We start from the raw sequence: 57671 nt of genomic DNA, 5'->3' as shown, positions 1-57671 counted from the left end.
TGGATAGGGTCTACCGCTTTCTCGATGAGAACTCGGCCTCCGCCGTTGTGGATGCGAAAACCGGAAAGGTAGTGACGGACTCTGGCGCAATGAGAGGGAGTCTGTCTTTCGACGATACCTCTTTTCACATTACCGGCTATGAGTGGGGTGTCACCTATGCGGGCATGTTGTTGGCGTCCGAAGCAACGGGTGAACCCTACTATGCGGACTATACCAATAGCCGTTTAACGCTTATCGCGAACATTGCCGAAAATCACAGCACTGAAGGCCTCAGAGGCTCACCGATTCGAAGTGTTCTGGAGCCCGACTCGCTCGATGATTCCGGCTCCCTGGCTGCCGCCATGATCAAGGCGAAAATGAACGGGTTGGACGCACCGGTAGAACCGTTAATAGAAAACTTTCTCGAGTACATCAGCGAAGAGCAGTTTCGTCTTGAGGATGGTACCTTGGCCCGCAACCGACCTCATGACAACACCCTTTGGCTGGATGACCTGTTTATGAGCGTTCCGGCGCTGGCTCAAATGGGGCATTATTCCGGAGAAGGGAAATATTTTGACGATGCCGTCAAACAGATCCATCAGTTTTCGGAACGGATGTTCAACAAAGACAAAGGCCTCTATATGCACGGGTGGGTGCAGGGTATGGAGGACCACCCCGAGTTCCACTGGGGACGGGCAAACGGTTGGGCGGTGATGGCCATGGTCGAGTTGCTGGAGGTGCTACCCAAAGACCACCCCGGTTACACCGGGGTCCTGGATCAATTGAAAGCGCACATCAAGGGGCTTGTTGCCTACCAGGACGGTACCGGCCTATGGCACCAGTTGCTCGACCGAAATGACACCTACCTGGAAACGTCGGCCACGGCGATATTCGCCTACTCGATGGCAAGGGCCATCAACCGAGGCTATATCGACAAAAAGGCCTACGCTCCCGCCGTACTTTTGGCGTGGAATGCCGTTGCAACACAGGTCAATGATGCCGGCCAGATCGAGGGAACCTGTGTGGGCACCGGCATGGGTTTTGATCCCGCCTTTTACTATTACCGACCCGTGAACGTATACGCCGCACACGGTTACGGCCCCGTCATGCTGGCCGGTGCCGAAGTCATCCTGATGCTCGAGAATAATGAATTCGAGATAAATGACAGTTCGTTGCAGCTCGTGGAATAGCCTTACATCGAATGTAAGGCTCAATTTCCTTCGGGTTTCTCCAACTCAAACACCGGGCTTGCCGGGACGAACACGGCATCCGGGGCGTCCGGTTCGGCGGGATCAAACGGAGGCACATTCTCGCGCAGATGCGTCGCCAGCCCGGGCACCTTTTCCCGGATACCCTTAACCACGGCACGAGCCAACTCGTAGGCCCCGTAGGGACTGTGGTGAGTATTGTCTTTCAGTGCCTGATCCTGACCGGGAAAGGTGTTCGCCGGATAGTGCACAAACGCTTTTCTGGAACCTGACTCTCCCAACGCCGCGTAGAGCTCCAGGCTCATGCCGTGGAGATCAATGACCGGCACGCCCTGCTCCTCTCCCACTTGGTGCATCGCCACGGCAAAATCCGTCAGGGTTTCTCCGGGCTTTCCTTCACTCCAACGGCGACGCTCCATGGGCGTGATCAGCACGGGGATGCCGCCTTTATTGCGCACCGCCGCAATGTACTCGCGCAAATTTTCCTGGTAGGTGGTGAAGGGCCCGGCACCGTCACTCTTGTCTTTCTGGTCGTTGTGGCCGAACTGAATAAACAGGTAATCTCCGCGCTTCATGGTGTCGAGAATTTTCTCCAGCCGATGTTCTGATTCAAAACTGTAAAGGGCGCGGCCCGATTCGGCGTGATTGGCGATGGCCACGCCCGGCTTGAAAAAGGAAGGCAACATCTGCCCCCAACCGGCCCAGGGCTCATTACGCTGATCCGTTACGGTCGAATCCCCCGCAATGAATACGGTAGTCGCTGCCGGCGCCGGCTCGATATGCAGTGCAGCCACGGCGGCGGGATTGCCTAGGAACTCAATGGTCAGGTGCTTATCCCAGTGCGCGATCATCGGCGGGCCCTGCTCACGGGCGTTCAGGGAAACCCTTGCCGACCCTTCAAGCTGCGGGCTTCGCCGGTTCACGGTGAAGGTCGCGCTCCTTCGCTTCCCCGCCTCTGTCGAAACCGAATGAAGCATCAACCGGCGCGCCTCCACCTTCACCGTGTTCTCCGACGCGGATTCCGATGCGCCGAAGATAACCGACACATTGTAATTCCCTTCGGGAACATCGACCGCAAGAGTGAAAGGCTCGTTAGCGACGCAGACATCGCCTCGCAGCGCATCCACCTCATTCTTACTGCACTCAGGCGTATTGGTACCCACCCAGCCATATCCCCGTTCAGCGGAGTACCGCGTTTCCGATCCAACCCCTGTGTAGCCATCCGCCACGGCGCCGGAACCGAAATCCAAGCGATAGGAAACCGCTTCGGTTTCCCCGGCGCTCATGTGCTCGACCCGAGTTTCCGTCGGACCGTCATAGGAGGGCTGAAGCCCCCCGAAATCGATCACGATTTTATCCACGACAACACCGGGGTCCACCGCCACCAGATGCAGCGTATGCCAGCCCGGTTCAAGTTTTTCATTCAGCTCCAGGGTGGTTTCAGTGGCATTGGCCAACACCCGATTTTTCCATTCATCGCTATAGGTATCAAAGCCCTCGGTCACGGTCACCGGCAACGCGTCGCCATCATCCAATGCGAGCGCCAGGCGCAAACTGTTGCCGGGCACAATCGGGTGGGTCGGCAAGAGCCGAAGATGAACCCGGGCCCTCCCTCCAGTGGCCACATGAAAGCGATAGCTGAGTCGCGGAGCGGAGTCGGGATCAATGTTCAGAGTGGAGGGGAGTACCGTCACCGCCGAACCAGTGCGGCCCAGTCCTTCAACCGAGCGCCAGCCGCCCTCACCATGATCCTTTCGGCCGGTGAAGTGTCCGGCGTTGATGGAGACCACACCCTCGGATTCGTAGAAATCCCCCGCTCGCGCGTCGGGGGGCGCCTTCTGAACCTGAAAAGGCTGGTCGCTCGATTCCGACACCAAAGCGTCCCTGATCACGTCCGTCTGTGAGCCCAGCGGGGGAATGGGGTCGGGTTGAAAGCGTGGCCAATCGTCAGGGGAAACGCCACCGGCGGTCAGAATATGCTGCCACTTGCCGCCGGCGAGCTCCTGGTTGTATCGCCGAGTCAGCGATTCGATTCGGTGCGCGGCGTCTTCGGCTCTGACAACGGTCGTTTGCGCAACCTCGGCACCACGGGCATTCTGCCGACGGGCCAGTTCCATCAGAAAATAGCGCTCATTGGCCGCGGCCGCCGCCCGAACCGGATATTCCACCAGTTGAAAGAAGGCATCCTGTGCCGCTTCCGGTAACGCTTTGGAGGCCTGCGCCGTATCCGCCACCAGGGCTCGATAGGCTTCCAGACGGCGATGTATCTCCGTATCGGTCAGCTCGGTCGGTTCATAGGGTTCCAGCGAGAGATGCCACTGCAGGTGTTCCGGCTTGCGCGCGAAGGCCAGGTGCTGATGGCGCCGCCAGATGGCGGCAATGGCATCGGCATGCTCGGGCCCAAAATCCCGGGCCGCCATATCGTGCAGAAATTGCATCGGCGCGTCCGGGCTGGTCCGATCCGCGTTCCAGGCGAGATCGAGAAAAAACTCGGTGCTCAGCTCGTGGGCTTTTAGGTCGCCGACATTGCCCACCCAGAATGAGCGTGCCCCCTGCTCGTAGGTGCGGGTCATTTCCGACCAGACGAGGGAAACCGACTGGGAGTCGAACCAGAGCCAGGAAAGCGGCGAGCCCAGGTAGGACAGATGGTAATAAACACCCAGACCACCGGGCCGCTCCCGTTCCTCAGGGGTGGCATAACGACGCACGTAACCGAAGTTGTCGTCGGGCCAGACGATCATCACATCCTCTGGCACCTTCAGGCCCGCGTTGTAATCCTTGAGGACTTCTTTGTAGGGCACGAAGATCTGCGCCGCTTCGGTGGGGTCACCGTCACCGAGATGTTCGGCCAGAAGGTGACGCTGGGCTTTAAAAATATCTTCCAGAACCCCGATGCGTTCTTCCTGCGAGTCCGGACCAACAATGCCGCTGTCGTGAATGCCGCGCATGCCCAACGTCCAGAGGCTTTCGCCCGAACGGCGCTCCTTCACTCTTTCTTCCCAGTAGTTGAGAACTTTGTCGCGGTGTGACAGGAAGTTAAAATGGTCTTTGGGCTCGTCCCACTCCCCCACATTATTGCGCAACATGGGCTCGGCATGGCTGGAGCCGACCACGATGGCGTAATCGTCGGCCAGGTCGCTATTACCTTCTACCTGATGAAACGGTGTGGTGCAGGGGTGCATGCCGGGCCAGATGGCGTTGGCGCGCAAGCGCAACAAAAGTTCGAAAATCCGTTCATAGGTTTTCGGCCCGAGCGTGCCCACCGCCGGTTCAAACGTTTTCGCGGCCCAGGCACCCAACCCCCAACACTCATCGTTGATGAAGATGCCGCGGTATTGCACGGCGGGCGCATCGACCGGTTCACGGCCAGCGCTCAGATACAGCTGGTCCCGCCGTTCCACGGGCACATCGGCCCACCAATACCAGGGCGAGACACCAATACGACGCGAGAGCTCGTAGAGGCCGTACGCGACACCGCGAGGGTCAGCGCCCTCGACCGCCAGCACCCGCGAGTCCGCGGAAAGCCGAAATGCTTCCCAACGATCTTCCAGCGCCGGAGCGATTCCCACGTGAACATAAGGCGCGCTGTCTGGCGGACGGTGGCGAATAGCCGGGCGTACTCCGGTCACGCGCTCTACATCGTCAGCGAGATCGTGCACGGCAATTTTGATCACGCTGGCGGCATCATTGGCCACTACCAGAGGGGCGGCACGACCATCAGCCACCAGCGGAAACGCGGTTGATGGCACATTTTCAGGGGCCACCTCCGCAGGAAACGGTCGAATCTCTTCTGCCTGCGCAACCATTGGGAAAAGGAGGCACAATAGCAACAATCCCCGCATGATTTCGCCACTCCGTTTCAACCCTACAGCGGTCAGTCGACAAACCATATCAATCGCGCTCCGGAATTTCTTCCGGCGCCTCCTCGCCAATCAGTGCCATGATCTGAATCGCCGTCAGACCGAATTGCGACACGGCATTGGTGGATACCCCACGAGCTTCGGTCACCGGGGCCAGCACCTCGGGGGGGCTGACCGTTCTGGTCGGATAGGGTGTACCAAAGATCCTGATGCCGGCTCTACCACTGAAAAATTCGTTCCAGGCCCGTTCTGCCAGAGCCTCATCGTCCAACTTCCAGGCGGAGTAGGCCGTCATGCGCGAATGCGCCTGCCCCAGATTCAGGTTTCGGTTATAGGGTTGGCCAATGATCTCGGCCTTCTCCTCAGAAGAGGCATTGAAAAAGCGACCATACTGGATGAACGCGGCTTCGTACTCGGGCACGTCCAGCAGTTGAATCAGCTCGGCATTGATCTCCACGCCCCCGAACACCATGGCCAGATGTGAACCGGAGACACCCTCCCCCACGTGGTAGAAGCGACCGGTGTCTGGATCGTAAGCGGTGCCCGACGAAAGCAGACCGTGTTCGAATTCACCGATACTGCGCATCGCGCGCAAGAGCTTGTCCCGATATTCCGGCTCTCCCGTGCGCTCCCATTCGGTCAGCCAGGCGGCGGCCACGGAGTTCCAGTCCGTTCCCAACCCCATCATCAAGGAATACGGCTTACCGGTGAAATCTGGCTGGGGGCGATCGAGTTTGCGCAGCGGTGGCACGTCCAATAAGCGGCGTTCGGCTCCCAGGGTCGCGCGCATCAAGTCCCCGACCCGCTCGTCCGCTGTCAGGAAATAATAGAAGCGACGGTTGGCGGGCGTACTGATACGCAACTGTTTCGCGCTGTCGCCCCAGTGCCTGACATTGTGACGGGAACCGAGACCTTCGAAACGCCCGAGGTGGTACACGTCCACCTCGCCGGTGTGGCGGGTCATCGCCTCGGCCATCTGGAAGACGTCCGCCCGGCCGGTACGCAGGAAGGAATACCAGAGCCAGATGTCGGGTGAAAGCTCGGAGTTGGCCCAGGCGAAACCACCGACGTCATAACGCCAGGTGTGGCGATCGTGGTCGTAAGTGTGCATCACATCGCCGTAATCCCAGAAACCGTACCAGTTGTGCTCCTCCACCTGAGTCAGGTAGTGATCCAGATAAAAGTCGACCTGATTTTCAATCGCGGTTTTGGCGGGGGTGGAACGATCCGGCAGGTCCCAGATGGCGGCCCCGAAAACACCGGCCGCTTCGTAGTCTTTGGGACGGGCGACCATTTGTGGTGGCTGGGCCAGGGTTCGAGCCATCTGGACCGTGGTTTCACGGTCCGGTGTGGCCGGCAACGCCCATAGGCGCAGCTCGCTGGTGCGGGCTACGCCCGTGGCGCTCGCAAACCCGGGTTCGTAATCCTCATAGGTTACCCCCATGGCATCGAGCTGCTTTTCGTGGGTATCCAGCCCCATACCGTCGTGATAAAAACGCATATCCATGGGCCGGGCTTGCGGCGACCAGAGCCACATGGTCACTTCGGCGTTATCGGTTCTGGCGTTTCGAATATCCAGTTGCGAGGGATGGCTTTGCCAGAAATCACGGATGCCAAAGGCCACTCCACCCTCGGGGCTGCCAATGTAACCCAGCCCGCTCGAACGCCCGCCCTCGGCGGAGTCGAGCCAGGCCAATCCGGGCTGGGTGCGTTTGCGAATTTCAAAAGCGTCGGCGGTCAGTTGTGAGAGGGTGTAATCCCCGAAAGCCGGAATCACGTCTATGCGCTCGGAAACGCTTCTGGCCCACTCGTCCAGGGGCGGCGTGGCCCGACCAGCGGTTTGTGCGTCGCGTACCGCCTCACCGGGGTCTCGCCGCAAACCGGTGATCCCGCGCACGGCTTCCGCAAAGAGTCCACCGTCCTCCCCGGAAAAGCGCACATGCCGGTCGTGCAGTGGGCCCTCCATGGGCACATCGAAACGAACGCCCACCCCTCGAATGAAGTCCCGCTTCTGGTCACCGTCATAGATCATGGTATGGACCATACGCACCGAATCATCTCCGGCGTAAAAGTATAGGCGCACCACGAAAGGAATCCAGGCTCGTCCATTTTCGCCGACGTGCTTGCCCTCGAGCTTGACCACGGCGCGCACCGGCCCGGCCTGCTCGAGTGTCACCTTATCGAGGCGACCGGTGAAAGCGTTCACCGTCAGCGGCTCCCCCACTTCGGCTTCGGCTTGCCCTTGGGACAGGATGACGAGACGCCCGTTGTGCAAGGTGTCCCGACCTTCACGGGTAATTGAATGAATTAACCGGTTGCCGGATTTTGGGAGGACCGCCTGAATGGAGCCGGTGTTCACGCGAATGCTCTCTTCGTTTTCACTCACGGTCAGCGCCTGCGCTGGTTGCGTGGCGTCGCCGGGGCGAAGCGTCAGCGCGATAGAGTCCACCTCAAGAGGGGCGATCGCATGCCCGCTCCACTTCAGCGAGCCATCGGGCCAGTAGGCCAGCGGCCAGCTCTGCACAGGCAGGGGTTGGCCGGATTCCGGGCTCAGGGTAAATTCACTTTCCGGCTCGACCGCCCCCTGGGGCCAAGGCGTTCCCCATGTGGTACCCACCGCGTCCCGGGCCGTATCGTGCTTCAGCCAATGCAGCTGTGCCTCGGGCTTTTCCTCTGCCTGAGCACCAGTGACCCAGGTCCAGGGAAGCAACGCGAGCGTTAACAAAGCGAAAGTTCTGGGAAATCTCATGGTCATGACCATCCTACATTCGTGGTTTTTATGTTCTTCGGGTCTCTCAATTTTTATGGCTTGGCGACACAGCGTCTAACTGTGCGCCCAACCAGTCCCTTCAGTAAGGAAAACGAGGCCTACCGGGTAATTGCAACGGTAATCGCCTCTTTACTGGTTCCCGCCAGGTTCACATGGAGCTCACCAGCGTTTTGGTCAAAATACCAACCCGCTTTGGGTCCATGCGTTTCATACGCGGACGCCGTAGGCAAAGAGGGGAGCGGCTTCCCGCCCTCATAAACAGCCTGGGGAGCGGAGCCACCATGAACTCTCAGCGCGTAGCGGCGCTCCGGCACTTCATACTTGCCCCGAGGCGCTGCCACTTTGATAAGGGTTCTATCGTCGGCTTCTTTAACGGTAACGTCGGTAATGGCGTACTCGCCGGACTCATAGTCCTGGCTCTTGCCATCATCATCGTAGATGTCGTAGGAAGACTCACCCTCCGGAAAGATCTCAAGCGTGATGCGATCGGCGGTTTCCTGCCCGAGGTTCAACACTTTTTGTTGAGGCAGAATGCCGCCGGCCTTGACGAAGATCGGCAGTTTTTCCAATGGCGTAACGATATTGTGGTAACGCTTCCCTTCGTAAGCTTGACCATTCCAGTAGTCATACCAGGTGCCTTCCGGCAAATAGACCACACGGGTTTTCGCCCCTTTTGTGGTCACCGGAGCGATCAGCAGGTTGCTCCCCAATAAGTATTGGTCATCAATATCGTGAGTGTTTTCGTCATCCTGATATTCCAGCACCAGGGCCCGCATCATGGGCATCCCGGTGCGGTGCATCTGATACGCCTCGCTGTAGAGGTAGGGAATAAACCGGTAGCGCATGCGATCGTACTGCTTGAAGATCCGCTCAGCTTCTTCCCCATAACTCCAGGGCTCTTTGTAACCGGGGTGATCCATACCAAACAGGTGCGCCATGGGACTGAAGAGTCCAAACTGCGTCCACCGGATATACAGCTCCGGATCCGGCTTGTGCTCGAAGCCTCCCATATTGTGAGACCAATAACCGACGCCCGAGAGCCCCATGTTGAGTCCCGCGCGAATCACCGGTTTGAAATACTGCCACTCGCTGGGCCAATCACCGGCCCAAATATAGGGATACCGCTGAATGCCAGCATAGCCTTCGCGGGTCAGATTCAAACCGCGCATGGCATTGTGCTCACTGAACTTTTCAAACGGCGCTTTGGCGTAGGCCAGGGGGAAGAGGTTGTGCAGGCGCTCCGCCTCCGTCCCGGTCGGCCCCGTCTTGTTGCTTTCGTTTGCCTTTCTCCCGAAGGCGCTGCCTTCGTCGGTTTTGAAGAACATGGCTCCCTGGGAAACCACTTTCATGGCGCCATTCTCCCACCACCAGTCCACCGCCTCGGGATCAAAGAAATTGACAAACTCGCCCGAGTCATGGGGCTCGGGATAGACCATGCCGGCTTCCCGTGCCTGATCCAACAGCTTGTATTTTTCGCCATTGTCGTAACGCGGACGAACGTGGACGCCCACCATGCTGTAGCCCATATCATATAGCTGATCGAACATGGCTTCCGGTTCGTCAAAAGTGTTGCGCCATTCAAAAGTGGTGGCCCCACTGCCGCCGTGTTCACCAAACAGTCGCCAGGTGGAGTCCAGATGAATCAGGTCCACGGGGATGCCCTTTTCCCGGAACTTTCTGCCCAGCTCGACCACGTAATCCGTGGAAGTATGCTCCTCATACCCCCAGGTGCCGCCGCTATAGGTTCCCACATGCAGGCCGTGCGCAAATTTCGGCAAGAGCGGTGACTTGCCGGTCACCGAGGTATACAGATCCAGAATGGCGGGAAAGCCGGGGCCGGCCATAAAGTAATAATCCAGCTCGCCCCCCTTGGCCTTAAAGGAATATGAGTCGGGGTTGGAGCGCCCCATATCCCAGTGGGACGTGTAAGGGGTATGGAGGAAGATGCCGTACCCCCGCGTGCTCATAAAAAACGGCACCGGGCTATAGTTGGCTTCAAGAATATTGTAAGCCCCGACGATATGGGGGCGGCCAATGCCGCGCCCAACGGTCAGCTCCAGTCTTTTCCCCCGTTGATTGACAAAGTCCATGCGCTGACCAAACCCGAAGACCTGCTCGCCCGCATGGAGCTTTTTATGGACGGCAATTCCCTGCTCTTCCCGAACCATTCCTGCAGCTTGCGTGTTGAGTTTCTCCGTGGATAACAAGGTGCCATCGGAGGTATAAAACTCAAGCCGCAGGGGCGATTTATAGACACGGATGGTCAGGGCGTCTGTTTCAAGCTTATAGAAGTCGTCCATCTCCGTGGAACGCACCGACACCGAAGGCCACTCATTGGTCGGAACCATCAGCCCGAGCGCTGAATTTTCATCGAACTCCCGATCCCAGCTACTGCGTACGCGCACCATGGAGGGTGTGCAGAACTCAAGCTGCACATCCGCATTGTCGGCCGAGAAGCGGACCCTGTTCCCGTCTTTTTCAACGACGGCTTGAATATCGCCGGGCCCCGAGGCCACCAACGCGTTACTCACCAGAAGCAGGCCGAACAATAGGTGCCGGAGCCCCTCAGCCAATTTTCCTGAAGACCGGCCTTGGTGAGGCGCTGTGCAGGTTATACGCATACTATTGCTTCTCTGGGTCGGATTTCGTCTTATACCAGTCGTGCATCACATACCAGGCTTTCTTCCTGATGCCGTTCTCGGACAACAAGCCTTTTCGGTTCCAATAGTCCTGAATGTGAGCCAGGGGTCGACGAGGAGAGAGAAAGTCTTTGAGAATCCAGGGAGAGACGCCCCGTAGGTGTTCCATGTTATCCAGCATCTCAAGGTTGTAACGGTAGACCTTGGCCTGGTTTTCCTCGGTGAACACTTGATCGGCGTTGCCGTGGTGCCCCTGAAGGGCGCCGGCACCGAACTCGCTGACAATGATGGGCTTTTCGTAATCGGATACCCAACGGTAGTCCGCACACTCTTCGGGTGTGTCCTGATACCAGCCGCAATAGGAATTGATACCGATAACGTCCACCTTTTCCGCGAATGGGTCGTCAATACGGTGGCCGTACTCGGTGGTGCTCTGGGTATTGATGGCGGCGGTCACCAGGCGAGTCGGGTCGAGCTGATGGACTTTATCCACCAACGCGCTCAAAAACTCCGTACGGGTTTCGTTCTTGGGGGTCTCGTTGGCCACGGACCACAGGATGACAGAGGCACGGTTTTTATCGCGCTCCAGCATTTCCGTGAACTGCTGTTCGGCCTTTTTGTAGACCTCCTCATTATCAAACTGAATATCCCAGTACACGGGAATTTCAGCCCAGACCAGCAGGCCCATTTCATCCGCCATACGCAACATGGCTTCATTGTGGGGGTAGTGAGCCAGGCGAACATAGTTGCTTCCCAGCTCCTTGGCCCAGGTCAGCAGTGTTCTCGCGTGATCCTCGCTCCAGGCTCGTCCGGCGCCATAGGGCACCTCCTCGTGAAGCGATATACCCCGGAGAAAAACCGGTTCACCGTTCAACAGAATTTCTGTGCCCGCAATATCAATATCGCGAAAACCGACTTTATCGGTAATCAGACTTCCCTCAAACGCGAGCCTGATCTCATACAGTTTGGGGGACTCCGGGGACCACAGCCGGGGTTCGACGGAAACCCGGACCTGGCCAACCCCTTGCTCGTTCAGCATGATGGACTCGCTCACGCCCAGCTCCGGTATGGCAAACTGGACCTGCCCGCCCTTCTTTATAGCGCCCGCGGTTTCAACGCGGAGATTGATCGCGGGTTGCTCACCGGATACATATTCGAAGGCGTAATCGGACACGTAACGCTCTTCGAGCTCGATCAGCTTAACCGGGCGGGTGATCCCTCCATAGTTCCACCAATCGGTACTCATGGTGGGAATGTAGTCGGGCTCTCTGCGGTTATTGACCTTCACGACAACGGTGTTGTGTCCGTCAGTCAACTGTTTCGTCACATCAAACTGAAACGGCGTGAAGCCACCTTCATGCTGACCAAGCAACTCGCCATTCAGGTAGACCTGGGCCAGGTAGTTGACGGCCCCGAAATGCAGGAGGTATTTCGTCCCGGCCTGTTTATCGATATTTACGTCCCGTTGATACCAGACGGTGCCCTCATAACGAAATAAGGTGTCATCCTGGGTATTCCAGTCGCCCGGCACGTTGAGCTTTTGGGCGTTGTCAAAATTGTACTCAAGAAGGTCTGACGGAGATTGTGGGGAAGCGTCACGGTAGAACTGCCTTTTGTCCCCGACATCGAAAGCATCGACGATGACGTTCCACTGACCATTCAGGCTGTGATAGGTCCGGGCCTCGGTATTCTGGAGCAACTCAACGGCGTTCGCGCAGGGCAGCCAGAGGAAAAACACAACAAGCCAATATTTCATACCGCTTTCCTCGTCATTCTTACTATTACTATTGACGTTTATCGGCGCCTTGGGGAGCTCTCACAGGCTTCCCTCCCCAGCGGGACCTACAAAAAAAGCGGGCATTGCTGCCCGCTAAGGATACTCGTAAGAGATCATCCAGGGACGGTGCGTCATACGACATTCAAAGCCAATGGCGCAACCGGGGGTCAGTATGCCTCAGCCGGGGAAAACCGGCAAAGCTGTATTACCAATTTTAAAAGATTATTCTAGCTCAATTTTGCTTGGAAAGAAGCCTATTCACCAAAATAACGGTCATTATTGGTTACATCTAATCATAATAACTTATTTATAAGCAATTTTGTTTAATTTTTCAGCACCAATCCCCGCCCAAAACCCGCTTGTCGAGCGCGGGCCAAGGCCTTTGGCTCAAGTTGGCATCCCCCCATGGCCATAGTAAACTTGCGCCCTGACCCGACCTGGAGCCGAGAACGCCGCCCATCGCGCACTCCGCCCGCTCCCCCTAAAGGATGACGCCATGCAGTTTGAAGCCGTCAAGCCAGACCGCTTGTACATCAAGGTAGCCAACCAGTTATCCCGCTTTATTAGCGAGGGCAAGATCAAGCCCGGCCAGAAGTTTCCGGCGGAGCGGGACCTTGCCGAACGCCTGGGCGTGAGCCGCCCCACCGTGCGGGAGGCGATGATCGCGCTGGAGCTGCAGGGGGTGATTGAGATCCGCACCGGTTCGGGTATTTATGTGACCAAGAAAAGGCCAAAGCTGGAAGTCAAAGATAAGGGTATCGGCCCTTTCGAAATCCTGGAAACACGGATGCTGTTGGAACCCGAGGCCTGTGCTTTGGCGGCTACCCGTATCACTGATGAGCAACTGCAACAGCTGCGCCAGACGTACCGGGAAATGGAAGAAGAGGAAAAACAGGAGGATGCATCGGAACAGGCGGACTGGAAATTTCACAACATTATTGCCAACGCCAGTCAGAATAGCGCGTTTTTTGCGGTCGTGGACTGGCTGTGGGAGCTACGCAACCAGTCCGAGCTGCATACTGCCTTCTCCGAACGCATAAGGCGCGAGGGTATCCACCCGATACTGGAAGACCACCAGGCGATTATCGATGCGCTGGCCGCGCGGGATCCTGATGCGGCCCGCAACGCCATGCGCCGGCACCTGGAAAATGCCTCCGAGGCCGCTGCCACGCACTTCAACAACCCGCTCTGACAGGTGGGCACTCAGCCCGTGGCTTGTGAACGCACGGCCTGTAACGCGTGAATTATGCCCCTGAGTTCCGCCAAGCCTTTCATTCGACCCCCGTAGGAATAACCCGGATTGACCCCCGGCTTGCCGATTTCATCCGCCATCAGGTGCCCGTGGTCGGGGCGCATGGGAATCTCCCACTGGGGGCTTTGGTCGGCCCGTCGACGCGCCTCCTCGCTCAGCAAACGGTCAATCAGCCCTACCATGTTGACATCGCCGCCCAGATGATCCGCTTCGTAAAAAGAGCCGTCCGCTTCCCGCGTCACATTTCGCAGGTGGGCGAAATAGATTCGCGGGCCGAACTCCTCGGCCATTTTCAGCAGATCATTATCACTGCGGGCGCCGTAAGACCCGGCGCACAGCGTCAGGCCATTGGCCTCGCTGGGCACCGCCTCAAGCAGTGCGCGTACATCACTTGCGGTGGACACGACACGGGGCAGACCGAAAAGCGAGAACGGGGGGTCATCGGGATGAATACACAGGCGCACCCCCGCCTCTTCAGCCACAGGCACTACCTCACGCAAGAAGGAAAACAGGTTGGCTCGCATGCCCTCATTGCCCAGGGCAATGAACCGCTCGATGGCGCTCTTGATACCGGGCCGGTCATAAGAGCCTTCCCCCCCGGGCAGGCCGGCGATGATGTTTTTCTCCAGCAATTGTTTTTCCTCGTCGCTCATTGAGCCGAAGCGCGCTTGCGCGCGGGCGAGCACCTCTGGAGTGTAATCGGCGGCGGCGTTGGCTCGCTGGAGTATGTGGACGTCGTAGGCGGCGAAATCACTCATCTCAAACCGCAGGGCCTGGCTCCGGTTGGGCAACACATAGCTCAAGTTCGTTCGAGTCCAGTCCACCACCGGCATAAAGTTGTAGCACAGAGTGGTGACTCCCGCTTTTCCCAGGTTCCGGATGCTGGTCTTGTAGTTTTCAATGTAGGCCTGATGATTTCCAGAGCGGGTTTTGATGTCGTTGTGCAAAGGCACACTTTCCACCACGGCCCAGTTCATTCCCTGCGCCTCGATCATGGCCTTGCGCTCCAGGATGTCCTCAAGAGACCAGGCGTCCCCCGTGGGCACCTGGTGTAGGGCGGTGACCACACCGGTGGCCCCGGCCTGTAGAATATGCTCCAGAGTCACCGGATCGTCCAGCCCAAACCACCGCCATGTTTCTTGCATGCTCGCCTCGCGTACTGTCACTGATTTTCAATGCTGCCGTGCCCACTTGGAGCGAGGGCCGGAACCATCGGCCTCGATATCCCCAAAATTGGACAACCTGTCTTACCAATATAACGGATGCACACCAGCACTTCAAGCGGAAGGGATTGGGGGAAAAGGGGTTTCGAGGAACAGGGGTTTTGAGAGAGATGCGTTACGTGGTGCAAACCGGTTGGCAGGGCCGTGACGATAGGGAGGACGGTGCGCCTCCCTATCTGCCCTAGCGCGCGGGAAGCGCGTAGACGCGGAAGTTTTTATAGCGGAAGTGAGTCCATTTCATTTGCCGAAAGCCGATCTTGCCACCTCCCAGCGCGAGCCCGGTGTCGACATCGTTCACCACCGGGGTGTCGTCGGTGTAGTCAATCACCTTTCGATCGTCCACATAGAGGCGAATCCGCGCCCCTTCTTTGACAAGCGTCAGCTCGTGCTCGCGCGTGGAATCCGTCGGTATTCCTACCTCTCCCTTCTGAAGGAGACTGAACGTGTTGTTCTTACGCAAATTGGCATGGCCGCGCCCCGGATTGTGGGCGGCATTGGCGTAGTAGGAAATGTGGTAACTCTTGATCTCTCCCTCAGTGTACTGGGTAAAGGTGCCATCCCTTACGGGCAGCCCGGGAGCAAATATATCTTGGCCGTCCACACCGGTCGCCGCGAAGAAGACGATGACCAGACCCGCCTCCAGGTCGAGGTTCTGCGCCTGCCAACGGGCGATGAAGCGATCGGGAAAGTCCTCCGGGCACCAGAATACGTGATGGCCCTGCTCCTGCGGCGACAGCATTTCCATCCAGCCCTGCTTGAATGAAACCTCACCGGGGCCTTCCATGACCCACTCTGCGACCGAGTCCGGGTGATTAAAGTCAGCCCGGTAAAGCAACTCGCCGGGAACCGGTATTGCGTCCGGGACCGCGTTCGCCGCGAGCTCGTCAGGTGTGACCCTTGCACAGCCTGCGGTCCCGATCAGCAACAGCGCGAGTAGCGGTAACCAGCGGGCGAACACAACCCTGGCGAGCAGAGACGTCCTATTACTCATGAGGCTTTTCGCTACTCCAGATGAAACACGTTATTGAGAGGGACTGAGACCGGACTGTTGTCGGGCTCGGTCTCCATAATGTCCGCCATGTGACGCCACCATTTTTGCATGACATCCGTTTCCGGAAGCTCGCTCATTCGATGATTCTCTGTGCGTTTCAGAACCCCGAATAACTGGAACGTCTGCGGATGCAGGAAAATGGAATAGTCCGAAACGCCGGCGGCCCGGAGTTCTTCCACAAGCTCGGGCCAGATCTCGTCGTGACGTTTTTCGTACTCCTGCTCGCAGCCCGGTTTAAGCTGCATGACAAAGGCAATCTTTTCCATCGCTCGGATACCCTCCCGGTTCAGTGGTCAATGAGATTGGAAAGGCAACCCCGCCGCGCCCTTGAGCGGCGGTCGGGGCAGGCGCCCCTCAGATGTAGTAGTTCATGTACTCGACCAGAAGCAGGATGGCCATGGACTGGCCGTAGGGCATGGACGTCAGCGGAATGTCACGATAGCCCTGCAGGTCGTCAAAGACCGGGGTACCGAAAGACACCTGCTGAAGCTCGCCATCGGCGCTGATGTTCTTCAGCACGGCCTTGACCGCCTTGATGCCGACTTCTTCGTATTTTTTATCGAGATAGCCTTTGCGAATCCCTTTGAGAATACCGTACGCAAATCCGGCCGCGGCCGAGGCTTCCAGATATGAGTCAGGATCGTCGAGCAACGTGTGCCAGAGGCCGTCGCTGTGTTGGGTTTCCTGCAGGGCTTTGACTTGTGCCTCCAGGGTCTCTTCCAGGAACAGGCGCAGACCATCGGTCTTGGGCAAGTCCAGCAGCTCAATAAACTCCGGGATGGAAATGGTGACCCAGCTGTTGCCTCTCGCCCAAAGGGCATCGGCGAAGTTGTGGTTACCATCGAAGGTCCAACCGTGGAACCAGAGCCCGGTTTTACGATCCGCCAGATATTTTACATGCAGCATGAACTGGCGCTTGGCTTCCTCGACATAGTGAGGGCGATCGAGCAGCAGGCCGATTTTGGCCAGCGGCATGACGCTCATCATCAAGGTGTCGTCCCACAGCTGCTGGTAATTTTCGGAGTTGTAGACAATATGCTGCAGGCCATTTTCAGTGGTGCGCGGCATATCCCGCATGACCCACTCGGCCCAGACGTCGAGGTAAGGCAGGTGGCTCCGTTCCCCGGTGCGCTCGTGCATGTAGGCCATTGTGAGGAAGGGCGACATGGTGTTCACGTTCTTGGTCGGAGTGCCCTCTTTCAGACGATCAGAGAACCAGTCCTCAATGATCTTTTTGGGCTTTTCATCACCGGTGATGTCCCAGTACTTCATCAGACCGTAAAGACCAATACCGTGGGTCCATTCCCAGCCGGCCCAGCCTTTGGTGTCAATCACCCGGCCGTCTTCCAGCTTGAGCAGGAACTCACCGGTTTCATCTTTGATGTTAACCAAGTTGTCGATCAGCTTGTCGATGCTGTTCCGGACAGTCGCGAATTCGATGTTATGTGCAACGGTAGGCATACTTCTTACAACCTCTAGAGTATTAATAATAATGAAAAACCGGTCCGGCGTTTACAACGCATCACCAATCAACGCCAAATTCTGGATGGCGGCCAATCCCCACTGAGAACTGTCGTTGGTCGACAGCCAGGGAGCTTCCACCACGGGGTTGAGCACCTGGGGGCCTTTAACGTCAAGCACCGCCTGGCGCTCGCCCGTCCACTGAAGGGCGAATTCCTGAGGTAAGCGGAACTCTTTCCAGGCACGCTTGGCCAGGGCCGAATCCGCATCCTGAGCCGCCGCATAGGCGGTCAGGCGAGAGTGCGGCGCTTCCAGGTGAGTGCCGAACGCCCGGCCCACGGCCGCTTTCTTCTGTTCATCGCTCGCATTGTACAGCCGACAGTACTTCAGCCAGGCGGCCTTGTACTCGGGAACATCGAGCAGTTGGATCAGCTCGGCATTGATCTCCACCAGCCCGAAGACCGCGCTTAGGTGTGAGACCTCCGCCTCTCGATCAGCGGGCGCGAGCAGTTCCTTGGTGGCCGGATCAAAACCGTAAGTGCCCGCAAAAAACCCATCGGGATGAGCGCCGATGGTACGCATCGCTTCCACCAGCCGCTGCCGGTACCGATCGTCCCCGGTCCGCTCCCAGGCCGTCAGCCAGTTGGCCGCAATCGAGCCCCAGTCAGTGCCCACCTGCATGCGCTCCGGGCCCGGCACCGGGTCCCGGTTGGACAGCTTGCGGGTGGGGTCGACTCTGGCGAGGGCCTCTCCCGCATCGACGACTTCATCGAGCACATCCCCGGTACGGTCATCACCGGTCAGAAAATAATGGAAACGACGGTACGCCGCCGTGCTGATTCGCAACTGTTTGGCGCTGCAACCCCAGTGCTGGACATTGTGCCGGGTACCCAGCCCCCGGAAACGGCCGAGATGGTAAATATCCACATCCCGATTGTGGCGGGTCATGGCCTCGGCAAGGCGGAAGGTTTCGGGGTCACCACTGCGCAGGAATGAGTACCACAACCATAAATCCGGAGAGAGTTCGGAATTGTCCCAGGCGTAGCCGCCGATGTCGTAGCGCCAGACGTGACGGTCGACATCGTAAGTGTGCATGACATCGCCGTAGTCCCAAAAACCATACCAGTGGCGTTGACCCACCTGCTGGCGATAGTAATCCACCTGCCAGGCAAGTCGGTCTTCAATCTGTTTTTTCTTCGGGGAAGAGCGGTCAGGCAGGCTCCACAAACCACCGAAGACGCCGGCCTTCAGGATATCCTCGGGGGCGGCAATCACTTGCCCCGGGCGGCGAATCTCGTTCGCCCAGTCCACGGTCGTGGCGCGCGAGGGCGTCGCCCCCAGCACACAGAGCACAAAATCCGTTGTTCTGGCTACCCCGTGAGCCGTGCCGAAGCCGGGCTCGTAATCTTCATAGGTAATCTTCAGCGCATCCAGCTGCTGTTCGTGCGTTTCCTGCCCGAGGCCATCGTGGTAGAAGCGCACATCCATGGGCGGTGCCTCGGGGGACCAAAACCAGAGCGTTGCCTCGGCCTCTTCCCCACCGGCGTTGCGAAGGTCGATTTGAACAGGATGCAGCTGCCAGAAGTCCCGCATACCGAAGAGTACGCCACCGGAAACGCCGCCCAGATAGGCGGTTCCCGCTGCCCGGCAACCCTGATCGGCATTGATCCAGGCATGGCCGGCTTTCGTGCGTTTTTTGATGGTGAAGCCGTTGGCATTCAGCTGTGAAAGCGTAAAGTCATTCCAGACGGGAATCCAGTGCAACCCTTGGGTGATGCCGGGGTTCCACTCATCCAGCGGGGGCGTTTTCCGACCGGCAATTTGCGCATCGCGCACGGCCTTGCCCGGGTCCCGACGCAGTCCGGTTATCCCTTTCGGAGACTCAGCCCACAGACCATCGTTTTCCCCGACAAACCGCACATGGCGATCGTAAAGTTCATCGCGCTGCACAACGTCAAAGCGCAGCCCCAAACCACGAATAAAGTCTTTCTGATCGTCGCCATCAAAAATAAAACTGTGGCTGACTCGCAGCGACTCCGCACCGCTGTAAAAGTAGAGGCGCAACGTGAACGGCAGCCACTCTTTGCCGGCGTCAATCTGGTGGACACCCTCGAGCTTGATGACCGCTCGCACGGGGCCTTCCTGCTCCACGGTGACACGGTCGGTCCGTGACTGAAAAGAGGACACTCGGGAAACCGACGCCCCCGGGTCCACTTCATCCTGGACCAGCCCGACCATACGCGCGTTCTTCGCCACAACGGCACCGCTTCGTGCCATGGAACGGATCAGATACTCACCGGACGTCGGTACCGAATAGGTGACAGGGCCGGTATCCACCTCAATGGCACCACTCAATGAGCTCACGCGAACCGGCTGCTGGGGAGCGGGGCCACTGCCCTTCTCTACCCGAAACTGTTTGCCAAGCACCACGCCCGCCGGCACGGCATGGGCCGTCCACTTGACGCTACCGTCCGGCCAATAGGCCGTCGGCCAGCTCTGCAGGGGCACCGCTTGCCCGTCTTCTGCGAGCAGACGAAGCGCCTGCCCCGTTGAAAGCTCCCCCTCGGGCCACGGCTGACCCCAGGTGGTTCCCGCTTTGACCGCCGGCTCTTCACCCTCCAGCCAACTCAGATGACCGGCCTGGCGAGTGGGCGCAAACGCTGGAGCAGACGTGGCACAGCCGCTCGAGAGGGCCTGAAGCGTCAGAGGAAGAGAGGCGGCAACACCACCTCTTTTGAGAAATTCGCGTCGATTCATCCGGGGACTACTCCAGCGGGTCTTTTATCGTTTTTCGACAGTCATCAGCCTGTCTCCTGGCAGGTGAAAAACTAGCATAACCGACAAATAATGACAACTAATGATTTATTTTGGATCTATATGACTTTTAATGATTTACATTGTATCATTCCCTGCCGGGCCACTTACGATGCCAATTCCTGAGGTTCCGCTTATGCAAGGCCGAGAGAATCACTACACACACGTCCAGTACGCCTGGGACGACGACTTCGCTCGCCAACTCTCCCCCCTGGACGCACTGATTTACCGCTCCAACACCTTGGGAGGGGACCCCCGCATCACTCTCACAGAAGGCGGTAGCACCTCGGTAAAGGTCATGGAGAAAGACCCGGCCACGGGAAAGCTCGTGGAAATCATCTGGGTCAAAGGCTCCGGTCAGGACCTGCGCGGTTCGAAGGCACAGCACTTCCTGCCACTTTACCAGGACAAGCTTGTCGCCCTCCGTGATGCTTACAACCAACATCGGCAATCAGCCACAAACCGAGAGGCGGAAGAGGCGGTGATGGGGCAGATTAGAGCGTCCGTCTTTCAGCCGAGCGACTTTTCCCCCTCAACAGACACGGCGCTACACGCCTTCATGCCCTACGCCCACGTCACCCACACCCACCCCAGCGCTGCCCTCGCCGTTGGCGCCAGCAAAAACGCTCGAGCGTTGACGGAGAAAATCTGGGGTAATGATCTGATATGGCTACCCCGTCAACGGCCGGGCTTCAAGCTGGGCCTGCAGCTACAGGAGGCCTGGAGCAGTCACCCCGATGCCAAAGGCGCCCTTCTTTCCGGCAATGGCGTCGCCACCTGGTCCGACGACAGCAAGGCCTGCTACCAGCAGACCCTGGAGCTGATCGAGCGAGCGTCCCAATACGTTGCCGCACGCGACAAGGGTGAGTCGACATTCGGTGGCCAGCGCTACACCGCATTGAGTGATGCAGACCGACAGACGCTACTGGCAGATATCCTGATGCTTCTCCGAGAGCTGGTGTCCGATCAGAGTCCGGCGGTGGCGACCATCAAGTCGGGAGCGAAGATTTTGCAGTTCGTCAATTCGGCGGATGCGCCCCGCCTGGCCCGAGAGCGCGTCGCCTGTGCCCATCACTTGCGGCGGACCAAGCCCAACCCACTTTATGTCGAATGGGACCCGAACAACGGCACTGCCGACGAACTCAAACGCCGGTTAACAGAGGGCGTTCACCAATACATACGCGCCTACACCGACTATTACAACGCCTTCAAGCGAGGCATCTCCCCCGCCATGGCCTCTCCGATGCCAACGGTTTGCCTGATCCCCGGCGTCGGTATGATCACCTGGGGCCGCACCCAGGTTGAATCGCGGATTGTTGCAGAATCCTACCTGAACGCGATTGACATTATGCGTGGCGCCGAAGCCATTGATGCCTACGAAGGGTTACCCGCGCGGGATGCTTTCGATATTGAGTACGGCTGCTTTCGCTAACCGGTAATTGCAAAACATTGGCGAGGCCAGCGCTATTGCCCGGGGAATGGCATTGCCATTCATAAACTTATCGGCCTTTTGAGCACCGAGGTCGACGATATGATGCGCCCGACCAATGCCGCCACGGAAGCCGCACCCTGCAGAAATGTTCGGCGGTTCATACCTTCACTGCCCTCCAGCCGTAAGGAGCGACATTGACGCGTGAGCTTCGAATCGATTCCCCACTGGCGGCATCTTTTGCTCCAGCGGGAACCGACAGCTCTCCGCCCTCACCGTCCATGTTCACGGCCACCCACAAACGTCGTCCTTGTGCGTCCACACGAGGCGCCACCACGGTGCCTGCACTGACCTCAAACGGAGCGGTTAACCCCAGCTCTTGCGCGTACCGCTGCACCAGTTCATTCAGGAATTGGTCGCCGGACTCGCCGACCGGGTGCGCCGAAAGTAACACTACTTTGCCCTTGCCCAATTTGCGTTCGGTCAGAAAAGCCGTTCCTGGGGCCAAGTCCGTTTTCAAGGTTCCCAGCACCCGCGTATCACTGTGGTCGGCTTTGACCGCCGCGCACCAACCCGTGAAATCCAGGGTTCGATTGTCGGCCTGCCCTTGAATGCCGGTGTCCGTCAGCGGAAAAACATATTCGGTACTCACGCCGGCCACGTCATCCACTAGCGCCAGGCCGGAGTCCGTGGGGATTGTATGTTCGCGACCCCGCGTCCCCGTGCCAGGGCCCACCAGCCAGACGCCACCCGCCTTGACAAAGGCGATCACCCGCTGCAGAAATTCCTCGCTGACGTAAGGCATTGCCGGTGTTATAAGCAACTTCAGCCCGTCGAGCTCGGCCCCTTCGAATCGAATTTCTCGATGGTAGCCCAACTCAAAGACCTTCTTGTGCCACAACTCGACCACATCCTGGTAGGATTCCGGAGCGCCCTCGTCCCGGTCCATCGGCTCGGTCTCGATCATCGCGCGAGCGTGGTCCGACCAGGTCACGGCAATTTCCGGCACCCAGGGCTGGCTGCTCACCAGCAGCGGCTCAAGCTGCTGGCGCATCTGCTCTACTTTTTCGACCTGGGAGTAACCGATGGAAGGTTTGTACCAACTACTGAATACCGCACTGTGGCTGATCTCCGCGCCGGTGCGCTGCTGCCGCCACAACCAATAACAGAAGCCTTCGCCCCCCATGGCATAGACCAGGGTAGCCTCCGCGGCCAGAAATCCCGCCGGGTGCATGGGGCTGTGATTTCCCAACCAGCCATTATGAGCAACACTGGTTTCCATCAACCAGAAAGGCCGGCCCGGTTTGGCCGCACGGTACATATCGCTACGGAACACCAGCGCGTCCCACTGCTTGCTTGAGGGGTACGCATCATAGGACGCGAAATCCAGATTTTTGAATAAACGCTCGTGGTTCACCGAGAACATCGGGTTGGTGTTGTGAGTGATCGGATGTTTTGAGTGCTGGCGAAGAATCGCACACTGTTGATCTGAAAACTCGGCAATGCGCTCACGGTTGAACATGCGATAGGCCGTGCTCAACGACGCATTGTGCAGAAAGGGTGTGTTGAACGGCGCGGGCACCTGCTCGAAGGATTGGTAGTAGGTACTCCAGATGTGCGTACCCCATTCCTTGTTCAACCGGTCAATGGTGCCAAAGCGCTCCTTCAACCAGCGATGCCAGGACGCAACCGCCGCCGGACTGAAGTCTTCCGCCACATGGCATTTGAGCTCGTTGTCAATTTGCCACCCGACAAGAGCGGGATGGTCGCCCAGCTCCCGAGCGATGGCTTCGATAATGCGAAAGCAGGCCTTTCTTACGGCCGGATGCTCGTAACTCGCATGCTGACGGGAGCCGTGAATCAATGGTTCACCGTCAGAGTTGACAAATAACCGCTCGGGATGGCCGTAAGTCAGCCAGCGTGGCGGAGTGGGTGTCGGTGTGCAGAACACCACCGAGAATCCTGCCCCATGAAACTTGTCCATCACCCTTTTGAAAAATCGGAGTGATATCTTGCCCTCTTCCGGCTCCATGGTGGACCAAGCAAACTCGCCGATACGAATCAGGTTGATGCCAAGCGCCCTCATCTCCTTGATATCCCGATCGATGTCCTCCTCGGGCCACAACTCGGGGTAATAACAAACGCCGTGAACCAGCCGCTTCATGGCGTAAGGCTGGGCGTTAGTGACGTTCGAAAGGGTGGAACTTCCGGCGTAGACGTAAGGGGCGCTCGCAGCCAAACCGCTGGCCGAGGCCATCAGCTTCATGGCATCTCTTCTCGATACCTGCATGGTCGGATCTCTCGTTTGTTATGAGGTTTATTGATTCGTTCACCACCGGGCACTGTAGAGACACTTAGACGGTGAAACCCTTGATTTATCTGATTATTCTGACATATTTGATCGTAAAGGAAAACAAATTACAACACATGGCTTATTATGATCTTTTTTGATCATTTTATATGGCAAATTCTCTCTCCCGCCCTCCGGTATTACTCCCAGATCCCAGCCTCCCACAGCGTCCATTATCCTTGCTCCCCCCCAACCGTGACCTCAAAGCCCCATAAGTCTTGAACCTGGCGATAAGTTATCGAACCACGTGCGAAAGTACAGAGTGACTACAACTGAATGATTTGGATGACAAATGATTTATTATGATTGACAGTGGTTTTTCTGTGGCCTAGAGTCAGCCAGATTATGGCGGGCCAAGTCCGTCAAAGGCTTTGCAAAATATTTACACTCTAATAATGGAGCAACCCAAATGAGCCACGAGACCTCGTTCCGCAAAACACCATTGGCCGTCGCTCTGACAGCCGCTATGGCCCTGTCCGGCACAGCCAACGCTCAAACGAGCGAGACGGCTAACCCGGGCATTGAAGAAATTCAGGTCACCGGGTTTCGGGCGTCCCTGAACACCGCGCTCAACCAAAAGCGGGAAAGTACCGCCGCCGTGGACAGCATTGTCGCCGAGGACATCGGCAAGTTCCCTGACTCCAACCTGGCCGAATCCATGCAACGCATTCCCGGGGTCACTCTGTCCCGCGGCGATGGCGGAGAGGGCAAAAACATTTCAGTGCGGGGCCTGGGACCCGAGTTCACCCGCGTACGCATCAACGGAATGGAAGGCACCTCACAAACGGGCTCTTCCGATATTTACGGTGCTGGCAACGCCGGTCGCAGCTTTGATTTCAACGTCTTTCCGACGGAAATTTTCTCCGAGTTGACCGTCCGCAAAACCCCAAGTGCCAACATTGAGGAGGGCTCGTTGGGGGCAACTGTAGATTTGCGCGCGCCCAAGCCACTCTCCACTGAAGACGACTTGACCATGACCGGGACCGTTCGGGGGGTATATAACCAAGTCGGGGACTCGGTAGACCCACGGTTTTCCGGGTTGATATCCAAGAAGTTCGCCGATGGCACCTTTGGGGTACTCGCGGCTGTAGCCCATTCGGAACGAAACATTCGCGAAGTGGGCTATTCGGCGGTGAATATACTACCCACCTACGTTAACGGTGGTTTCTGCTCCCCGGTGGGTTACACGCCGCAGAACCCGGAAGACAGCGCGCTGAAGGGAACGGATGCTCTGAACTGTGCCACCAACAATCCCCGCACCGGTAGCGCCGAAGCTTATGAGCTGATTCAATCAAGCACGGGCGTGTCCGGCAATCCGGGGGGAGGGATTTTTCTGCCCAGGATCCCACGCTACCTCAACTCCGAGCAGGACGCCGAGCGAAGCGGTGGTGTCCTGACTCTGGAGTGGCAACCCACTCCAGATACCAACATTGCACTGGACAACCTTTACTCTAGATATGACGTCGTTCGGCGAGACAACTACATTGATGCCCTCTCTTTCGCACGTAACGCCAATGTGAATGGCCAACCCATGGTCTCGGTGCGCGAACTGGAAGTGAACGCCGATGGATCATTGGAATACGGCGTGTTCGATGGCGTCAACCTGCGCTCCGAAAGTCTGGTAGACAGGTTCACTTCCACCTTCGAGCAAACCAGCCTCAGCTTCTCTCATGTTTTTAATGAGAATTGGGAGGCCAGTGCGCTTTTAGGTCGCTCCGAATCCGAGTTTGATAACCCCGAGCGCCTGACGGTTAACCTCGATTCCCCCAACACCGATGACTTCACCATCGACTTCCGTGGCCGCGACAACATTCCCGCAATGAGCTACGGTATCGATGTCAACGATCCCAGTAACTTCAACTACGCTCCTCGTCGCGAGGACGGGGTGGTCCTGGGGAACTACAACACTCGCAATTTGACTCGTGTCACCGAAAATACGACGGCAGAGGCCAACCTGACCTGGTATTTCTCCCCGGCCTTCACCTTCAAGTTCGGCATGCAGAGCCGCGAGAGTGATTACCAGAGCCACTCCATTCAGATCGCCGACGAGTTCCGCGATACCTCAGAGCTGCCCGAAGGTACGACTGTCGCCGACTTTACCCGCACCATTGACGGCGTCAACGACATTCTGGGCTCAGGCACAATGGGTAATTACGTGGGCGTCGATCATGAAAAATGGAAGTCCATCGTAGGCTTCAACGACTTTACCTGGTGCGGTGCTGAGTGTGGTGCGCAATCACCAGCCGTAATCGAGAGAATCGACAGCCTTTATGCCATGACCGAATTCAATTTCGACAGCTGGGCGTACCCGGTGCGCGGTGATTTCGGTTTTCGCTATATCGATACCGACCAGGAAAGCGTCGGGTTTATCCCAACAGCTGCCCCAGAGGATTCACCTTATTCAACCGTCGCGCAGCGCACCGTAGTCACCCGTCAGTACGATGACCTTTTGCCCTCAGCCAACGTGGTGGTGGAGTTCACCCCCGAGCTTCAAGGGCGGTTCTCAGCGGCGAAGGTGATGTCGCGCCCGAACCTGGGGCTTCTGATTCCGAGCGGCTCCATGAACCCGGTCACCCGCACCGCCTCCGTGGGCAACCCTTTCCTGGAACCTATCCGTGCCAATACCTTTGATGCCGCGCTCGAGTGGTACTTTGACGAAGGTGCGCTCGCCTCTGTCGCCTACTTCAGAAAAGACATCAGCACGTACATTCAATCCATCTCCAGTCTGGTGCCGTACACAGAGCTGGGGTTACCGAGCACCCTGCTGGAAGGCACGGCCGCCAACCCTGACGACCTGTTCACCGTCAACCGCTCAAGCAATACCGAAGGCGGCCCGCTCAGCGGGGTCGAGCTGAACCTGCAAATGCCGATGACGTTCCTGGAAGGCTTCTGGCAGGACTTTGGGCTGCTGGCCAACTACACCCATGTAACCTCCGAGATTGACTATGTACTCCAGAGCGAAGAGGGTGTTCCGACGTTGACCACAACCAATGACCTGATCGGGCTGTCCGAAAATTCCGCCAGTGCGACCCTGTACTACGAGAACGAGGACTTCAGCATTCGCACCACCGGTAGCTACCGGTCCGGTTATCTGCGTGCTGTGCCCTCAGGCGCGAACGACAGTGACGTACTGGGTAACGAGTCAACCCTGTTTGTAGACGCCTCAGCCTCCTACTACGTCACAGACACGATCAAGCTGATTTTCGAGGCACAGAACCTGACGAACGAACGGAACACACTGTATATCGACAGTCAACGTCAGGACCCACTGTTTGAAACCGAAATTGGTCGTACCTTCACCGTCGGTGTCAGCGCTACTTTTTAACCAGGTGCTCTCCTCACCGTTTTGCTGCCGACGTTTGTCGGCAGCTTTTTTACAGACTTCGATTTTTGGGAAAACCTGGATTCAAGACAGTCGCTTTTTAACGCTTCTTTCGGGCATACAGAAAGTAACATAGGAATAAAACAGAGAAAATAGTAACCAGTTTCCACTTGCCACTCTTCAGCTTATCTGCAGCTGCGACTCCGGGCGGTTGAGCCGGTGAAGCGCTATGGCTTTTTCCATCCTCGATAACTACCTCCTGGTCTTTTGAAAGCCGTTTTTCGGCTATACCGGCAGAACGCGAAACTGTCGGACCACTATCGTCAGACTGACCTTTGAGGCTCTTTTCGTCTATCGAATCATTTTCACTCTCGTGGCTATCGTTAACGACTGGTGGCTCACTGCTGCCATGGGACGGCCTTTGATTATTCGCAGATTCCTCGGTCGGAGTTTCTTCTTGATGCTCCTGAACAGGCTGCCAAGCAGGCGGTACATCTTGCTGGCCTGAAGAATGAACCTCTTCTGTGAATTTCTCAAGCGCCTCAACCGGATTGAGGTTTCCGTGTCCCGCCCGCCTTGAATCTATCATGCTTCTCAGCTTCTTGTAGTCCTCAGGGTGCATTGGGACCCATTTTTTGCCATCTCCGAGCCAGTGGTCCTTGAGGAGATAGGTCTTTTGGGAAACGCCTGTGACAAACACGAACTTGTCGAGTACCGGTTGTTCCTCGTTAGGTTGAATAAAAAACTCGGGCTCATGCGGGGCGCCAAGTTCTGCCATGTATTGATCCAGCGCTTCATACACGATTACGGATCCCACCCTCTCATTGTATTCGATAGGCGCCTGATAAACGACTCCTCCCTCGTCAACCATGTGATAAATCCATAGTGTCTCTGTGAAATCAAATCGGTCAGAACTCGAGTCGGGAACACCAGCCACAGCCAACAGCGGCGCTAAAAAGACGACGAGAATAACTCTCATTTTTTCTCCCTAAATGTTTCTGATATCCTGACCAGGATTTAAACAAAAGAGCATTAGCTTAAATGCGTAGCACTATGCTTATTGAATCCACCCTAGTCTCTCAGTTCAGCTGTTCGTTGAGCCAGTCCAACACCAATTGGGTGACCTCTTTCCGACGCCCCCGAAAACCGTGGTCCTCCATGGGGTAAATCACGAGCTTGTAGGGATGACTGTTCTCCTGAAAGGCTTGGGCCAAATTCAGTGAGTGAGTGGCACTGGCCCGCTTATCCGCTTGCCCGTGAACCAGTAGAACAGGGACGCTTTTGTCAAGCTCGTCCGCCCAAAGAAGCGCCGACCGTTTAGCCAGTTCCTCGTGTTTAGCGTTGCTGTAGTTGGGTATTCTCGCCTCGAATACCCTTTCCATCCCAGGCCGCCGCCTGAGTCCTTCCTCCAGGTCGTAAACGCCAGCCAAGGCGGCCACAGCCTTCACTTCATCAGTGCGACGCAGAACGAGAAGGGTCTGTATCGCCCCACGACTATGACCAACCATTGTGATCTTTGAACTATCGGCACCTTCGATGTGAGGAATTATATTCAGTAACTCAAGCACGTCGTTTACGTCATCTCCGCCGAACTGATCAGAGAAGTCCGAATCGTCTGATTTTGAGAAGGTGCCGCGGTACTGGCTTCCGATAACGATGAACCCTTCGTCAGCGTAGGGAAACAGCTCATTGAACATGCGACCAAAAACCATGCCGCCGAAGTCGAGATTGCCGCCACGGTTATAAATGATCACCGGAAGCTCTCTCTCCACCTGTTTCGGCTTTATGATGTACCCCCATACCTCGCCCCCGTCCACCAGATAACTGAACCAGTTACAGGTCAAATGGGTTTTGTAGTGCTCGTGCAGTTCCGCGGGCATGGCCTCGTGCAATCGCTCTCGGGCCGCCTGCTTGTCTTCTTGTGTTTTGTTGCGCTTGTTGAGTTTTACCAGGTTATCGATCCATTCGTCGTAGTTTCCGTGGGAGCCAGAAAAGCAGTCTTTCTGATATATGACCTTATACTCTCCAAAATCAACCAATTCCGATCCTGAAGCGGCAACCGCAGATAGAACCAGGATCACGCAGACAATTTTTGGCACAGTTCTTTTCATGATAAACCTTCCTTTTATTTGCAGCCTTTACAGCTCGGCTCCCGTCGGTAATTCCCCCATTTTTAACAGGGTTCATAAGTAAAGTGAGGCCACCATGGCCGCTTTCTGCTTTGGCGCAACATAACATCTCTATGCAGAACCTCCTCTTGGGATAGATTACAAGAAAACTCTAGCTATGAGTACTCTGAGTTTATGGGAGGATTACCATATCAATATATGAGTTATTGAGGGTTATTAATGACAAGGACAACAGTAAAATTCGCCATCCCAATCCCAAGTTTCTATAAAGAAAATGGAGCATATGAACCGGCCACACAGGTACAAGAAAAGAGTTGTTATGAGCATACTAAGAGAGCAACTTGAAAAAAATCGCAACGTCGGGGCTAGGCGTATGGGTACTTAATTAGCTGCTGCCCGCCGTTTACTTTACCCGGCTCAATTGCTAAAAGAGTACCCTGTTATGTCTGAGGCCTTACTCTTTGACACTCGTGGATAAGGCGGAATGTTCTCTATCCTCCATACCCCATCAGAATCCATTCGCAATTCAAATTGATACTGAGACACTGACTCATTAGCGATAACCCCCGCAACAGAAGCCTCACCCCAAAACGAGTACTCGACGGTTACTAGGCCTTGTTGATCCTCTGTATCTTCAGAGACAACTTTAAAACTATTTGTAACAAACACAGTATCCCAACCAGGCTCTCCGTTGATACTGACGACTAATCCAGAAATATCTTTGTAGCCGTCTGCAGAAAGCCGAGCCCCTTGAAAATCAAGTTCGCAGAATTTTTCTACGGTATCAACAGGGGAAGTCATTCCATCATTAGCTGAGAGCGCCACAGTAAGGAATACAGAGAAAATACAAAGCATACGCATTTAATTACACCTCTTCTTGTAAGAACAATATCTCGGCTTACCAGAAAACGAACTAGTTTTTCCATATATTTTCCGGGAAAACCACCTTTTTCGTGAAAGCGTCCGCTTCCTACTACATGACAGACTCGCTCAACCTGGTTTCCGCGGCCCAGAACCTCACCAACGAGCGAAATACGCTGTATATCGACAGCCAGCGTCAGGACCCGCTCTTTGAAACCGAGATTGGCCGAACCTTTACCGTTGGTATCAGCGCAACCTTTTAACCAGGTGCTTTCCTCACCGTTTTGCTGCAGACGCAAGTCGGCAGCGTTTTTACAGACTTCGATTTTTGGGGCGATTTTAATTCAGGAAAGTCCCTTTTTAACGCTTCTTTCTGGCATACAGAAAGTAACATAGGAATAATACAGAGAAGATAGCAACCAGGTTCCAATTGCCGTTCTTTAGCTCATCAGCACCTGTAGCTGCATCCGCACCTTCGGCTCCGAGCGGTTGATCCGGAGGAGCGTTAGGGCTTCCTTCATCTTCAATACTTGCCTCTTGGTCTTTTGAAAGCCGTTTCTCGGCTATACCGTCAGAATGCGAAACTGTCGGACCACTATTGTCAGACTGGCCTTTGAGGCTCTTTTCGTTTATCGAATCATTTTCACTCTCGTGGCTATCGTTAACGACTGGTGGCTCACTGCTGCCATGGGACGGCCTTTGATTATTCGCAGATTCCTCGGTCGGAGTTTCTTCTTGATGCTCCTGAACAGGCTGCCAAGCAGGCGGTACATCTTGCTGGCCTGAAGAATGAACCTCTTCTGTGAATTTCTCAAGCGCCTCAACCGGATTGAGGTTTCCGTGTCCCGCCCGCCTTGAATCTATCATGCTTCTCAGCTTCTTGTAGTCCTCAGGGTGCATTGGGACCCATTTTTTCCCATCTCCGAGCCAGTGGTCCTTGAGGAAATAGGTCTTTTGGGAAACGCCTGTGACAAACACGAACTTGTCGAGTACCGGTTGTTCCTCGCTAGGTTGAATAAAAAACTCGGGCTCATGCGGGTCGCCAAGTTCTGCCATGTATTGATCCAGCGCTTCGTACACGATTACGGATCCCACCCTCTCATTGTATTCGATAGGCGCCTGATAAACGATTCCTCCCTCGTCAACCATGTGATAAATCCATAGTGTCTCTGTGAAATCAAATCGGTCAGAACTCGAGTCGGTAACACCAGCTACAGCCGATAGCGGCACCAGAAGGACGGCAATAATAGCCTTCATTTATTGTTCTCCCTATGTGTAATGGAAACACACTGTAGATTCATCACGCCCACCGGGCTTTAGATTATAGATAGTCCCCAATGACCCCACCCGGTAGGGTCGATAAAGGACACGATTGTGAGTTCAACCGATCGATGCAACATCCTTATAGTTAAGCACAAAAAAAAGGCCAGGGCGTTGGCCCTGGCCTTTAAGTTCCCAAAAATGGGTTACCTCAGAGTATTACCATTCGCTCTACAGAGCACAAGCAATTCTCTGTGGGGCATCCTCGGTGGTCAGGGCATCGATCATCAGGTAGTCGAGGTTAGCCAAACCGCTGGCAGTACCGGAATGCAGCCTGACATTCGCCTCGCCAGCCTCCAGCTCTACATCTACCTGAGACTCACCCCACTCGGTCCAGCCGCCGGAGTTCTCCATATCAATCTGGGCCAAACCGATCTGGCTGTTGACATCCAGCCGAGCGAAACGGTTGTCCCCAGCGCCGTTCGCATAGCGTACCAGGAAGCGGTAGGTACCAGCGGCAGGGATGTTGACTTTATAGTCAATGTACTCACCCTCGGCGTTGGCGGTGTTGGAGAAGCCATCGCCTTCGAAGCCGGCGTGGTTAGTATCAATGGTCCCATCCGACATTCCGCAATAGCCGTCTTCGTTCTCATTGATGATCACGCTGGTAGAACTCGGGTTCTCTTGGTAAACAAGCTCGGTCGCCAGGTCTCCGGTAATGACATCACCTTCGGCCGTTGTGACACGCATCATGTACCAGTAGGGCTGACCTTCGACAAGATTGTCATACTCCGCGTAAACACCACGGGGCTCAAGACCTTCCGAAGCAACTACCATGGCGCCTTCCGCAGAGGCCTCGGTGTTACGGAGAATCTCGATCTTGGTGATCTCGCCGAAGTTTTTCAGGTTCCAGTCGATGCGAATGCCACCATCTTCGAGACGAGTGAAGATGTTGGTCTCCGGTTCAGGCAACTCAAACATGACTTCGCCTTCAGGGTCGGTATTGACGACCGAGCTGTCGGCCAGAGTCACCTCAAAGAAATACCAGTAAGTCTGCCCCTGGGTGAAACCACTTTCACCGCCGGTATCGCGGTAACGACCGTCGGTAGCGAGAACATCTTCGCTGACCAGAGTTCTTCCGCTCAACGAGGCACTGGTGTTTCGGTACAGGTCAACATTGACAATTTCCTGGCCAAAATTCCACAGCTTCCAGGTGAGGTTTATGGTACCCAGCAACGGATCCAACTCGGCATTCAGGTTGGTGACATTGGTTTCAAGTCCGTAACCGAACGGCCCGACAATTTCATTGCTCGCGACCTGCTTGAACATGTACCAGTAGCCTTGGCCTTCCACAATCTCGTTCTCACCTTCTATAGGCTCTCCGCTTTCATCGACTGCAGTTGGACCTACATCCTCGAAGCAACCGTCATAAATCACGGACGGATCACTGATCGGGTAAATCCGGCTGCGACCGCCCGCCTGATTCTGGTCATTGCGATAGAGCTCATTATAGGTAGCGCCTGGCTCAACGTTCTCAAGCTCCCAGCAGACGTTCAGAACACCGTCCTGATAGGTGGCATTGAGGTTAGTCTTGGCCACAACTAGGTTTTCACCAAACGCGGGATCCGCAAGAATGGAGTCGCCATCCATAGTGACCAGTTCGACCCAGTAGTAGTACATCTGACCTTCTTCAGTCCGCGCATCGGTCCAGGTTCTGGCCTTGCCGTTGACACGGGCGTAGGAGGTCGAGGGCTTCTCCGGCACCATGCCGAACTCTTCGGTCTCGGCCCGGTAGATGTAGACATCACTGAGCTTGAGGCTGGTTACCCAAGTCAGATCGACGTAGTTGTCCAGGCTGGCCACCGCGACTCGCGGAATGAGCGTGGAGGTCATACGCGCCCGATAAGAACCGTCGAGACCGGCGATGGCGGATCCACTCGCATCCTCGGCTTCCACCCAGTAGTAATAGGTGGTGTCCGGAACGGCGGAGTCGTCAACAAATGAGGTCTCGCCACCTTCCAGCATACCGACCTCGGTAGCCGCTTCGCTATCGTCAACCTCGGCACGCAGGATGGTCGCCGAACCCAGCTCTGCACCACCGGTAAAGACCTTGATCAGGATGTTGTCGTTGTTGCCCTGAGCGACAACTCCTGTTGCGGCCTCTCCTTCCACAGCCTGGGTCTTGAACTGAGGAAGCTCTCTGACAACGTGCTGGTACAACTCCATGTCAGAACCGAGGTAGAAGCTCGGATGGGGCGGTTGGTTGTACCCGACGTTCTGCCACGCAATCGCCGTCCGATATTGACGATCGTGCATCAATGTCGGCAACCGGACATCGGTTGGAATGTTGCTTGAGTAGACCATCAAAGAGGTGCTAGCCTCGTTGGCGAACACAACTTCCTCACGCCAATCGCCGAGAATATCGGCCGATAGTGACGGGGTTGCTTTACTGCCGTTATTGGAGACCGCCAACCCGTTGGAGAAGGTGCCAGCGTTAAACAGCGGCTCGTCAACCAGCTTAGACTCCGCGTTCCACTTGGTGATTTCGGTACCGTCAAGCATTTCGCGATTGAGATCGCCATCCCACCAGACCATAAAGTTCATGGCAGGCTTGTTATTGGAGATGACTGAACCGTCAGCCGCCATCAGACCGCCGCGAGAGCCCCAGCTTTCCATACCTTCATAGTTCGGGTCGATGTCGCCGGTCACGCCGCGGCCCACATCATCGCCCTCACCATTGCTCGGCTGGGAGATCAGGATCTCGCCGGTTGCGGCATCATGCACTTCCACACCAAAGTTACCTTCTTCGGTAATGTAGGACGTTGAGCTCTCATGCACCATGAAGATTTCCAGACCTTCATTGTCCAGAATGATATCGGCCACATGAAGCGCATCGCCATGACCAAGCCCGGTGCTATAGAGCGCCGTGCCATCATCATCCAACGTAGCGGCACCGAAAATGATTTCGTCTTTCCCGTCGTTATCGACGTCGGCCACGCTCAGACTGTGCGCGCCCTGACCTGCCAGACTGTGTCCGGATTCATCCAGGTTGGAGTCGTAAACCCAGTTCTGAGTCAGCTCTTCCCCATCAAAGTTAAACGTCGCCACAACCGCGCGGGTATAGTAGCCGCGAGACATGACCAGACTGGGAGTTTGACCGTCCAGATACGCTACGCCCGCCAGGAAGCGGTCGACACGGTTGCCGTAATCGTCACCCCAGATAGCATTGATGTCATCGCCACGAGGCGGAATATAATCCACGGTGTCTAACGCTTCTCCAGAAGTACCTTCAAACATGGTCAGGTACTCAGGACCGTCCAGCACGTAGCCGCCGTCGTTACGATAGTCAGCTTCCGCATCACCGAGGACGGTTCCTCGGCCATCAACCGTACCGTCGGCAGTTTTCATGGCAACTTCTGCCCGGCCGTCCTGGTTGAAGTCAAAAGCGATAAATTGAGTATAATGAGCGCCCGCACGGATGTTCGGCCCGAGGTTGATGCGCCAAAGAAGCTCGCCTTCCAGGGTATAAGCATCGATCAGGACGTCACCGGTTTTGCCCGCCTGTGAGTTATCCTTGGCGTTGTCCGGCTCCCACTTGAGAATGAGCTCGTATTGGCCGTCACCCGTCAGGTCAGCCGCAGAAGCGTCATTAGCGATATAGCTGTATTCGACACCATCCACGAAGCCGTTTGCCGGCTTGTTCAGGGGGATATTCAGGTAGGACTTCTCTTGAACCTGAACAACGTCGGAAGCATCTTTCTCTTCGTCGTCAACGAGAGCCATTACCTGGTAGCTGTCACCCGGTTGGCCGTTGATATCTTCCAGGAAGGTGGGTTCACCGGGGCGAACCGTTCTGAAGAACTCTCCGTTCTTGTGAACTTTAAAATGAATTCGTTGCTCGTCGAGACCGGACCAGCGCCAACTGAGAGCGTTGCCACCATCCTCGGCGGGCATGACCACCAGACCTCTGTCCAGGTACTGGACATTGGAACCGCCGGTGGTATCGCGCTGAACGTCCTCCAGAGGAGGCGCCTCATAAGGCTCGGCTGGAGTGTAATCGTCACTACCGCAAGCCGCGAGCATCGCTGTCAGTGCCAATGGCACAAACGGTGCTGCAGCGGTGTAACGTATGCCTTTGAAATACCTTCCGTCTTTTCTCATTATGCGATCTCCGAAAGTGATTCTAAGAAAGTGGTGTAGAGCTGACAGTGAAACAACTTGGCGTTGAAACCGGGTTTTATCTTATAAATGGTTGAATACCAACGAAATTAATCATTTATAATTATTTGTGCACTAACATTTAGCCACCAACAATCATATTACATCAGCTTCGATCACGATTCTAGTGCTTTTCCTCGTTGTTTGCCAACACCTTTCGGAAAAACCGCCCTTTCAACGGTCGCCGCGGCACTTGCCCAAGTCGTAAAAGACCAAGGAGCAAACCGATTGATTTTAAGGCATAGGACGACAACCAGGCTCAAGGGCATCACAGCGCTACAGCGGCTCTACTTCTTCCTATAAGCCGTGATTGCAGGGGATTTCAGGCAATTCTTCTATAAAGAAGCAGACCCAAGACTTATGGTCAAAACAACCTTTAAAGGGAGCGCATGCACACCCCGCTAATTATGTGATACTTATCTATAAACTTAGACAATTATTCTAAAAATACCCACATGACTGTTACCGACTGTTACCGATCACCACTGATTGTTACGGACTGTTACCGACGAAACTTCACGTTCAATTATGGCTATATTTTATTGAATTTGACTTTTTTTGGTTATAATATGGCCCCTGTTAGAAAAGTAACTATTTAATAAAATTTCCACTTACTAACAATTAAGGCGGGATTTCATAATGAATAAATACAATCAGTCTAATAAGATTGACTGCATCGACTCACAGGCTCCACTGTTCAAAAAAGACTCCTTGGCCAAACGGATAGCTTCTATTGTGCTGGCAGGTGCCGCCGTAGGCACATTTGCAGCTACCAATGTCTACGCGCAAGAGCAAGAGCAAGAACAAGAAGAGCAGGCCCAATCAGTGCTGGATGACTCCGGAGACGCGCGTCCTGACATCAGTCCGAGCACGCTCGAGGAGATCGTGGTCAGCGGCATTCGTCAAAGCTACACCAGCGCCCTGGACCGGAAACGAGAAGCCGGCACCATGATGGACTCACTGGTTGCTGAAGATATCGCCGAATTCCCCGACAAGAATATTGGCGAAGCATTGCAGCGCATTTCAGGGATTCAGCTTAACCGCGATATGGGGGAAGGTACCTCTGTCAGCGTCCGAGGCGTCGAATCCGGACTGGTACGCGTTGAAGTGAATGGTGTGACCGCCATGGGCATGGGCGGTAGCCGTAGCGTCGACTTCCGGGATATGGCCTCAGAACTGGTCAAGTCCATCGACGTTTATAAAGGTTCCGAGGCACGACTCACCGAAGGTGGCGTGGGCGGCACCATCCAGATCAACACCCGCAAGCCCAATGAATTCGATGAAAATTTCCTGTCCATCAATGGTGAAGCTCAGTACAACTCCATGATTGATGAAGTATCGCCCAAGTACAACTTGACCGGCGTTTATAAGTTCTCCGACCGACTCGGCTTTCTGGTGAATATTACCGGCTCCGATGCCCACACCATGCTTCACGGTCTGCGGAACACCAACTGGCAGAAATATCGTGACGTTGATGATTCCGACCAGAAAACGTCAATTGACCAACTGTATTCAGGCCCAGAATTTGCGACTAGAGCCGACTGCGGAAAATTAAATGAAGATGGAAGCCCCGTACTTGATTCCGCTGAGCAAGAGACTTGCCTCCTTCAGTGGAACGAGTACAGTCCAAGCACGCCTCGTTACAGCATTTGGGGTCGAGAAGAGGATCGCTTGTCGGCCAACGTGGAAATGCAGTATGCAGTCACTGACAAGCTCTCTTTCGATCTATCCTACACTGACAGTAGCCGGCATAAAGTCGCCACCGACCGGAACTTCCAGGTCGAAGTGGGCTCAGCCTTTGATGTAGACAGTGCCGTAGTCGATGAGAACAAAAACGTCGTTAAGCTCGTCACCAACGGATACAATGACGCAGGCACACCGATTGGCGCCACCATCAGAAACCGGACGCTGAACTTTGACTGGGACCAAGAGCGCAAAGTCATGCGGGCGGGCTTTGACTACGTCAATGAAAACCTGGTTATTGATGGCTATATTGCGCGTTCAACGACCTTTGAGGATATTGACTCTCGTGACACCCAGACCGCGCAGAACAACGTCGGCGGTATTGTAGTGACCCAGGTCAATAACCTGCCGGAAATTGATTTTACCGATGCTTATATTATCAATCAGAGTGATCCAAACGACACGTTCGAGACCTTCAACTACAACGATGGTACGCAATACACATCACTGGATCGTTTCAAATACGCACCCTCCCAGAGCGAGGCGTCCGAGAACATCGCGAAGCTGGATGTGACCTACAGCCGCGAGAATTCATTCTTTACCGCCTACCGCACCGGTTTTATTGCCACCGACCAGAAGTTTGCGAACAACGCGTGGGGCTACAACCTGATGCAAACCGTTGGTAACCCCTATACCGTTGATGGGGAAACCAGAATCTGGACTCAGGACGATCACGAAGCCGTATTGATCGGCAACCGGTTCGCCACCGATCAGTTCTTCAAGGATTACAACCCCGGCGTAGACATTATCGAAAGCTATATGGCCGTCGATACCGAGCCCTACTTGGCGGCTCTGCTTGAGCGCAGTGGCTTCAGTTCCGCCGAAGCCGCTCGCGGCAATCTGCAACCGATTGATAGCCGCTATGATATTAATGTCCAGACTCAGTCTGCCTATGTGCAGGCCGACTTTGAAACGGATATCGGTAGCATGGCGCTGCGTGGCAACTTTGGTGTTCGCGTCGCGCGCACTGAAACCGCCTCGGAAGGCTTTACCCGCATCCGCGTGCTTGTTGAGCAAACCGACGAGAATGGCGATCCGATTTACGGTCCCAACGGCGAGGACCTGGCGGGCGTTGAGGACCCAGACGATCCGCGGGCATTCGAAGGTCGCCAAACCGTTGAAGAAGATTTTGTTGACGTTCTTCCAAGCTTGAACCTGACTCTGGAAATGATTGAAGGTCTCGAGGCCTATGTAGGCGTGGCGAAGGTAATGGCCCGTCCACAGATCAATGATCTAAATATCAACGCCGACTGTACCTTGCGCGATTACCCGCTTGCCCGAGACCAGATGCTCGCCAATACTTGTACAGCTGGCAACCCGGACCTGGATCCGTACCGAGCGACCCAAGGTGAAGTGGCGCTGACATGGTACCCGAATGACGCCTCCATTATTTCCGGTGCTTACTTTGTCAAGGACATCACCAGCTACATCTTTGACGCGGAATACCAGGACGACGTCGACTTCTTCAATGATGGTACCCTGTGGGATGTTCGTCAGCAGGTGAACAAAGAAGGCATCACCACCAAGGGCTTCGAATTCCAGGCCTCCACTTTCTTTGACTTCTTGCCGGCACCGTTCAACAACACTGGTGCAAAAGCGAACTACACCTACATTACCGCCGATAACGTCGATGACTTCAACCCGCTGACTGGCGAACAGATGCCGCTTCGTGGTCAGTCTGAGAACTCCTATAACCTGGAGGCCTTCTATGAGGACGACACCTGGAGCCTCAAGCTGGCCTACAATTACCGTGACGAGTACTTCTCACGGGTGGTTGACGGTCTACCGGTTTTTGTTGACGCCAGCGGCTATATAGACGGCAAGATCACTTATACCTATGACGACAACCTGAAATTCTACGTGGATGCTCGCAACTTGGGTAAAGAGGTCAAGCTGGAAACGTCAGGCGTAGGGCGAACCAACGATCTACAGTGGTCTGGCCGTATGTTCTCAGCGGGCTTTACCTATAGAATGTAAACCTTCTATAGCGTTCGCAAACCAGAAAAGGCACCGAAAGGTGCCTTTTTTTGTGCTCGCACCCAGACTCTACAGCCTCCGGTCCCTCCGTCTTCTCAAAACCTACATACCCTCCCAACCAACCTTGTCCGTGCCAACAAAAAAGGCCGGTTCCATCGGAGCCGGCCTTTAATGAACTTACTTTGAATGAGCCACTGTCAGAAGTTATCGTTCCTGCTTGTCCATTCCATCACCCAGGTAGTAATCCGGGTGCGGAGGCTGATTGTAGGAGGTATTCTGCCAGGCCACCGACAGGCGGTACTGCGCATTGTGCATCAGGGTTGTCAGGCTCATATCGCTGACAATATTTGTGGAGTAGATCCGCAGGGCCTGGTTATCCTCGGTCCGGAAAATCACTTCTTCGCGCCAGTCCCCGAGAATATCGGCCGAAAGTGCGGGATTCGCTTTGGTGCCATTGTTGGACCGGGTACCCTCTGTCTCCAGAATCGGTTCTGCAGACCCGACATTCCAGTCCCACTTGTAGATGGTAGTACCGTCCAATAGCTCCCGGAGCGGATCGCCGTCCCACCAGATGGCGAAGTTGACATGCGCTGGCCTTTGGGGAGACACCGGTTCGCCTTTTATATTGAATAACTCTGGTGCATTCAAGGCCCAGACTTCCGCTCCCGGATGCCGCGGGTCGATATCGGCGGCCAAGCCCCGGCCGTTGTCCTTTTCCGCGCTCATGCTCCACAGCACAGTGCCGTCCTCCACGTCGATCAGGGCGGAACCAATGCCGCCGTTGCTGCGAACCGACTCATAAACACCAAAGAGTTCCAATCCGGGTCGAGTAGGATCCAGATCCGACACATGCATGGCGTCGCCATGGCCCAAGGCTGTGGTCCATTTGGGCGAACCGTCATTATCGAGCGCCATGGCGCCGTAGACAATTTCATCCTTGCCGTCACGGTCAATATCTGCGACCGACAGTTGGTGGTTGCCCTGCCCTGCGAAGTTCTCCGGTACACCCTCGGCGGATGAGTCGAAGACCCAGCGAGTGGAAATCGAGCCGTCCCTGAAGTCGTACGCGGCGATCACGCTGCGCTCATAGTAGCCCCGTGCCATAACCACGCTGGGCTGTTCGCCATCCAGATAGGCGACACCCGCGAGGTAACGCTCAGAGCGGTTGCCATAACCATCCCCCCACAGTCGTTTCATTTCCTCGGGGCTGGGATTGTCATTCCCGGGGGCTCTCTGCGGAATATAGGCAACGGTATCCAGCTCGCGGCCGGTGGCGCCCTCAAAGACCGAGAAGTATTCCGGCCCACTCAGGATGCGGCCCTTGAGATGGGCCATATACCGACCATCCGGAGTCACCTCGGAGCCGGTGCGATCTCGAACCTCCTGTTTCCCCCCATCGGACACCCAGTCTGCATCGGGATCTCCAATGACCGAGCCCTGGCCGTCGACGGTACCGTCTGCCGTTTTCATGGCGATTTCCGAGCGACCATCACCGTCAAAGTCGTATACCATAAACTGGGTATAGTGAGCCCCCGCTCGGATATTGGGGCCCAGATCTATGCGCCACAGTCGCTCCCCTTCCAGGGTGTACGCATCGATCAAAGCGTTGCCAGTGTAGCCGCTCTGAGAATTGTCTTTGGCGTTGGTGGGATCCCACTTCAGGATAATTTCGTAACGTCCGTCACCGTTCAGGTCCCCGACGCTCGCGTCGTTTGCCGTGTAAGAGTAACGCTCTCCATCGGGCGTGATTCCCCCTTCCGGCTGGTCAATGGGCAGGCTCAGATAGGGATTCTCCCAGGCACTGACGCTCGCCACCACCTGCCCCCCTGAGCGCAGTTCATACTCGGCGCCAGAACCCCCTTTCAGGTCCAGAAAATTGGTTGTCTGCGAAACAGGCTGCTCAGTGAGTTCCTTGCCGTTGCGATAAAGGGAAAGCGACAAATGCTCCGGGTCGCCCTGTAGCTTCCGCCAGGAGACCAGAACGCCCTCCTCGGCGGGAACCGCAATCAGCCCCCGATCCAGTTGCTCCAGTTGTCGAGCGTCCCGGCCATTTCCACCTTGACGGGCCTGGTCTCCCGCCGGTTCTGGGCCTGTGCTGCAGGCTGCCACTGCAAGCGACAAACCGCAGACCAACGCTCCAGATGCTTTGCGTTTTATCACTTTACTCGCAGTTTTCTTTGGCGGGATTCGCATGATCTTTATACCTCGTTGTCTATCGGCGTTTTTCTGGTTAAGAGTGAGTGATCGAGTACATAAAAAACCCGGAAACCCGGGCGTCGTCTACAAGGACTGGCATCGTTGCCGCCACCGCTCGCGATAGGATGGGAGCTCGGGAAGCTGCAGGGGTTCACACAGCGCTCTCTTCTCTTCTATGGGCGCCTCCGGGTCGGCCAAAGCAGCCGCGCCCTTCACGGTTCCGGTTGAATCATTGGAGAGAAACAGGCGCTGCTCCCCCCGCAAGGTGGCCAACAGTTGGCAAAGGAACGCATTTTTCAGGAACGCGCCTTCGAGGAAAATATCTCCATTCGCTTTGAGTAAATCCAGTTCCAGATCCAGCATCAAAGCACAGTACACTGATGCCAAGGCGGCCCCATTAATGCGGTTGACGTCGGCGTGAAGCGATCCGGTTTTCCCGGAGAACGGCCCTGAACTCTCGCAGAACGCCGGCAAGGCATGAGCGTCTGTTTCAAGAATCACTTCAACATCCCGAATGCTGAACGGCTCAGCGGGGAAAGACCCCATCTTGTGGCAAATACTTTCGTATTCCCGCCCCGCCATAAACCGGGCACAGGCAACCGGTTCGCGACGAAAGTCGACGTTCATCAGCATATCCCGGGATTCATCAAGACCGGCTTTCGGACCGCCGTTGGCCATCGTAATCGCCCAGGTGCCGGTGGAGATAACGGCAAAAGGTTCGCCCTTGCTGGCTTTGACGTACCGGAGGTAGCTGGCATTGCTGTCGTGAATACCGACCGTTACCGGGCACCGCTCAGGCAACCCCGTCTTCTTGCTGACCTCCTCGGTGATGGCCCCGGCGACACTATCCGCCGGTCTTATTTCCGGAAACAAGGATCGCCACTGCATTTGATCCACCAGCCCGGAGAAGTCCCCTTTTTCCGGCGCCCATAGGTCGGTATGACAGCCCAGAGAAGTCACTTCCGAGCAGCAGATGCCCGTCAGCCGCCATACCCAATACTGGGGGTAAAGAAGAATATCCGTCGCCCGCTTGAAAGCCTCGGGGAAACACACCTGTTGCCAATACAGCTGCCGCCCCAGGTTCATCCCCGAAGGCAGCGAGGGTGAACGCGTCTCGTTAAACGGCGGGCGAACCTCGGCGTAGTCATCGCTCAGACTGCCCGGCCCCGAAAACTCATAATCCAGAACCGGAAGCACCAGGCCGTTCCCGGGGCTCGATCGGTCGACCAGAGCCGCCGTGGCACCGTGAGTGGTGACGCTGATGGCATTCACCGGAAATTGTCCGGCCACCTCCTGCAGGACCGTGAGAAACCACGCCCAGATCGCGTCCACATCAAAGTGCGGGTACGGCTCGCCGTCCATCACCGTGTTTGGCTTTGACTGCTCAAAGACACTGTCCATGTGCTTATCCAGCACATGAACCTTAATATTTGTTTTCCCGATATCCAGTACGACAACGTAATCCATTCTGCTCACTTAACCTCAGATAATCAGATCATTACTAACCACGAGTGGCCCGGTCACTCGTACTCAATCATTGCTTGCGTGCATCCTGCGAAAAAGTGGCCTCTCGAAGGGCACTTCCCTGCCTTTCCTTCAACAGCGACCAGAGCGTCGCCGTTACCATATAGAGTACCGTGGGAAACAGCAGCCAGTCTTTAACCACGTCAATACTGCCCGTACGAAGCGCCTGTACCCCGAGGGCCAAACACCACAACAAGGACAGCACGGCCACACTGATCGAAATCGTCTGCGTCAGGGAGCTACCGCTGTGTGAACCCGATGCTTTGACATTCCGGAGTTGCTCAAGGTAATGGCGTTCCTGTTCCCGCCGTTCGGTTTCACGTTTTTCATACAGTGCCGACTCTTCGGTATACGGCTCTCGAGCACCACAGAGCGCCGCCAGGCCCGCATAGATCAACGTGGCGATGACCCACGTAGGCAACAACAGAAAGAACAGATGCAACCCCAGGCTGTTAAAGCCCCAGGCCGCCAACAGGGAGAGCCCCCAGGCCAGACAGGCGGGCCAGTTCAGGTAGCCGCCCCGGTAGTGATTCCAGTAGCGGGTCAGCCCCAGACGCGGGAACAACCAGTGCTCCGTCACGATCACGGCCCCGATCGGGGCGAGAATCAACCCCATCAACCCGACAAAACTCATCAGTTGAGTAAATACAAACGGAAAGCAGGCAATAATCGTGGTGACCAGGCCAGTTACCGCCGTCACCGCCGTGCGATTCCAGCGGGGATACAGCGACTGAAACGCCAGCCCGGCGCGGTAGATGGTCGGATTGGACGTGGTCCAACCGGCGATGATCACCACCAGTATGCCGGTGGCTCCCAGTGCCTGATAGGCCACGGCCCCGGCATCCAACTCCTGAATCGAGACTTTGAGCATAAAAGCCGCACCCGCCCCCATGACGCCCGCACACAACCACGCCGCATAGTGACCAATGAACATCCCCAGCACCGACAGAAAACCGTAGGAGGAGCGTCGAGCGTAGCGCAACAATGTCATATCCGAGAGCCCGCCGTGCATGGCGAGGTTGGCGACCCAGGCGAAAGCGGCGACATGCCAAAGGCCCAGACCGCCTTCATCACCTCGCCATATCTGGGCGTCGGCAATACTCAGCAGTCGCTCGGCGACACTTTGCCCGGGAATTTCGGGCGTCTGCGCGCTGAGCACGGAAAACATGGTCATCGCGCCGACGAGGAACATAAGAATCATCCAGGGAGCACACACCTGGGAAAATATCGCCACGCGGCGAAACCCCTTGGCGGCGATCACCGTCACCAGAGCCCCGACCAGTAAAGCCACCACCACAAAACCGGCACTGGTGGGATACCAATCAACCTGAGGGGGAATATCAAACAGGATGCGCGCGGCGGAGGCCGACACCGTGATCATGGTGCCAGCCAGAACGCAGAAGAGGACGCCGTTGACAATGCTATAAAGATTGATGATGCCTTTGCCGCCAATTCGCTCCAGGTAGGCATAAAGAGTCAGGCGGGTGCTGACGGCGATGGGCGCGCAGACCAGGCCCCAGGTCAGCACAGCCAGCAGATTCCCCCACAGCAAGCCCCAGAGTATGTCCTGCACGCCCACGCCCCACGCCACAAACAGGGCACCAATGACAAACTCGGTTCCGGCCACATGCTCGCCCGAGTAGCTCGCGGCAAAGTGACGGGCGGGTTCCAGGCGTTCGGGCTTTACGGGGGAGCGTTCGAACTCATTATTATGTGTCATCTTATTCTCGCCTAATGAAATGGCTCCGGGAGCGCCGGAACAATGTCTTCAATATGCACACATTTGATTATTAATGAACGATAACGTTAATTCTGGTTTTTAACAACCTCAAAAAACCAGCAACAACACAAAATACATTCTTGACCACCCATTTTTAATCACTTACAATCATTGTCAATCAAAAAGGCGATCTCATGACGCCATACACCGTTCACCGATAAATAAAGAGCGAATGATTATGTCCTCCAACAAACTGCAGAATCTCTGGGACGACCAGAAGGCCGCCAGCATGAGCGAGCCGGAATTGTTGAAATACCGATCAAATCTGCTCGGCTCCGATTTGCGCATTACCAACTTCGGGGGCGGTAACACCTCCGCCAAGATCAACATGACCGACCCGCTAACCGGCGGTAATGCAGAGGTGTTGTGGGTCAAGGGCTCCGGCGGTGACCTGGGCTCCATCGAGCTGGACGGTTTCTCCACCCTTTATATGGAAAAACTGCAGCAGTTGAAGTCTCTGTACCGCGGCCTTGAGCACGAAGACGAAATGGTGGGCTACCTCCCCCACTGCACCTTCAACCTCAACCCGAAGGCCGCCAGCATCGATACGCCGCTACACGCCTACATTCCCCATAAGCATGTCGACCACATGCACCCGGATGCCGCCATTGCCATTGCCTGCACCAAAAACAGCAAAGAACTGACGGAAGTGATTTTCGAAGGCCAGATGGGTTGGCTGCCCTGGCAGCGCCCGGGTTATGACCTGGGACTGAAACTCGAAGAAGTGGCGCGCGGCAACCAGGACCTCAAGGGCATCATGCTCGAAGGCCACGGTATTTTCACTTGGGGCGAGAGCGCCAAAGAGTGCTACCTCGCCACTCTGGACATTATTCAGAGAGCGCAGGACTGGCTGCAAGCCAACAACAAGAGCGACGCTTTTGGTGGCGCCAAGTACCGGGAACCCCTGAAGGCCGACCAACGCCAGACCGTGGCCAGCCAACTGATGCCGTTGATTCGCGGCAAGATTACCAACGAACAATACAAAGTGGGCCACTTCAACGATTCGGACACCGTGATCGAATTCGTCAACTCCGCGGAGCTGGAACCACTGGCCGCGCTCGGCACCTCCTGCCCCGACCACTTCCTGCGGACCAAGATCCGCCCGCTGGTGGTGGACTTCGACCCCACGGCCAACAATCTCGACAACGAGCTGGCGCGTTGCGCTGAAGGTCTCGATAAGCAGCTGGAAGCCTACCGTCAGAGTTATGCGGAGTATTACAACCGCTGCAAGCGCGACAACAGCCCCGCCATGCGCGACCCCAATGCCGTGGTCTACCTGGTCCCCGGCGTGGGCATGGTCACCTTCGCCAAAGACAAAGCCACCGCGCGCATCGCCGGTGAGTTTTACGTCAACGCCATCAACGTGATGCGCGAAGCCAGCGGCGTCAGTGAGTACGTCGGCCTGCCCGAGCAGGAAGCGTTTGATATTGAGTACTGGCTGCTTGAGGAAGCCAAGCTGCAGCGCATGCCCAAGCCCAAATCCCTCGCCGGCCGGGTGGCATTTATCACCGGCGGCGCCGGCGGCATCGGCAAGGCCACTGCCGCCCGCATGCTGCGTGAAGGCGCCTGCGTGATGTTAGCGGATATCGATACCAAAGCCCTGGAAAATACCTGCAGTGAACTGACCAACGCCTTTGGCAAAGACGTCGTGCGTCAGGTTCAATGCGATGTCACCAAAGAGAAAACGGTGGCCGACGCCATGGCGAGCGTCGCACGGGAATACGGCGGCATCGACATTCTGGTGTCCAACGCCGGCATCGCCAGTTCCGCGCCTCTGGACGAAACCGGTCTCGACCTGTGGAACAAAAACATGGACATTCTGGCCACGGGCTACTTTCTGGTCGGACGCGAAGGCTTCAAACTGCTCAAGCGTCAGGGCACAGGCGGTTCCGTCGTGTTCGTGGTGAGCAAAAACGGCCTGGTAGCCTCTCCCGGCGCTTCCGCCTACTGCACCGCCAAGGCGGCAGAGATTCAACTGGCACGTTGTATTGCTCTGGAAGGCGCACCGCTGGGTATCCGCTGCAATGTCGTCAACCCTGATGCCGTTTTGCGCGGCTCGAAAATCTGGGACGGCGAATGGCGCAAAGAGCGTGCGGCCGCTTACGACATCAGCAACGATGAGCTCGAAGAGCACTATCGTCAGCGCAGCATGCTCAAGCGTTCTGTTCTGCCGGAAGACATCGCTGAGGCGACCTACTTCTTTGCCGCTGATCTGTCCGCCAAGTCCACCGGGAATATTATCAACGTCGACGCGGGCCACGCGCCATCGTTTACCCGCTAAAATAGCGGACATAACTGATACTATTGAAGAGCGCCCCGCATCAACCCGGGGCGCTCAGATAATCACCACCGGAAACAACGGGACGATAATATGAAATACCCCATTTCCCCCGAGCTGGTCGCCGAAAAGAACGATCAACTGACCCCCGACCTGCAGAAAGATTATGACGCTCTGGGAGAGCAACTCGAGCGCCGGGGTCTGGACATCCAGGCACTGACCCGCCAGGCGGAAGCATTCGATATCGCCGTTCCCTCCTGGGGCACGGGCACCGGTGGGACGCGTTTCGCGCGTTTTCCGGGCGAGGGCGAGCCGCGCAATATCTTCGAAAAAGTAGAGGACTGTGCAGTCATCCACCAGATGTCCGGCTGTACCAGTGAGATTTCCCCACACTTCCCCTGGGACAAAGTCGACGACTTCAGCGAACTGAAAGCCCACTCGGATCAATACGGCCTGGGTTGGAGTTCCGTGAATTCCAACACCTTTCAGGATCAACCCGATCAGGAACGCTCCTACAAATACGGCAGCCTGAGCCACGCGGACGCGGCCGTGCGCGAGCAGGCAGTGGCCCACAACCTTCAGGTGATTGAGTGGGGCAAGCAATTGGGCTCCAAAGTGCTCACCGTCTGGGTCGGCGATGGCTCCAACCACCCGGGCCAACAACATTTCCAGCGCGCCTTCGAGCGCTACCTCGCCAGTGCCAAGGCCATCTACCAGGGCCTGCCGCAGGACTGGGAAATGCACATCGAACACAAGATGTTTGAGCCAGCGTTCTACTCCACCGTCATTCAGGACTGGGGCTCGAATATTCTCGCCGCCATGGAAACCGGTGAGCGCTGTAAATCCCTCGTGGACTTGGGCCACCACGCCCCCAACGTCAACATTGAGATGATTGTCTCCCGCCTGATTCAGTTCAAAAAACTGGGCGGCTTCCATTTCAACGACAGTAAATACGGGGATGACGACCTGGACAGCGGCTCGCTGCACCCCTACCAGCAATTTCTGATTTTCAATGAGCTGGTGGATGCCGAGTACCGCAAACAGCCGGGATTCGCCCCGGCTTATATGCTGGACCAGTCTCACAATGTGACCGACCCGATCGAAAGCCTGATCAACTCGGCCACCGAAGTGCAGCGCTCGTTCATCAAAGCATTGCTGGTGGATCGTGAAGCGCTGGAGCGTTATCAGACCGATAACGACGCCATCATGGCCAGCAACACCTTAAAGGCCGCCTTCAATACGGATGTCTCACCCATCCTGGCCATGGCCCGGAAAAACAAAGGCGCCGCCATCGACTCCCTCGCGATATACCGTGCCTCAGGCTACCGCCAGCAGGCCGCCAAAGCGCGTCCGGACACTGGCGGCAGCCGCTCCGGCATTGTGTAACGCCCCCTTTGGTGCCGGCCCTCTCTCGCATTCAGGCCGGCACTTTTTTATTTCCCTTGTTTCTCCGCAACGCGACCGAGCCCCATGACCGAGACGCCCCAAAATTCTCCGAAACGCAGGCACCAGATCGGGCTTTTTGTCACCTGCCCGGTCGATCTCATTCGCCCGAGTATCGGCTTTGCCACCGCCACCCTGCTCGAACGCGCCGGGTGCGATGTTCACGTTCCACCACAGAGCTGCTGCGGGCAGGTGGCCTTCAATAATGGCCAGCCGGAGGAGACCCGCGCCTTGGCCTGGAATATTGTGCAGCAGTTCGGGCAATACGATTACGTTGTTCTGCCTTCTGGCTCCTGTGGCGGTACCATCAAAACCCACTACCCGGAACTGTTTGCGCAGGACGAGCGACATGAGACGGTGGTTCGTTTTTGCGAAAAAGTCTACGAGCTGACCACTTTTCTGACCGAAGTGTTGGATTACGCCCCAACGCGGGCCGGCATCGACCTCAGCTCGGAAACGGTCACCTATCACGACAGCTGCGCCGGCTTGCGGGAACTGGGCATCAAGCAGCAACCGAGAACCCTGCTCAAACGCTGTGCCAACCTCGACGTGACCGAAATGGAAGAAACCGACGTCTGTTGCGGCTTCGGCGGCACCTTTTGCGTCAAGTATTCCGATGTCTCCAACCGCATGGTCACCAACAAAGTGAACAACATTCGCCAGTCGGGTGCCAGCATGGTGCTGGGGGGCGACCTCTCCTGCCTGCTGAATATCGCAGGCAAGCTGCAACGACTGGAACCGGACAACCCGGACCGGGTGCAGGTGCGTCATATTGCGGAGGTCCTGGCCGGCGAACTGCAGACACCAGCCATTGGTGAGCCCTCTCCCACCCGCGGAAAAGGAGAGTGACATGAGTCAGGTCCAGACACAGGAACCCCAACCGGATTTCATTATTCGCTCCCGCGCGGCGCTGGAAGACAATCACCTGCAAGAAGCGCTGGAAAAGGCGGGCTCGGGCTTTGTGTACAAACGCCAGGCGGCCATCGAGCGGATCGGCAATTTTGAACAATTGCGCGATCAGGCGCGGCAGGTGCGCGTTCGCGCCCTGAAACACCTCGACCTGTATCTGCTTCACTTCGAGAAAAAAGTGCAAAACGCCGGCGGCCAGGTGCATTGGGCGGAAACACCGGAACAGATGCGTGAGATTGTGATCGGACTCTGCCAGGCACAGAACGCCAAGACCGCCACCAAGGGCAAGTCCATGGTGGGGGAGGAAGTGGACCTTAACGAAGCGCTGGAAGCGGCGGGCGTCGAACCCCAGGAAACCGACCTGGGCGAGTACGTCTTGCAATTGGCCCACGAGCGGCCCAGCCATATCGTGGCGCCGGCGCTGCACAAGACCAAGGCCCAGGTACAATCGCTGTTCCGCGCCAATCACGCGCTCGGCGAACGTGCCCTGGACGAAGTCGCGGATATTGTGAACGAGGCCCGAGCGGTCATTCGCGATCGCTTCCTGCAAGCGGATGTGGGCATCACCGGCGCGAATATGCTGATCGCGGAAACAGGGACCGCCGCCATCGTGACCAACGAAGGTAATGGCGACCTGACCGCGACGCTGCCGCGAACCCACATCATTACCACCTCCATCGACAAAATCGTCCCGACCTGGGAAGACGCCAGTGCGATTTTGCGGGTACTGGGCCGCAGCGCCACCGGACAGGACATTACCACGTACACGTCCTTTTTTACCGGCGCACGCTCGGAGCGTGACAAGGACGGACCGGAGCAGTTTCATATCGTACTGCTCGACAACCGCCGCTCCGAGCTGCTGGGTAGCGAGTACGAAGAAATGCTGCACTGCATCCGCTGCGGCGCCTGCATGAACCACTGCCCGGTCTATCAGGCTGTGGGCGGGCACAGCTACAACAGCGTTTACCCGGGCCCGATGGGCGCCGTGCTGACGCCTTTACTCAGACATGAGGAGCAGGACAACCAGTTGCCGAACGCCAGTACCTTTTGCGGCCGGTGTGAGTCAGTGTGTCCGGTGCGTATTCCCCTGCCCGGCCTGATGCGCAAGCTGCGTGACCGGGAACAGCGCGAAGCCAAACATGCCAGTGTATCCACACTGGCCGTCAAATTATTCTGCCGGCTGAGCCGTCACCCGGTGCTGTATCGACGACTCACCCACTTCAGTCTGAAACTGGTGTCGATGATCCGAGGCCGGAAATCCCGCTTCCGGACTTTGCCCCTGATGTCAGGATGGAGTCGACACAGGGACTTCCCCGCGCCGGACAACGGCAGTTTTCAGTCGCAATGGCAGCAACGGCACAAGGGGACGAATCATGACTGACAGCCGTAGCCGAATTCTCGATCGTATCGGACGAAGCACCGGTGGTCACTATGACGCCGACACCATCGAGGCGACCTTCCAGGCGCTCTCCCACCAGCAGACGGGGGCTCCTGTACAGCCAGAAATGGGACTGACCGATCCGGTAGCCACTTTTACGGCGGAAGCGGGTCGCAATGGTGCCCGGGTCGCGGAGCTTGAGAGCATGACGCAAGTCACTCAATGGTTGCGAGATAACGTCCGGGACGCGACGACCGACGCCAACTTTCACCTCTCCCCGGCCATCATCGGCCGGTCGCTGGACTGGAGTGGGTTGAACACGACAGCGGAAACGCCGGCGGCGGCCGGAAGCTGGGGCGTGGTTCAGGCCCATACCGGCATCGCCGAAACCGGGACCGTCATGTCCCTGAGTGATGAATGCCCCAGCGGTCTTTTATTCCTGGTGGAGCGGCTGGTCGTGGTGATCGCCCGGCGGGATATTGTCGGCTATCAGGAGGAGGCCTGGCAAAGACTGAAGGCCAGGGGCGCCCTTCCCCGCACCGTCAACTGGATTACCGGGCCCTCGCGCACGGCGGATATCGAACAGCAAATTCAGATCGGCGCACACGGGCCCCGGGAAGCCGACTACCTCCTGATCGACGAACAATAAAGGCAAAAGCGATGCAGACCTCCTCCAAGACACCTCTGATTCTCGGCAACTGGAAAATGAACGGGAGCCTCGCCGATAACCTCGGCTGGGTCACCCGGGCCCGGCATCAGTTGGAAAAACAACCGGTTCACCACGTGACTCTGGGCGTTTGCCCGCCCTTTCCCTACCTGCAGAGCTTGCGTCAAATATTACCGGCCCAGATCGCCCTCGGGGCGCAGGACGTCAGCTCCGAGTGTGTCGGGGCCTATACCGGGGAAACCAGTGCCGCCATGCTCAAGGAGCTGCAATGCCGCTATGTTCTGGTGGGGCATTCAGAGCGCCGCGCGCGGCTGGCAGAAACGGACGGGGACGTGGCCCGTAAATTCCGGCTGGCCAAACACGCCGGATTGACGCCGGTGCTCTGTGTGGGAGAAAGCCAAACCGAACGGGATAACAACGAAACCACTCAGGTGATTACCCAACAGCTACAAGCGGTCTTTGAGCTGTGCGGTCCCGAAGGCTTCCACGCAGGAGTGATCGCCTACGAACCCATTTGGGCCATCGGTACCGGACGCACCGCCTCCCCTTCAGACATTGAAGCGGTGCACGGCGCCATTTTCGAGTGGTTGGGAAAGCACCAGATACCGGAGGCCAGCGTCCACGTACTGTACGGTGGCAGCGTCAAGGCGGAAAACAGTGCGGACATCTTTGCCCTTGAAGGCGTCGACGGTGGCCTGATTGGTGGTGCCTCCCTCAACGCCGGATCCTTTATCGACATTGCCCGGTCTGCCAACCAAACCGCCCAACTTGCAGAGCCCTTGGCTTTTGCCAGGAAAAGCCTTTAGTGGGGTCGGAAAAACCCTGACCTTTGCACTTTCGGTACGATCATTTGACCGTTTATATGATTATTTAAGACCGGTTTTGCTTGCTAAGGCCGACCCGGTATGATAAATTTTGATCAAATTTACGTTCAATGATTGGACTTACAGCGACCCGACCCCTATGCTCGAAAAACAACGCCACCAGTTGCTTCTGGATATTCTCGACGAACAACAGTTCGCCAGCGTGAACGACCTGTCGACCCAGTTGAATGCCTCGGAGGCGACCATCCGCCGGGACATTACCAAACTGTCCAAACACGAGCAGCTGCGGAAAATCCGCGGCGGGGCCGAAGTCCTTCACGGTTCGGAAAAGCGGGCGCGCCGCCCGCACCTGTCCGGCACGGCGTTTCTCGCCGCCAAAGAACAACGGGCCGACATCAAGCGCCTGATTGCCAAAGAAGCGGTCAAGCTCTGCGAAGACGGTGAGTTCGTCATCATCAACGGTGGCAGCTCCACCTATATGATGCGAGAGTTCCTTTCCGAGCGTCACCTGAATGTATTGACCAACTCTTTCGTCCTGGCCCAAGAGCTGGCCGAAACCAGCGACAACCAGATCACATTGCCCGGCGGTGAACTGTATCGAAAGCAGGGCATTATTCTCAGCGCCTTTGAAAACGACACCATCCAGTATTACCAAGCCAGCAAGATGTTTATGGGAACGCCGGGCATCGGCAAGTTCGGAGTCATGGAGTCCGACCCGCTGCTGATTCAGACCGAGCAAAAATTGAAAAAGCAGGCAGACCAGTTGATTGTACTCGCCGACAGTACCAAGCTCGGCAAGCGCAGCAACTTCATCCTTTGCCCGCTTACCGAAGTCGATGTATTGATCACCGACAGCGAGGCCGACCCGGCGCTGGTCAAGTACTTCGAAAGCGAGAACATTCAGGTTATTCTGGTGGATGTTAAGCGCGCCGAGTAAAAGCGGCCCAACCATTCAGCAACTTGTCATACCTCCTAACCGCCAAATAAAACATTCGCACAATATGGGGTTAGCGCTGAGGAGCTATGACCAATTCCTTTTATGACGTTGACATTGACAGCCCCCTCAAGCCCGTAACGTTTTGAGTTACGGTTCATTTCCCGCGCCCAACTGTTCGCTATTTCTATGCGGGTATTGCCGCTGTGCGCAGGTCTTTTAGGCTGCCTCTTCGTGTCTTCACTTCCGATAACGATTGAAACTTTCCCAGCAGCTAACGCATAGTTTCTGAGAGATCTAGTGATAGCAACACGACTTCTACTACCGTCTTTCCACGTTATAGCTTTAAAGAGGTTGCCAGCTCCGTAAGGCCATTTGCTGGATTTGGTCGGATAACTGTAGCGACCAGCAGCGCTGACAACAGCATGTATTATGTTGTCTGGGTGAGTAACAACGTACCTATTCACAAACTGCCCTCCGGCAGAGTGACCATACAAATAAAACCGCTTACTACCTGAGGTCGTTCTAACCGAATAACGATTTACAAGTTTATTAACGAATTCATCAGCAGCAATGTATTTCCCAAACAGGTTTCTATACCCGCCATAGCCTCCGCCCAGATTACCAAAGCGTGGCGTATCGAAGACAGGCGCAATCAACAACAATTCATATTTTTCAGCATATTTGACCCAACGAGAGATGTATCTATTGGCAACATCGGAAGCGGCCTCGCCCTTTGACAGCATACCGTGGGAAATTACGAGAATGTGTTTTGGCGTTTCATCGGGAACGTACACAAAGTGATCACCCTCACGATCCATTTCGTGGATAACATCTGCGTTTACAGGTAACGACAGGCACAGCAAAATAAAAATCAAAAACTTACGCATAATCCACCCAATGCACTGAACTTTAAACACCTTAACGGACTGGTCAAAAGACATGATTCATTTAATTTTTATACCTTTCATACAGCTCTAAAAATTCCTCCACTCTATCCGCAGAAGCATCAAGCAGATCTGCAATCCTATTCCTTTGTCTTTCAATTATTTTAGCTTTCGCCGCTGATATACTGCCTTCCTCGACTAACGTTATGTAGCTTGAATATGCTTGATTCAAAGCATTCCACCTACGCTCTGAATTAACCTTTTCCTCTTCTGTATTTAACCTTGAAAATATCGAACATATAGGAACAAGTTTTGCATCACTACTGCTAGACCGGAAGTATCTAACACAAGCATCCAGCTCCAGAACCCTTCCCTCCAAGAATTCAATCTGACTTTCATGTAAACTTTCAATTTGTTCTATTTCGAAAGCCATAGCATGAGAAGACAAAGCAACAGAAATAAAAAAATAAAGAAATTTAAGCACTGAAAATCCTCCGTTGATTGTAAATATTACCTTTCCAGAATATCCAAGAACAGTTTTCGAAAGACGCTCAATAAATCGGGATATTATTATCTCTTGAGCAATTCTTAGAAAGAAAAAGAAATATATAGCGTTCGCTCGCTATGGAAGTTCTCTTAATTTTCACCGCTTTACCCAAGCGATATAGTGAGACCGAAACCTTTTTCTGCAGGTTTTAAGTATAACCGCTCGATGCTTGCGCTCGCGCAGACAGTGTCTAGCCCGTTAACCAGCCTGAGCGCCATGCTGACTCCAACTTTAACTCGAACAGTAGAACGGGCTCGACCGCACTCGGTATCAAGTCCGAATTTAGCAAGCGTAGGCCATGAATACAACTACCAACGCTAAAGCCAGAAACAACGAGCGACTCATCGGCATCAGTGATGGAAGAACTGCCGGAGCTGGGCTCTCCCGGATCACCAGATGACTGCCCTCTGTGCTCTGGCGCCGCTCAATCGCGACAGCGGGACGATGCTAGGGAAACGACGAATTCGAGGTGGTCGCTCCCCGATCAGGACTGTGCTCTACATGGCAATGATGTCAGCCATTCAACACAACCCGGTGATGAAGCGGTTCTACCAATCTTTGGTCAACGCCGGTAAACACAAAAAGGTGGCGCTGACCGCTTGCATGCGCAAGATGATGACGATTCTTAATGCCATGGTTCGGGATGATTGCCTATGGCAAGAAGCATAGAATTTTAGTCTGCAGGGGTTGCCCTAGGATCACAGTCGCTGGTTATGTCTTTGTGACAGTTGAATTGGTGATAATTTTGATAGCTTTTAGTGTCTTTTGGTCTTTTTCTATAAAAACCTTGTTCTCACTCCTGACTTCATAACTATCACCACCAATTTCAAAAGTTTCGACTACCACTTCGTCAACAACCGCGCTGCTTTTTGAAATATTAGTGATTGTTGATTGCTCTTTAGTGTATTCATAATTTTTATAGTTGTTCCATGCCGCCACTACGGATGAAACATACTGTTCTTTATTGGCAGAATACTCCGATTGGCTTCCTGACACAGTCGTGGTTCCTTTCAGCTTCGCGCTGTCAGATAAGGAAGAAGCGAGCGCCTCGGGATCTCTATTTTTGAAGGATGAATCTACCGTTTCGATGAAGCTAATTATCTCACTCTCTGACAACGTCTCCGCGCCGGCAGTCGACGCCATGAAGAAAAACAAAAGAAAGGTTAGAAAATATTTCATATTTACTCCGAAGACATAACGAGGCTGTAGAAAAACGATTTACGGAAATCGTCGCCTTTACGCCCCTTCTCAATTTATGTCTGGCTAACATTTAACCAGATTCGGTTAACATAATCATCCATTATAGACAGTTGAGTCCATCCGAGTGTGGATAAGCCTGTGGATCACGCCACAGCGCCATAATTGGCTAACTTCTCGATGTTATGCACTAAACAGTACAACTGCCATTGGCCTTGCACCTTGTGCTTTCCTCGCAAGGAGAATCGATTGAGACCTTTATTGGTACCGATATTGCCGAATACCGGCTCCACCACCGACATGCGGTGACCGTAAATCGCTTTGCCTTGCTTGCTATCCACTCGACACTTCATCCAATCTGTTGCATTGGCGTGTATTGAGAAGGTTTTTGATACCTGACGACCATGACCCTCTCGGGTATCGGCGGAGGATGGGTTGCGCATGCATTCGTTCTTGCGAGGACAGCGGCGGCAGTCGGTTAGCTTTCCTTCGAAGTGCAGCTGGATTCGACCGGGCCCTTGTCGGTACTCATGCTTGAGCCACATCCTTTTTCCTTCAGGGCACTTGCACGTCTTCCTTTTAAGGTTAAAGGTAAACTCTGAGGAGGGAATGACAGGCTTGATCCCTTTTACGGTATCTTGATGACGCTTGCCATACTTTTCTTTCTGATGACCGAATATCTTGTCCCTGGACCGAAACCGGTTGTCCGGAATGTAGGCATTGATACCTTCGTCTTTTAGATACGCGTCATTGGCGCCGTTGGAAAAACCAGTGTCAGCTGTAACAATCACGCCGGACTTTAGAATGCCAGGGTGAATGCCGACTTTCCGGTAACGATTTTCGATACTGGTCAGCACCGGCTTCAACGTATGGTGCTCCTGGCCTTCACCGAAGGCTTGGGCATCCACGATAATCTGATGTTTCTTATCCACCGTTGCGACACCGTTATAACCCTGGATGGTGCCTTTGCTGGTGGTCATTTTCGCCGACTCGTTATCGGTAATGTTGCTTTTAACCTCTTTGGGTCGCTTACCCTGCCCCATCCGTGGGGTTGCCGTCTTTAGGAACTGGTCGATCCGATCAAATTCTTTACTCAGGGTATCCGAGGCCTTCTGCAACTGACGCTTGCGATCCCGCTCAGTGGGTTTGCGACCGTCAAGGTTCCTGTGCTCCTTGAGACACGAGCGGATCTTCCGTTTGATTTTATCGCGTTTCTGACTCAACTCTTCTAATGTGCCGGAGTGCTCTTTGGCGGCATTGGAGGACATCTTGCAGCCATCAATGGCAAACAACTCATTGCCGAGCAAGCCCTGTTGGTCACAGACCAGAAGCACTTGCTCAAATACCGATTCAATGGCGTCTGGGTAGCTACTGACAAAGCTGGCGATACTGGTGAAGTGGGGAACCGAGTCGCAGGAGAGGGCCTTGAAGATGATGTTGTGTTCGCACTGCCACTGGATTTCACGGCTGGAGGTAATGCCTTTGGCGTAGGCATAAAGAATGATCTTTAGGAGGATCGCTGGGTCGTAGGCCGAGCGGCCGCCAGCGTCGTTCTTGTACTTTTCGTGGAATGCCGACAGGTCAATATGGTCATCGATCAGCCTGTGCAGCGTGAACTCGAAGGTTCCCGGCTGCAACTGTTCCTCAAAATCGATGACGACCATGGCGCTCTGGCTGTAGTCGTATTTCTTGAAGTTTGGCATGGCGTCGCATCCTTTAAACGATGCCTGAATTTTAGCAAAAAGTGCCTTATTTTTGGAGTTTTTCTACGGCCTCAACGCCGC

Annotated in this window: 37 protein-coding genes and 1 pseudogene (1 of these 38 running past the window's edge); 15 read left to right on the top strand and 23 right to left on the bottom strand. The window is 55.6% G+C overall.

The window, feature by feature from the left end; all coding sequences use genetic code 11:
• A protein-coding gene (locus G547_RS0116140) for a glycoside hydrolase family 88/105 protein (RefSeq protein WP_027330725.1) crosses the window boundary here: on the top strand, positions 1-1169 show its 3' portion. Its footprint begins 133 nt before the window's first position; the window shows 1169 of its 1302 coding nt (coding positions 134-1302); the start codon falls outside the window, past its left edge; the stop codon is at positions 1167-1169.
• A 20-nt stretch (positions 1170-1189) separates the two neighbouring features.
• Here G547_RS0116140 and G547_RS22835 read toward each other — a convergent pair whose 3' ends face one another.
• From G547_RS22835 to G547_RS0116120, 4 genes are all read right to left on the bottom strand, one after another.
• Positions 1190-4936: a glycosyl hydrolase 115 family protein gene (locus G547_RS22835; RefSeq protein ID WP_169449465.1), complete on the bottom strand. Its 3747-nt coding sequence runs from the start codon at positions 4934-4936 to the stop codon at positions 1190-1192.
• Between the two features lie 142 nt (positions 4937-5078).
• Complete coding sequence (locus G547_RS21875) at positions 5079-7796, bottom strand: exo-rhamnogalacturonan lyase family protein (protein ID WP_211224584.1); 2718 nt, start codon at positions 7794-7796, stop codon at positions 5079-5081.
• 119 nt (positions 7797-7915) lie between these two features.
• Complete coding sequence (locus G547_RS0116125) at positions 7916-10390, bottom strand: glycoside hydrolase family 31 protein (protein WP_027330724.1); 2475 nt, start codon at positions 10388-10390, stop codon at positions 7916-7918.
• Positions 10391-10439: 49 nt separating this feature from the next.
• Positions 10440-12212: a glycoside hydrolase family 2 protein gene (locus G547_RS0116120; RefSeq protein WP_027330723.1), complete on the bottom strand. Its 1773-nt coding sequence runs from the start codon at positions 12210-12212 to the stop codon at positions 10440-10442.
• Between the two features lie 517 nt (positions 12213-12729).
• Between G547_RS0116120 and G547_RS0116115 the strand changes: the two genes are divergently transcribed.
• Positions 12730-13425, top strand: a complete 696-nt coding sequence (locus tag G547_RS0116115) for a FadR/GntR family transcriptional regulator (protein WP_027330722.1) — start codon at positions 12730-12732, stop codon at positions 13423-13425.
• Between the two features lie 11 nt (positions 13426-13436).
• On the opposite strand, the gene uxuA is transcribed toward G547_RS0116115, so the two are convergent.
• The 5 genes from uxuA to G547_RS0116090 form a co-directional block, all read right to left on the bottom strand.
• Positions 13437-14630, bottom strand: coding sequence for a mannonate dehydratase (gene uxuA / locus G547_RS0116110; protein WP_027330721.1), 1194 nt, complete (start codon positions 14628-14630; stop codon positions 13437-13439).
• Positions 14631-14889: 259 nt separating this feature from the next.
• Entirely contained in the window at positions 14890-15699 is an 810-nt protein-coding gene (locus G547_RS0116105; protein ID WP_051235612.1) for a DUF1961 family protein, read from the bottom strand.
• Positions 15700-15710: 11 nt separating this feature from the next.
• Positions 15711-16025 (bottom strand): L-rhamnose mutarotase, encoded by a 315-nt coding sequence (rhaM, locus tag G547_RS0116100; RefSeq protein ID WP_027330719.1) that lies wholly within the window; start codon positions 16023-16025, stop codon positions 15711-15713.
• A gap of 88 nt (positions 16026-16113) precedes the next feature.
• Complete coding sequence (gene bglB / locus G547_RS0116095; RefSeq protein WP_027330718.1) at positions 16114-17220, bottom strand: beta-galactosidase BglB; 1107 nt, start codon at positions 17218-17220, stop codon at positions 16114-16116.
• Positions 17221-17271: 51 nt separating this feature from the next.
• Positions 17272-19977 carry an exo-rhamnogalacturonan lyase family protein gene (locus G547_RS0116090; protein ID WP_027330717.1) on the bottom strand — a complete coding sequence of 902 codons (2706 nt, stop codon included), beginning with the start codon at positions 19975-19977 and terminating at the stop codon, positions 17272-17274.
• A gap of 193 nt (positions 19978-20170) precedes the next feature.
• Between G547_RS0116090 and G547_RS21870 the strand changes: the two genes are divergently transcribed.
• Positions 20171-21466 (top strand): class II aldolase/adducin family protein, encoded by a 1296-nt coding sequence (locus tag G547_RS21870; RefSeq protein ID WP_051235609.1) that lies wholly within the window; start codon positions 20171-20173, stop codon positions 21464-21466.
• Positions 21467-21525: 59 nt separating this feature from the next.
• Here G547_RS21870 and G547_RS24110 read toward each other — a convergent pair whose 3' ends face one another.
• Both G547_RS24110 and G547_RS0116080 read right to left on the bottom strand, forming a co-directional pair.
• Positions 21526-21627, bottom strand: coding sequence for a twin-arginine translocation signal domain-containing protein (locus tag G547_RS24110; RefSeq protein ID WP_483803751.1), 102 nt, complete (start codon positions 21625-21627; stop codon positions 21526-21528).
• Positions 21624-23729 carry a beta-galactosidase gene (locus tag G547_RS0116080; protein WP_051235607.1) on the bottom strand — a complete coding sequence of 702 codons (2106 nt, stop codon included), beginning with the start codon at positions 23727-23729 and terminating at the stop codon, positions 21624-21626. Before G547_RS0116080 ends, G547_RS24110 begins: the two co-directional genes overlap by 4 nt.
• 493 nt (positions 23730-24222) lie before the next feature.
• On the opposite strand from G547_RS0116080, the gene G547_RS0116075 reads away from it, so the two are divergent.
• On the top strand, positions 24223-27138 hold the full coding sequence (locus G547_RS0116075; protein WP_027330715.1) for a TonB-dependent receptor: 2916 nt from the start codon (positions 24223-24225) through the stop codon (positions 27136-27138).
• A 97-nt stretch (positions 27139-27235) separates the two neighbouring features.
• On the opposite strand, the gene G547_RS0116070 is transcribed toward G547_RS0116075, so the two are convergent.
• The 3 genes from G547_RS0116070 to G547_RS23505 form a co-directional block, all read right to left on the bottom strand.
• Entirely contained in the window at positions 27236-28114 is an 879-nt protein-coding gene (locus G547_RS0116070; RefSeq protein WP_027330714.1) for a mucin-associated surface protein, read from the bottom strand.
• Between the two features lie 100 nt (positions 28115-28214).
• Positions 28215-29246 carry an alpha/beta hydrolase family protein gene (locus G547_RS0116065; RefSeq protein WP_027330713.1) on the bottom strand — a complete coding sequence of 344 codons (1032 nt, stop codon included), beginning with the start codon at positions 29244-29246 and terminating at the stop codon, positions 28215-28217.
• A 435-nt stretch (positions 29247-29681) separates the two neighbouring features.
• Positions 29682-30125, bottom strand: a complete 444-nt coding sequence (locus G547_RS23505) for a hypothetical protein (protein WP_157209916.1) — start codon at positions 30123-30125, stop codon at positions 29682-29684.
• 92 nt (positions 30126-30217) lie between these two features.
• Between G547_RS23505 and G547_RS23500 the strand changes: the two genes are divergently transcribed.
• Positions 30218-30388: a hypothetical protein gene (locus G547_RS23500; RefSeq protein WP_157209915.1), complete on the top strand. Its 171-nt coding sequence runs from the start codon at positions 30218-30220 to the stop codon at positions 30386-30388.
• Between the two features lie 97 nt (positions 30389-30485).
• Here the strand turns inward: G547_RS23500 and G547_RS0116055 are convergent, their stop codons facing one another.
• A complete protein-coding gene (locus G547_RS0116055) occupies positions 30486-31382 on the bottom strand; it encodes a hypothetical protein (RefSeq protein WP_027330712.1) in 897 nt (298 codons plus the stop codon).
• A 234-nt stretch (positions 31383-31616) separates the two neighbouring features.
• On the bottom strand, positions 31617-35546 hold the full coding sequence (locus tag G547_RS22830) for a rhamnogalacturonan lyase family protein (protein WP_084646111.1): 3930 nt from the start codon (positions 35544-35546) through the stop codon (positions 31617-31619).
• A 696-nt stretch (positions 35547-36242) separates the two neighbouring features.
• Between G547_RS22830 and G547_RS0116045 the strand changes: the two genes are divergently transcribed.
• The gene (locus G547_RS0116045) at positions 36243-39323 is read left to right on the top strand and encodes a TonB-dependent receptor (protein ID WP_027330711.1); all 3081 of its coding nucleotides are present in this window, start codon (positions 36243-36245) and stop codon (positions 39321-39323) included.
• Between the two features lie 204 nt (positions 39324-39527).
• Here the strand turns inward: G547_RS0116045 and G547_RS0116040 are convergent, their stop codons facing one another.
• From G547_RS0116040 to G547_RS0116030, 3 genes are all read right to left on the bottom strand, one after another.
• Positions 39528-41444, bottom strand: a complete 1917-nt coding sequence (locus G547_RS0116040) for a rhamnogalacturonan lyase (protein ID WP_281167783.1) — start codon at positions 41442-41444, stop codon at positions 39528-39530.
• Between the two features lie 159 nt (positions 41445-41603).
• A complete protein-coding gene (locus G547_RS0116035; protein ID WP_027330709.1) occupies positions 41604-42986 on the bottom strand; it encodes an FGGY-family carbohydrate kinase in 1383 nt (460 codons plus the stop codon).
• A gap of 67 nt (positions 42987-43053) precedes the next feature.
• Entirely contained in the window at positions 43054-44763 is a 1710-nt protein-coding gene (locus G547_RS0116030) for a purine-cytosine permease family protein (protein ID WP_027330708.1), read from the bottom strand.
• A gap of 238 nt (positions 44764-45001) precedes the next feature.
• Between G547_RS0116030 and G547_RS0116025 the strand changes: the two genes are divergently transcribed.
• The 7 genes from G547_RS0116025 (at position 45002) to G547_RS0115995 (ending at position 53259) form a co-directional block, all read left to right on the top strand.
• The gene (locus G547_RS0116025; protein ID WP_027330707.1) at positions 45002-47104 is read left to right on the top strand and encodes a bifunctional rhamnulose-1-phosphate aldolase/short-chain dehydrogenase; all 2103 of its coding nucleotides are present in this window, start codon (positions 45002-45004) and stop codon (positions 47102-47104) included.
• Between the two features lie 90 nt (positions 47105-47194).
• Positions 47195-48487, top strand: a complete 1293-nt coding sequence (gene rhaI / locus G547_RS0116020) for an L-rhamnose catabolism isomerase (protein ID WP_027330706.1) — start codon at positions 47195-47197, stop codon at positions 48485-48487.
• A gap of 84 nt (positions 48488-48571) precedes the next feature.
• Positions 48572-49393 carry a (Fe-S)-binding protein gene (locus G547_RS0116015; protein ID WP_027330705.1) on the top strand — a complete coding sequence of 274 codons (822 nt, stop codon included), beginning with the start codon at positions 48572-48574 and terminating at the stop codon, positions 49391-49393.
• A 1-nt stretch (position 49394) separates the two neighbouring features.
• Entirely contained in the window at positions 49395-50834 is a 1440-nt protein-coding gene (locus G547_RS0116010; RefSeq protein WP_051235604.1) for a LutB/LldF family L-lactate oxidation iron-sulfur protein, read from the top strand.
• Complete coding sequence (locus tag G547_RS22825) at positions 50827-51480, top strand: LutC/YkgG family protein (RefSeq protein ID WP_051235602.1); 654 nt, start codon at positions 50827-50829, stop codon at positions 51478-51480. Before G547_RS0116010 ends, G547_RS22825 begins: the two co-directional genes overlap by 8 nt.
• Positions 51481-51491: 11 nt before the next feature.
• Positions 51492-52304: a triose-phosphate isomerase gene (gene tpiA / locus G547_RS0116000; protein ID WP_027330703.1), complete on the top strand. Its 813-nt coding sequence runs from the start codon at positions 51492-51494 to the stop codon at positions 52302-52304.
• 109 nt (positions 52305-52413) lie between these two features.
• Positions 52414-53259, top strand: coding sequence for a DeoR/GlpR family DNA-binding transcription regulator (locus G547_RS0115995; protein WP_245573499.1), 846 nt, complete (start codon positions 52414-52416; stop codon positions 53257-53259).
• A gap of 35 nt (positions 53260-53294) precedes the next feature.
• Here G547_RS0115995 and G547_RS0115990 read toward each other — a convergent pair whose 3' ends face one another.
• Both G547_RS0115990 and G547_RS0115985 read right to left on the bottom strand, forming a co-directional pair.
• Entirely contained in the window at positions 53295-54146 is an 852-nt protein-coding gene (locus tag G547_RS0115990; RefSeq protein ID WP_157209914.1) for an alpha/beta hydrolase family protein, read from the bottom strand.
• A 61-nt stretch (positions 54147-54207) separates the two neighbouring features.
• Positions 54208-54627 carry a hypothetical protein gene (locus G547_RS0115985; RefSeq protein WP_027330700.1) on the bottom strand — a complete coding sequence of 140 codons (420 nt, stop codon included), beginning with the start codon at positions 54625-54627 and terminating at the stop codon, positions 54208-54210.
• Between the two features lie 459 nt (positions 54628-55086).
• Here G547_RS0115985 and G547_RS24005 point away from each other — a divergent pair.
• Together G547_RS24005 and G547_RS23880 are read left to right on the top strand one after the other, a co-directional pair.
• A pseudogene (locus G547_RS24005) lies at positions 55087-55185 on the top strand (IS110 family transposase); the annotation flags it as partial.
• A gap of 6 nt (positions 55186-55191) precedes the next feature.
• Positions 55192-55359 carry a hypothetical protein gene (locus G547_RS23880; RefSeq protein ID WP_245573523.1) on the top strand — a complete coding sequence of 56 codons (168 nt, stop codon included), beginning with the start codon at positions 55192-55194 and terminating at the stop codon, positions 55357-55359.
• A 42-nt stretch (positions 55360-55401) separates the two neighbouring features.
• Here G547_RS23880 and G547_RS0115975 read toward each other — a convergent pair whose 3' ends face one another.
• Positions 55402-55869: a hypothetical protein gene (locus tag G547_RS0115975; protein ID WP_027330699.1), complete on the bottom strand. Its 468-nt coding sequence runs from the start codon at positions 55867-55869 to the stop codon at positions 55402-55404.
• 164 nt (positions 55870-56033) lie between these two features.
• Positions 56034-57590 (bottom strand): IS1182 family transposase, encoded by a 1557-nt coding sequence (locus G547_RS0115970; protein WP_027328092.1) that lies wholly within the window; start codon positions 57588-57590, stop codon positions 56034-56036.
• Between the last annotated feature and the right edge of the window lie 81 nt (positions 57591-57671).

The sequence above is a fragment of the Marinimicrobium agarilyticum DSM 16975 genome, from assembly GCF_000423345.1.
Classification (GTDB): Bacteria; Pseudomonadota; Gammaproteobacteria; order Pseudomonadales; family Cellvibrionaceae; genus Marinimicrobium; species Marinimicrobium agarilyticum.
Note: the sequence above shows the minus strand (reverse complement) of the source record. Positions and strands in the feature narration are given on the sequence as shown.

What these genes read in the sequence shown, in the direction of transcription:
- G547_RS0116030 (WP_027330708.1), bottom strand. Translation starts at nt 44,763, where the DNA reads ATGACACATAATAATGAGTTCGAACGCTCCCCCGTAAAGCCCGAACGC.
- G547_RS0115975 (WP_027330699.1), bottom strand. Translation starts at nt 55,869, where the DNA reads ATGAAATATTTTCTAACCTTTCTTTTGTTTTTCTTCATGGCGTCGACT.
- G547_RS0116090 (WP_027330717.1), bottom strand. Translation starts at nt 19,977, where the DNA reads ATGAATCGACGCGAATTTCTCAAAAGAGGTGGTGTTGCCGCCTCTCTT.
- rhaM (WP_027330719.1), bottom strand. Translation starts at nt 16,025, where the DNA reads ATGGAAAAGATTGCCTTTGTCATGCAGCTTAAACCGGGCTGCGAGCAG.
- G547_RS22825 (WP_051235602.1), top strand. Translation starts at nt 50,827, where the DNA reads ATGACTGACAGCCGTAGCCGAATTCTCGATCGTATCGGACGAAGCACC.
- G547_RS21875 (WP_211224584.1), bottom strand. Translation starts at nt 7,796, where the DNA reads ATGAGATTTCCCAGAACTTTCGCTTTGTTAACGCTCGCGTTGCTTCCC.
- G547_RS22830 (WP_084646111.1), bottom strand. Translation starts at nt 35,546, where the DNA reads ATGAGAAAAGACGGAAGGTATTTCAAAGGCATACGTTACACCGCTGCA.
- G547_RS0116035 (WP_027330709.1), bottom strand. Translation starts at nt 42,986, where the DNA reads ATGGATTACGTTGTCGTACTGGATATCGGGAAAACAAATATTAAGGTT.
- G547_RS0116105 (WP_051235612.1), bottom strand. Translation starts at nt 15,699, where the DNA reads ATGAGTAATAGGACGTCTCTGCTCGCCAGGGTTGTGTTCGCCCGCTGG.
- G547_RS21870 (WP_051235609.1), top strand. Translation starts at nt 20,171, where the DNA reads ATGCAAGGCCGAGAGAATCACTACACACACGTCCAGTACGCCTGGGAC.
- G547_RS0116065 (WP_027330713.1), bottom strand. Translation starts at nt 29,246, where the DNA reads ATGAAAAGAACTGTGCCAAAAATTGTCTGCGTGATCCTGGTTCTATCT.
- G547_RS0116075 (WP_027330715.1), top strand. Translation starts at nt 24,223, where the DNA reads ATGAGCCACGAGACCTCGTTCCGCAAAACACCATTGGCCGTCGCTCTG.
- G547_RS0116080 (WP_051235607.1), bottom strand. Translation starts at nt 23,729, where the DNA reads ATGAAGCTGATGGCCTCGGCCAGCGGTTTGGCTGCGAGCGCCCCTTAC.
- G547_RS0115990 (WP_157209914.1), bottom strand. Translation starts at nt 54,146, where the DNA reads ATGCGTAAGTTTTTGATTTTTATTTTGCTGTGCCTGTCGTTACCTGTA.
- G547_RS0116070 (WP_027330714.1), bottom strand. Translation starts at nt 28,114, where the DNA reads ATGAGAGTTATTCTCGTCGTCTTTTTAGCGCCGCTGTTGGCTGTGGCT.
- rhaI (WP_027330706.1), top strand. Translation starts at nt 47,195, where the DNA reads ATGAAATACCCCATTTCCCCCGAGCTGGTCGCCGAAAAGAACGATCAA.
- G547_RS0116015 (WP_027330705.1), top strand. Translation starts at nt 48,572, where the DNA reads ATGACCGAGACGCCCCAAAATTCTCCGAAACGCAGGCACCAGATCGGG.
- G547_RS0116045 (WP_027330711.1), top strand. Translation starts at nt 36,243, where the DNA reads ATGAATAAATACAATCAGTCTAATAAGATTGACTGCATCGACTCACAG.
- G547_RS0116120 (WP_027330723.1), bottom strand. Translation starts at nt 12,212, where the DNA reads ATGAAATATTGGCTTGTTGTGTTTTTCCTCTGGCTGCCCTGCGCGAAC.
- tpiA (WP_027330703.1), top strand. Translation starts at nt 51,492, where the DNA reads ATGCAGACCTCCTCCAAGACACCTCTGATTCTCGGCAACTGGAAAATG.
- G547_RS0115970 (WP_027328092.1), bottom strand. Translation starts at nt 57,590, where the DNA reads ATGCCAAACTTCAAGAAATACGACTACAGCCAGAGCGCCATGGTCGTC.
- bglB (WP_027330718.1), bottom strand. Translation starts at nt 17,220, where the DNA reads ATGCCTACCGTTGCACATAACATCGAATTCGCGACTGTCCGGAACAGC.
- G547_RS0116055 (WP_027330712.1), bottom strand. Translation starts at nt 31,382, where the DNA reads ATGAAGGCTATTATTGCCGTCCTTCTGGTGCCGCTATCGGCTGTAGCT.
- G547_RS0116025 (WP_027330707.1), top strand. Translation starts at nt 45,002, where the DNA reads ATGTCCTCCAACAAACTGCAGAATCTCTGGGACGACCAGAAGGCCGCC.
- G547_RS23505 (WP_157209916.1), bottom strand. Translation starts at nt 30,125, where the DNA reads ATGCGTATGCTTTGTATTTTCTCTGTATTCCTTACTGTGGCGCTCTCA.
- uxuA (WP_027330721.1), bottom strand. Translation starts at nt 14,630, where the DNA reads ATGCAAGAAACATGGCGGTGGTTTGGGCTGGACGATCCGGTGACTCTG.
- G547_RS23880 (WP_245573523.1), top strand. Translation starts at nt 55,192, where the DNA reads ATGGCAATGATGTCAGCCATTCAACACAACCCGGTGATGAAGCGGTTC.
- G547_RS24110 (WP_483803751.1), bottom strand. Translation starts at nt 21,627, where the DNA reads ATGAACCGCCGAACATTTCTGCAGGGTGCGGCTTCCGTGGCGGCATTG.
- G547_RS0116115 (WP_027330722.1), top strand. Translation starts at nt 12,730, where the DNA reads ATGCAGTTTGAAGCCGTCAAGCCAGACCGCTTGTACATCAAGGTAGCC.
- G547_RS0116010 (WP_051235604.1), top strand. Translation starts at nt 49,395, where the DNA reads ATGAGTCAGGTCCAGACACAGGAACCCCAACCGGATTTCATTATTCGC.